The sequence below is a fragment of the Arthrobacter sp. LAPM80 genome (assembly GCF_046736435.1).
GTDB lineage: Bacteria > Actinomycetota > Actinomycetes > Actinomycetales > Micrococcaceae > Specibacter.
The window spans coordinates 1-48,829 of record NZ_JBCHVD010000024.1 but is presented as its reverse complement, the minus strand read 5'-3'; the positions used below and the strand labels follow the sequence as shown (position 1 = coordinate 48,829).

Sequence of the window (48,829 nt, the reverse complement as noted above, 5' to 3'; positions counted from 1 at the left end):
CCCCGGTACTTTCAACAACTGAGGAATTCCACGTAATATAAGCCTCGATCAGCTCTCTTCTTCAGGCTTCTCAGCGTCCCCGACCCTACGAAGCAAACGCTCGGCAATCCCCATCGAGACTTTGTCACTCATCGTTCGCGCCCGCCCTAGTGCTTCACTTCCAAATCGCTTCGTTGCTTCGACTCCGTCTCCCCCTGTTTCAAGCACCCTGTCTGTCGTCGTCCTAGCGAGACTCAAAGCATCGCCGCTGAAGCGCTTGGTCGCATCCACTCCGTCAGTCCCCGTTTCGATGACCTTGTCCCGAGCATCTACGACAGCTTCCACCCACCGTTTTGCCTCGACAGTTTGCCCGCCATCTTCAATTCCAAGACACTTGTGGAACTCGCCGACTGAAGCCTCGACCTGGTTACTGGAATGGACCACAGTACGTGCCGTTGTTGGGTGAAGGAGGACTTTCGTATTTGCCAACCCTGCGGCCGCATTCATCCTGTCGATCAGCTTCTCGGTGCTCCGAGTGATTTGATCGAGTCTGTTCTGCCGGGCCAGGTGAAGAGCACGACGGTGGTTATCTAGCTCCTCAGGAGAAGCATCGAGTACACGGTCCAGTTCGAGCACAGCTAGCGAGTCGTAAAGTTGGAAGCAGCGGGCAAGTACGGCTATCCACTCACGAACCTTTGGTTCGGTTTCTTGGGCCACCTTGGCGAGATCCCCCATTTTGGACTTGCGCTCCATTTTTTCTGCCAGTGCATCCATCTGTCGCAGCGCGTACATTTGGGTGCTTGCGACTGTCAGCGACGATGCCTGGACTTTCGACCAGGTAACTTCGGACACCCGCCCCACGGTATCTCGTGTTGTAATTGCGTCATCGACAACGAGTCCAACCCCGATCATGTCTGCAAGTACTGCGTCCTTCTGGGCACGAAGTATGTCGTCGACCTTCTCATCGATTAGTGCCAAAAAGTCAGTGATCTCATCCATGGACTGCTGCATGGCAGCCTGCGACATGATCCCAGCAACGCCAGTGAGTACCGCAGGGTTGGTCAGAAACTGCGCCGGGGTCCTAGTTATTTCGAGGAGTCCTGAGATCTTTCCATTTTTCATGAGGACGGCGCGGCGAACGCCCGACTCTGAACCCTTCATGAGCCTATTTACTTTGAGGGCTTTGGCCGATTTCTCGGTTAACTTCACCCATCGGCCAGCGTTCGCCGCCATTTCGGCTCCGGCCTGCGCCGCTCCAGCACCGGCACCGAGAGTCGACCCGAGTCGCTGGAGCCCAAGGTCTTTCGATGGCAGGCCCTCAGAGACCAGAAATCGCTCAATTGCTGACGGCTCCCCGATGAGCGCTATACCGTTTTCATCGTCGAACAGTTCAATCTCGTCGTCCATGACAGTCTCCTAAGACGGATGGGAAAGCCCCAAAATGGCTGGAATAGCTTGCAGACGGCGCGCTCCACAGCACCGTGAACAGCTTATGCCAAGCACGTCACGTTTCGTTCGTCGTTCGAATTTCGACAGATACCGACATCGTACCTAGCGTCAATTTCACCTTGGTCTTGTTGGCATTTTGCAACTAAATCGATCGAGGGCAGGTGATCCACCGGCAGGCGATTTCGCGGGTTCATTCATTCTCGCGGCTGAATACTTCGACACGGTCTTGTGGCAGCGAGAATCAATAAAAGCCGTTAGTCTGCCATAGCCAATCACCCAATCCCGACCTACCATGATTTTTGGTGGCGACTCACCGTGGTCGCACGCACAAACCTATGGGTGGCCTGATCTATCTCTGGACGTCTCAACCTATTCTCAGGGTCATTTGGGTGTCACCAACGTGATGGCCGAGTACAGCTAGTCAGCGGCCAATCGAGTCTGTTAGGCCTGCCTTAGTTCCGGTTGACTTCGCCGCAGGCCGATTCAGCTGTCATTGGTTGCACCGCGCTTCAGATCAGGTGGTGGCAGACCTTGGCGGACTCTGCCGATCAACCGCGAATGTCTCCAGATGGCCTGAGGATAGCTTTCTCACGACACCTTGGGTCCGCTGCGGAGATAGTTTCGGACACCAAAAGCAGCACCGACCGCCGTCATCGCCCCAACCAATAGCCATGGGTCGACTGTCGTGTCCTTTGGCAGAAATGATGCCGCGATAAGTAGAATACCTATTCCCACGGTGAAGCCGCCGGCGATGAAAATGACAAACATTGCAATCTTCATCCAGAATCCTCGGCGTTTTTCCTCGAATTTAACTTCGGCGGCGACAATGCTTTCTATTGCTCCGTGGCCCTCGGCCTTCTCAGTGAGTTCGACAAGCCTTTCAATTTTCTTAGCTCTATCACTCCATGCGTCGCGGAACATCCAGGCAAACGATGGTAACGCTGCGGATGTCAATATAGCGAGAAAAATTGTTTCAGTCATACAGCAATTAAACACTGATCCGATGATAGGGGGTAACCGAGACGCGAAAACGGCACCATGAAAACTGAAACGGGGATAGTAACTTTCTGAGCGAAACGACCACCGACGGCTAAACCACCGCACCATAATTACCATAGCCGCCAATCGCCGGGTTAACCGGCCCACGCTGGCATGGGCCCACACTGGATGTCAGGTACCGGGCCCGGGACCGGTACCTGAATCGGATCACGATTCTGAAGAACTCCGACCGTGGACAGGCTGTCCTTCTATGAGTCCAACGCCAACCAGGCCTGGGTGAGCATCGCTGTCCTGGCCATGAACCAGGTTTCCTGGCTCCAACTACCCCAGCCGGCGGCAATGCTCCAAGCGGCTGGGACGTCAAACAATGGAGGTACCAGCTTCTCGCGACCGCAGGGATACTCATACCCGGGCAAGATGGATTCGGCTACTCGCCCACAGGATGCTCCGGCTGCGGCCACGATCACCACAATTCTGGCCCTTGTCAGCAGACTCAAACCACCGACGGCAGCAGCCGTCGCTACTGGCGGGGACATACGTGGACAGCACCTTCAACACCATGCACAATTGCATCAGCGATGTGGAAGCCAACAACAGACCCACAGCTCGCACCCAAAGCAGGAATACCGGCTCTTCGCGTTTCGTGGTGAATACCAGCCCGCTGAGATGAATTCATGCCACCGTCCGGGAGGCACTTCTCAATAGGATACGTGATTGATAGTTGGTCGGGTTGCGGAACCCGCGGGCAATCCTCTTGATGTTTTTGATCATCGTGTTCGCGGCCTCGACCTTCGCCGTTGTCACCCGGGTGGCGAGCAGTGTTTGAATCTCTGGCCACCACTTGGTCACGGTCTTTTGCAGCCGGTCGGTTTCCTTCATGGCCGCTGCCTTGACCTGCCGTTCAAAGAACGCTTTCCGGTCTTCCACGCTGGCCGGATTACTGGTTGAGAGCATCAGCCGCAAGGCTTCCTTGACTCCCCAGGCGGCCACGAGTTCCTTGCTCGGGTCATCTGTGGCGAAGACGTCATCGAGGCGCTTCTTGCCAGCGTCGGAGAGCGTGTCGTAGCCGCGCAGCAACAGTTGCCGGTGGGCCCATGCTTTGTCTGTTCTTAGGCCGCGGCGCCCGTTCTGCTCCCGGGAGACTCGTTGGCGAACCTGGGTGAGCATGTCGTTGGCCAAAAGCACCATGTGGAAGTGATCGACGCTGACAGCAGCGTCGGGCAGATTCTCGCGCAGGGCCTTTCGGAACGCCGCCGAGGGGTCGATGCCGACGGTCTCAATGCAGGAAAGCCAGCTGGCGGGGCGGGCTTTGAGCCAGGCGCCCACGCCGCGGCTGTCGCGGCCGTCCACGATACCCAAGACTTGGCCGGTGTCGACGTCTACGATCGTTGACATCCATGGCTCGTACCGGGTCCATTTCTTGCTCTGCTGGTCTTGTAGCCAGCGCACGGAACGGTAGCGATGTTCGTCAATCCCGAGCCGTGCCGGTGTCAGCAAGTCCACGGACGGCAGTGCCGCGGCGGCAGCGACCACAACGGTGTTCACCAGCCACCAAGAGACGCCGAACGCCGCCGCGACTTCGGATGCGGCACGGCCAGAATCGATGACGGCGTCCTTGAGGGTTTCCTTCAACCGCGTGGTGGACCGGGCGAACCGCGGCACCTGAGGAGTCGATTCGGCAAATGTCTTTCGAGTACAGAGAGCCTCGTCACAAAAGAGCCGGCGCTTGGTCCACATGAGTCTCACATGCCCGGCGACGAGAATGTCCCGAACCCGCTGGATCCGACGCGAATGGACCCGAGAAGCCAGGACGGAACAGCCAGGGCAAGCTGCTGGGAAGTCCGAGGCAACAGTGACGACACGGATACCGGAAACATCGTCGCTGATGACGGAGATGACCTGATAATCAGGCAGATTGAAGAGAGTCGTCGCCGCATCTGGGCACGACTGGGTAGGCTGGATCAAGGCTCGTGGTTCCTGACTTGAGAAGAATGCTAGACACATCCATCTCAGCAGGGCCACGAGCTCCTATTTTGCTACGACACGAACCCCGGATTCACCACGAACCGTGAAGAGCCGGAATACCGGCCAGGCAGGCGATCAAATTCCCGCCGGGCCGGCACCCGACCATCATGAAGAATCAGGGTCAATTTATGTGCTTTTACTCACGGGAGTCAGCAAATTGAATAAATCCATCCATTCAACAAGCAATCTTCTCTGCTGTGCTCATACGCTGTCTGAGCCTGACACATCCAAGGCGGCTTCAGTCTGGTTTCTGAACTTGCCATGCCAGTTCACCATAAATTCTCGTTCCTCGTCGTCAAGCTTGAAGTGGTTTGCAAGGACAAGGTCAATCTGATGGATAACAGTCGACGCATTCCTGGGCTGGAACGTCTGAATCCGTCGGCTCTCCTTCGTTCCGGCCCGATAGGGCTTGAGCACGGAGTTGTCCTGAAAATTGTTCTCAATGGTTTTCGCAAGCTCAACTAATCGAGATTTGTTCTTTGATTCCATAGATTCTAAACCTAGGGGAAACGCATGAACTTCACGTTTGTTGAGATTTCGTACATCACTCATAATAGTCACCCACCAAAAAAAGAAAGTCGAATTGAGCGCTGCTCTCAATATATCCGCATCATCGGACTCCATACAGTTAATCCTATTCAGCTCACTTGGCTCAGTTACATCTCCATTATCCCAGTAAGTGAGTGGCGGTGTCGCGAAGAACTGCGTGTGATAGCGCATTTTTCGTGTATAAAAGACCGGATACGCTCCCCTTGGTCGGTGTATGCTTCCAACTGTTTTACCCTTACCCCGAAGCTTCTGCAGTACTGAGGATTCGAGCGCCGTCCCAATTTTAGGTATTTCTGATCCGGGAGCCGAGTCGGCATCGCTGACCCACTCCACGAATTGAACCGTACCAAAAACATTTGGACGTTCGTCCGAATGCCAACGACGATAGGCGGAAGTATATTGCTTTCGAGGCTCCGCATCGCGCCCTATACGAGAAATCCAAATCGTCAGCCTCTTATCCACCCCCGTAAATAACTTGGCTGGACGTTCAGCGAAATTCAACGTCCACGATATCGGTGAATTCGCAAGAAGCACCCTTCGAAGGGACGAGAACCCCGGCGTAGCCGTGACAGATATAGGCACAATCATGGCCAAGACTCCCCCCTCCGCAACTATTTGCAAGCTCCGCTCCATTACGAATGCGTACAAGTCACCGCAGGCTGCTGTTGAGTACCCTTCAACCAAGTACCCAGCCTTGCGTGGGTTGTACTCGACATAGGGAGGATTGCCCACCACACAATTGAAGCCCCCGTTGGACATGACAGCATGGAATTGGGTGAACCAATGGAACGGCTGAGTTGCCGCCGTCCAGGCTTCAAGCGCGTCAATGTCTCCCTCGGGAACGCCAGCCACCTCGGCAATTCGACTATCCAGCTTTCCTTGAAGCTCATTGAGCAATTCTGTGAGTTCTGATTTCGTCTTATGGATGTCCACTCGCCCTCCGTGCATCTGCTGCGCAGTTCGGAAGTTCGCAAACAAAGCCGCGGCCCTGTGAGACAACAGTGCAATCTTCTCAGCATCTCCAAAAACGTCTAGATGCGCTGGGTTCTGGACATCGTGCAAGGTAACGACGCCAACCAATGCATTTCCTGATCGGATATTGAAGTCAAGGTCGGGTAGGGGATCCGGCTCAACGCCCTCTTCCAAGACCGACGCCAGCTTCAGGAAGAGACGGAGCTTGGCTATCTCGACGGCTTCACGCATGATGTCGACACCGTAAATATTGTTGAGAATGGCATGTTTGAGCAGGTAATACTCAGCCGAAGGGTGATCCCGGACGGCATTAACGACAGCTGCAATTTCGGGAAGTAGGTCAGCATTGCAACCGTTTTGTTCATACTCCTCTGAGATGCGAGACAGCGCTGCCTCGTAAAGCTCTTCGAAAATGTCAAGCGCCGCGAATAGAAAAGCCCCAGACCCGCATGTTGGATCAACGACCGTCAACGTTGACAGAACATCCCATACAACGTGGGCAAATTTTGGACTTTGGTTAGAAGAAATTGCATCAACCGCAAACTGTACTGTGTCCAGGTTAAAAGTCACTAGGTCGTTGGCATTGCGCACTGCTCCGGCTCGTAGACTAGCGAGAAGCTGGTTGTAGTGCTCGACACGGACCGCAGACTCCTCTTTAGTCTCACTTTTTGATAGCGCGCCAACATCAAGTCCAGACAGTGAGATATAGCGTTCCGGGTGTTCTTCCAACAGGCCCCAGGGACTAAAAATTTCCCCTGCCACCTCAGCGGCAGTTGAAAGTCGTTCAAGAAAGATCGGGATTACAGAGGACGCCGTAATATAGCGAGTAATATCCTCCTTAGTATAATACGCTCCAAGCTCTTTCTGACCCTGCTCCTTAAAATTAATATAACGCTCAAATATGTACCCTAGGATATCAGGACTAATTGATTGCGCTGCCCTTGAGCCTGAAGAATCTAAATGCCAGCGCCAATTATCGAAGAATGAGAATATCTCCGCGAAAGACACGTCCGGGATTTCGATTTCATATTGGAGCTCGAGCTCATGAGTGCCGAAAATGCCACCATTCAGGTAAGGCACGTTGCCTACCAGGTCGGCGAGACCATCCTCTCGTTCATCTTGTCGCCGATTCAGGCCCATCTCAAAAAGCGGGAGTAGAAACTTTCTATAAAATGAATAAAATGTTTCAGATGTATCTGACTCGACGAGCCCCTTAAGTCTGTTTTGAAGGTAATTCCTATCGTTATCTAGGAATCCCTTCTTTTGCATGAAATACAAGAACATTAGACGATTCAGCAGAAGAGAGGCATACCATGATTTATCTTCATCGGATTCGATATTCAAGATCGATGCCGCAAGTCGTGAATGTTGCTCTTTAAAGGATGCGTAAAATCTCTCCGTAACCTCCTCGGCGCGAAATGCCCTATCCACTCTCTCGTGAACACCCAAAATATCGAGACCACGACGCTCATCTTGAATGCTAAAAACTAGCTGCTGTAGCCTTAAGACAAGATCATTACCGCGACCTGAAGCGTAGTGATGCACGTTCAGTTTGGGAGTTCTCCCCGCGCGAGCCGTGACCCACTGCCAGTATTGCTCTCGGTCGGTTCTGAAGATCGTTAGATGAGCTGCACTGACATTGCGTACTAGCTTCTCAATTTGATGACGTTCAGAATTCGTGGGTAACCCTACACATTCGAATACTACAAAACTCTTCTTCGCCGCAATAGCTTTGATTAGGAAGACCTCAGACTGTCCCTCAAACTCTACAGACTGATCAATTTGCGTGTAATCCCAACCTAACTTGCGAATAAAAAGAGATTCAAGATTTCCGGAATCAAGGTCCTTTCGTATTTCGTTTGCAAATGTCATTCCGCAGTATCCTTGCTGTTCACTGTTTCAATATTCCTAAAAATCCCCATAGAACATAGTATCCGTAAATCATCTTGATCCGGTTGGGCCTTAAGGACGGCAGACAATTCATCGTCCAAATGAAGAGCGGAGACGAATTCAGCCATCGCCACAGGAGTAGTCTTTTCGCGAAAACGCCTGCCGATGTCAATTTTTGCCCTTTCGCGAAGGGGATGTTCAAATACGGCAACCTTAGCCTGATCAAATCCCTCAATTGCTAAGTGAAGGGGGTTTAACATTTCCCACAACTTCTTCCGAGTCCCACTTAGATTGCCTGCAGTGCCCAAAGAGTGGCCTACAGTTCGCATTACTTCCTCTGCAGCGAGATCCAACAGAGCAAAGTGCCGTCGATCGCGTGGACTTACTGAGGTGTCCGGTGGGCAGGCAGCCAGTCGAAGTATCTGGAGGGGCGAACGTGATGCAACAGCCTTGTCCACACCCACCCATACGAGTGAGTCGATTCCGGATCGTGTCCTCAAGAAGGACAGGACGCCTTCCTCGGCCAAGGGGTCATGGCTAACACTTCGCGATGCGGTGACAAGATTCGGAAGTCCTCTAACTCTTCCCTCCACGGTGGGGTCTGCTTCGATGGCATCGCGCCACACTTGTAGCGCGAACGACCCAACATCCACATCGTCAAGAGTAGCGGCAACTGCAGTGTCGGCGGATACTTGCGTTGCATCGTACAGCCCTGCCAAGTCAGAAGCATCCACATCGAAGAATTGGTCATCGCTTCCGACAACTTCACCATTTTGTCGAAGCCTTTCTTGTAGCCGAGCCCGCAGGTTGAGTACCTGCTCCAGGCCTGCGGGCGGGATAAACGACCCGATCTCGATCTCCGTTGCTTGCTGACCGATGCGATCCACACGACCGGCACGCTGAACAAGTTTGATGATGGCCCACGGAAGATCATATTGCAGAACGATGGCGGCATCCTGAAGATTTTGGCCCTCGCTTAGAACATCTGTTGCAATTAGAACTCGAATCTGGTTTTCCTCAAGGATGTCCGCTTCGTTGCTAACCGGACTAAACCGGCGAACAGTCTCTAGTGGGTCCACATCGCCACCTGTTATGACGCTAACTGCCTCGATTCCCGCTGAGACGAGATGGTCGCCTAAGTACCGAGCCGTGTCCGCAAACTCTGTGAATACCAGAACCTTTCGACCATCATATTGGCCACGTAGCAAGTCAACTAGCTTGGCGGCTTTCGAGTCAGTCTCCGGGCTCCATGGATCGAGTTCAAGTAGAAGGTTCTCGAGAATCTTGCAGTCTGTTTCCAGCACGTCTGCAAGACCTGGCTTTAAAAGCCTTGCCGGAATCCAAGTGACCGTACTACTCTTGCGGCCCTTTAGCTGTCTGTATTCAACGTCGACTCCTCTGTCTGAACCCACCATGGTGTCTGATTCGTCTTCATCTTGTTCCTGCAGAACCTCTTGATAGGAGCCAGCGGGGATATCAAAGCCGTGTTCTAGAGCATATTGAAAAACTCTGTTCTTTCTTAGATGGCGGCGCAGAGAGATCTCAAAAGAGTACAGACTGCTCTCGAGGCGTTTGAACAGGCTCGTGCGAATGAGTCCTGCAAGAGTAAAAGCATTCGCACGCTCAAAGGCTTTGTACAGTTCAAAGTCTCTCTTGCTCTGACAAGCATCGACGTCGAGGTGCCTGCCAATCGCGTACCGGGGCAGCTTAAGCTGGTTGAGATCATCTACAACTGATTGTGAGTAGAGCTTCTCGAGGGGGTCTCCCGGAAGGATCCCATACTCAATAGTCCGCGGAAGTGTCTTGGGAAAGTACGAGCGTCGTCCATCGGTAAAACTAATGAACCGCCTACCATTCTCGTCCTGCTCCGTGTAATTGGCTTCGATGAAGCTCTTCGTGCGGCGAATCATGAACTGACGCATGAGTTGCTGCCAGTCTTCAGGGAAGGAACTTTCCTCGAATGCCCGAAGCGAGGTGGGATTTTCTACTCGGGAGAGGAAATCCGCGTCGTTTTCCATCGAACGCCGGAGAGCCTCGGGCTGGATGCCTAGATCAGTATCCTCGTGGAGAAATAATCGCAACTGACTACCGAGGTCAGCAAATGATTTGTTATACGGCGTAGCGCTCAGAAGGATGCACTTTGCGCCTGAGTCGTGAATGAACTGCTTAATGACTGCGTATGCTTTACCATCGCGATTTCGCAGATTGTGGGACTCATCGATCAGGACAACTTGGAAATCCTCCCAAGCGACGTCCGACAAATCCTTGATCACACGACTCAGAGACATCACCTCACCGTCCAAGCCATATCGATTAAAGTGACTCTTCCAGTTGGAGACGAGACTCAAAGGGGAGATAACCAGCGTCCTTTCCCTAAACTGTTCTTGACACAGGAGGGCCAATGCGGTGCCAACCAATGTCTTGCCGAGCCCGACCACGTCGCCAATAAGTACACCGTTCCGCCGCCTCAGATGACGGGCTGCGATCGAGATGGCCTCCGTCTGAAATGGAAGCAGTATTTCCTGCATTGAAACTGGCGGGTGGTACTCAGTCACACCAGCTCGGGCATCTTCTGACAAGTGATAAGCCATTTTGAGATAAACGAGGTACGGCTCTCGCGTCCCCGACGCCCACGATTCATTGATAACCTGAATAATTTCACTGTCGATTTCGTAGCAAAAAGGCTCACTCCATCGATCTTGAAACCAGGCCATTAGCTTCGCAGTTGCGTCGTCGTCCGTAACGTCAACGTTCAACTCGCCATTGCCACTGAGCCCACTAAACGTAAGATTGCTAGAGCCCAAGTAGGCCTTGCGAGAAATCTGCTGCGTCGCATTCAAATGGCACAGATACAACTTGGCATGCAACTGGTGCTCCAGGAAAAGCTTCACGGAAACCAACCGGCTGGCAATTTGATTGGCCAGGTGACGAACGGCGACTTCTGTAGACTCGGAGGGGATTCCACGCGACAATTGTTGACGGAAATCGTCAAGCACGTTTTCCAGAAGGCCCGCCGCACGTTGGGTGTCAATCTGAGCTGGTGGAACAATTCCAAACTCTTCGCGTGCGACCGCCGTGGCTGCTTTCGACATCCCTACCAATATGCGGACAGGAGTCGGGCCAGTGGGGGAACTTGGCATGTGTCGAATTGCTGAGTCAATCTGCTGCCACCCTGACAAATTGAAGTATCCAATGCACAAGTCCGCACGTGTAGAGCTTTCGAGACTGAGGCGAAGAGCGGGCAGCAGCTTGTTGTCGATATTGTCGAAGATATTTGGCACAGTTCCCCCGAATAAATGTCTGATCGATCCCTCGACTGGTTGCCTAACGGGATCACGTGGCACCAACGCTGCCCTAGTTTGCTCCAAACCAGGAGCTCCTTCCAATACTGCGCGTTCAGGCGGTGGCTGAACGTGCCAACCTGAGCTTAACAGTTCGATCGCTATAAGATTCCAATCGCAGATGTAGTCATGTGCCACACCGGATAAGTGCATGCAAGGATTCAATGTCGCGTTGGCCCGCAAGTTCCGTCCTCCAATGGCCCCTACTGCCAGAGTTGGTTGCGGCAACGACATCGACACATTGGGTCACCAAAATTGGTACTACATACATTGCGGCACCGTCCGCGGAAGTCACAGTTCCTCCAATAGTCAGTCTGATTTTGATTCCTTGCTGATGGACCACTATGAAGTCATGCCAATACGCGTGGTGCCTTCTGGTACCCCATCATCGCTGGGCGGGCCCTCCACGCAACCAGGGCGCTGCGCGCCGGGCACTCCCCCAAAAATTCTTCCTCGGCGCTCCTGCGTCGCTTATTTCCTCGGAACAATTTCTGCCCCGTGCCCGGTACCCCAAATTGCCCTCCGGCCCCTAAAACCCAGCGGTGATTCCTCTTACCAGAAGGCACCAACAGAGCAGGCGGCCGCGAACAACCAGCCACCGTTCACACAAGAGGAGCAGGACAATGGAACCGATCAGAATCAGCAGCCCGGCTGACGCCATCAGCTACATGGGCCACAGCCTCGGCTACTGGCGGAAGGAAAGCCTCGTCTGCGTCGCCCTCGACGGCGCCACACTTGGACCCACCCTCCGTGTGAACCTGCCTGGAACCACGGACTTCATCGAGAGCTACGCCGAACGCGTCGCCCACTACTTCGGCAACGACCTCGACGCCACCGCAGTCCTCATCGCCCTGTTCACCCACCAGCCATGGGGCAGGGGACACCCCAAGCCCTTCGCCGCCATGGTCCAGGGACTCAAGCGACGGTTCTTGACTGTCGGGCTGCTCGTCCATGACGTGTGGATCGTCGGCCCCGAATCCTTCGCCACGTACGACGGCGCCAACCCCAAATTCTGTGGCAAGGAGACCCCGTTGGTGGCCCTTGAGACCAGCACCGTCAACGCCGAGCTGGTCTACCAGGGCAGCCTCATCAGACAAAGCGACACACCTGCCATCCCCGAGTTGTTCGCCGCTGTCGACCACGACGCGGTCGAGTCAGCGCTGCGGGACATGGCCACGAGCCTCCACGCGGCATACCGTTTGTGGACGGAACTCATTGACCACGGTGGCGAACCCACCCACGACCAGCTGGCCGAGGTCCTGGCCGGGCTGCAGCACGTCGGGCTCAGGGACCAGATCCTGGCAGACATGCCCGGCATCAACGAACCCATGGCAGCAACCCTCTTCGGCGCCACCGAAGAAGCCCCGCAATGGGACCGCATCGACAACTCCGAGAAGCTGCTACGCCAGCTGCTGACCATCGCCGCTCCAACCCACGCAGCGGCCCCGTTGACGATGCTCGGGCACATCTGCTGGTGGAAGGGCAGGGGAACTGCTGCGGCGAACTACATGCACGTCGCCCTGACGTTTGACCCCGACTACCACCTGGCCATGCTGCTGGACCAGATGCTCGGCGCCGGCGTCGTTGCCGGCTGGGCGCAACACAAGAACACCGCATACCGAAACCACCACCAGTAAATCCACGCGACCTAGCCCCAGAAAAAAGCAGAGAGTGCGGTGAGGGAAATGAGCATCACGGTCTACAGCAAACCGGGCTGCCAGCAATGCAAGTTCACCTGCCTGTCCCTGGACCATGCCGGCATACTCTACAAGGTCGTCGACCTGACAACCAACGCCACCGCACTCGAATACGTCCAGGATCTCGGCTACTCCCAGGCGCCGGTCGTCGTGGTCAGCGATCACCACCACTGGTCAGGATTCAACCCCACCGAGATTGAACAGCTCCGGCTCGCGATCCAATAATCACCCTCCAGCTGGAGATCCAGTGCCGCATGAGAACCTCATGCGGCACTCCCCTGCGCCACCAACATTCCCCCCCAATTCCCCCTCCATATCACCGCCGCCCAGATCCCTTCGCCAAGTCAGTTCGACCAGCAAATTCACCCCCAACTACCGTGCTGCTGCCGCAACCAAAAAATCCTTCACACTTCTTGCACCCAAGGTTAGGACCGTCCGAATTCGTTCGGACGGTCCACCATGCCGTATTGCCTAGTTGCCCCCATGAACATGTATGGATACAACCCAGATATGTCGGCAATGCGGCGCACCGTTTCAACCGCAGCAGAGTTCCCAGCAATATTGCTCTCCTGAGTGCTCTCACAGGCGCCGTAATCAGGATTGGTACGATCGCCGCCGTCCCGATGCCACCCGATCCCACCGATCACAGCTCGCGGCGGCGGAGACCACGCTTCGCGGGTCCATGGCCGTAGTCACCGCCAAGTTTGAGAACCAACTGGCCGAACTACGGCAAGCTAGCGAGGATCGGATCCAGCATGAATCGGACCGACATGAGCGCGAGTTCGAACAACTCCGCGCGCGGCTCCGCGATCTTGCCACGATCAACGTGGACATGGCCTGTGAAGTCCCCGAGCTGAAGGCACTTGTCACCGAATTGCAGCTTGAGAACGCCCGGCTTCTCCATGACCAGCACGCTTATGTCCAGGAGTTGTCTCAAATCTCGGGCCGCCTCTTCGAACTCTCATCCAGGCTGGGCCTGCCGCTGGACAAGACCACGAAGGAAATCTTTCAGAGACGGGGTTGGCGCACTGAAACTTTGCTGTCGAAGCCATGACCGTTTCCATCGCCAGGCTGACCGCCGACGCGGGCCTGAAATACCTGTTGAAGACAACCATGCAAGATGACCTCCCTGGACCACCTGCCGATGCCACCACCTACTATGTCAAGAACGGAACCCCACAAGGCCGTTGGCTTGGCCGCGGCTTGGACGGCATTGATCGCAGGCCAGAAGAGCCAGTGACTGCCACAGAGGCAAAAGCCGTTTTCACCCGCGCCGCACATCCCGATACCCACATGGTTCTGGGCCGTCCACACGGCCAAACCACGGTTGCCCATCGTAACGGTGAGGAGCAGCAACGCCATGCGGTTTCCGGTTTCGACCTGACGTTCAGCGTTCCCAAATCCGTCTCCGTGCTGTGGTCCCTTGGTAGTTCAGAAATCCAGCAGCAAGTTCTCGAAGCACACCACCGTGCCGTGGCTACCGTTCTCACATGGCTGGAGAATGACGTCATCCAGACTCGAACGGGGCGGGGCGGCGTCGCCCACGTTGGCACGAAGGGTGCCCTCGCGGCTTCCTTTGACCATTGGGAATCGCGTGCCGGGGATCCCCAGCTGCACACCCACTTGGTCATAGCCAACCGCGTTCAGCGCCTTAGTGATGGTGTCTGGGCGACCATCGACTCCCAAACACTATACAAAGCCGTCGTTGCTGCCAGCGAGCACTACAACGGGTTGCTGTTCGACGAGCTGCAACGCAGTTTGGGGACTGAGGCAGACCTTCGGCTGCCATCTGCGACACAACGGAACCCCGGCCATGAACTCGCAGGTATCGACGCCACGCTCATTCGAGAATTCTCTAATCGCTCGCGCCTCATCGATGTGGAAGCGGACAGATTGGCGGCGGCATGGACCACCACGCACGGCAAGCAGCCCAGCGACACCACCGTCATCAAGCTCCGCCAGACAGCCACGCTGTCCACACGTCAGGCAAAGGACAAGTCGCCCAGGCCCCTGAACGAACTGCGAGCCGAATGGACCGCGCGGGCCATAACCACGGGCGCGAACCCTAAAGCCATCATCGAAGGCGCTATTCATCGTTCCCAGCAACGGCCCGTCCGATCCCCCGATCTCTCTACTGACTGGGTCACTGCGGCGGCTTCCCTCACCCGCGAAGCCACGGCCCGGAGACGTTCCACTTGGAATCGCTGGAACCTGTTGGCGGAAGCCGAGCGAACATGTTCCAGCATCCGTTGCTATTCCCCCTCCGACCGCCGATTCCTGATCGATGCCGTTGCCGCCACAGCAGAATCCCAATCCGTCCCACTCAACAGCAACCGATACCACCTCCCCGTGAGCGCCGCAGAGGACCTCGCCTTCGCCGGGTATGCTGTCTTCGACTTCCCCGGCGCCCGTCTCTACACGGATGCCAGCACTCTGGCCAACGAACAATTGATCATGGATGCTAGGCACGACGGCGACGGCCCGGTCCTACTTTCAGCCGAAACCAACGCCCAACGCAACACATACCGGCACGTCTCCGGTTACCAGCTCGCCCCGGACCAGCTCATCGCGGCAGGGAAAATCCTCGCCAGCGGTAACAGGCTCGATGCCATCGTCGGCCCCGCAGGATCCGGCAAAACAACAACTATGGCAGCCATCAGGGCTGCTTGGGCACAAGCCCATGGTGAGGGCAGCGTCGTCGGACTTGCCCCTGCGGCGGCGAGCGCAGAAGTCTTGGCGAAGGAACTTGGCATCACCGCCGAGAATGTTGCCAAATGGCTCTACGAAAGTGTCGGACAAGGCGCAAATAACAGAGCGGGCCGATTCCACTCACTTGAGTCGATGCCGCGGGGCGTACATTCCGCCGTAGCAGCACAGCTTGCCAGCCTGTCCCTCCAACAGTCGCTATGGCAGTTCAAGAAGGACCAGCTGATCATCATCGATGAGGCGTCCATGGTCTCTACCATCCAACTAGCAGGACTCGTCCACCAAGCTCAAGATGCTGGCGCCAAGCTCCTACTGGTGGGCGACCCTGCCCAGCTCGACGCGATCGATGCCGGCGGCATGCTCGGCTGGCTGCATCGCGCCGGCGAAGCCGTCGAGCTGACGAGCATTCACCGCTTCATTCATAGCTGGGAAGGCCCGGCGTCGCTTCAGCTGCGCAAAGGTAACATCGACTCGGTCGATCTGTACGCCGCTCATGGCCGTATCCAGCGCGGCGATTTCACGGCCATGGTCGAGAAAGCATTCCAAGGTTGGATGGGCGATCAACATGACGGCAAGTCGTCCATCCTCATCGCGCCAGACAATGAAACCGTGACCACTTTGAACGAGCGGGCCCACGCCGAGCTGGTCGAATCAGGCCGCGTCGATGCCGAGCACACGGTCCCTCTCGCCGACGGCCTGAGTGCGGGCCGCGGCGACATCATCATCGCCCGCAAGAACAACCGTCAACTAATCGACAGCAAAGGCGAGTACTTACGCAACGGCACACTCCTACTCATCACGAAGCGACCGCACCGGGCCGGGACCGTCACTGCCCGTCGGGTGGACACCGGTGCCACCATTCGCCTCAACCCCTTGTATCTCGGCACCTCCGCCGAGCTGGGCTATGCAACTACCGCCCACCGTTCTCAGGGCATCACCGTGGACACCAGCCACATCGTCCTCACCCAGGGCTGCCTCACCCGCGAGCTGTTCTACGTCGGCATGACTCGCGGCCGCAGCAGCAACACCGCCTACGTCTGCGAGTCCAACCCCGTCGCTGACGAACCCCATTCGAGCGGGCCAACCACAAGCTGGATCCAGATCATCGGACAAGTCCTGGCCGCCGAAGGAGCCGAACGATCCGCGCACGAAGTCCGGCAGATTGAAGCTGCCAAGGGTGACACTCTCCAACGGCTTGCCGCCGAATACGACTACCTCGCTCAGTTGGCCGCCGCTGAAAACCTCACCGCGGTCATCTCGAAGTTGATGCCCGACGTCGTCACTCTTCTTCAGGAGTCCCCCTCCTGGGGCGCTGGTGTGGGCGCTTGGCGCCGCGCCGTTGCGGCCAACCCAGGGACTGCGCAGCGGGTGTTGGAGGACGCGCTGCGTCACCCGGGCAACGCACAGGAGCACATGGCAGTCATCCATGCACGGTTGCGTCAGTCGGCCGGGAACGGGCCATCTGAGGCCTCTCTAGACGTCCTCGACGAGCATCTTTCCACTGATCGATCCGACCTTGCTGACATGATCAGTCAAGTTCGATCTCGCACCACGAACCGCCAAGATCGTGTGACTCGGGAAGCCCTAAATGGCGGTTCACCATGGGTCCACGAGTTGCAGGCTCCGCTCGGGCCAGAGGTCAGCCCCGACCGTTGGGCTGCTGCCGTCAGTGAGGTCGCCATCTTCCGTGATCGCTGGAACGTCAGCACCCTCGCGAACCTTCTCGGCCCTGTTCCTGCAGGATATGAATGGGAACAGGCAGAACAAAGGGCTGCGCTGCAACGACGGCTCCAAGCGATGGCAGAATCATCTTCCAAATCCGCGGTGCAGGCTGGAACATTGCTGCCCGTACCAATTCCAAGCCAGCCCCTTATCTCTGTCGGACCCACGATCTAAGCTGGAATACGAAAGGAAGTAGCGCGGCCATGAACCCAATGATCAGGCCATCGGTAGCATCGACGCCCCTCATCGTGTGGAGTGCCGTGGTTGGCCTGTGCGCGCTCTATCTGGTGCCGGCCACGGTCGCTAACTGGCCAGCCCCAGCATGGCTGATCACGATTGCGTCGGTCCTCTTTGTTGCTTTTGTGCTGCTAGTTTTGCGCTGGATCGCCAAAGTACGCCGAGCCCGCACCTGGGACGCAAATGCGCAGCGACTTTGGCAGCAGTTTGAGGACGCTCGCCTCACTGGCGGTACGACAACAGCAGTTACAGTCCTCAGCGTCCAGGAGGTCCAGCCAACGGGCGCCTGGGTCACCATCAATTGGGACCAGTTCGGCTACACGCAGCCCGCATGGATCGAAGGCAAAGGCGGTACATACTGGCCTGGCTCGGTCATTCTCATTATCCCAGACCCAATGCAAGTTCACATCGGCCAGCCATGGCCACCCACTTACCGGATTGCAGAATGTGATTGCCGCGCCATAGCTCCCTCACAGAGGTAAATGGGAATCTCTTCCTGATTGATAGTGAAGAGAGCGAGCCGAGCCCAACTGCGATCGCTAGCACCGGCCCCTACTACGCCGAGATGACATCCAACAGCTGTCGGCGTATTTGAACCGCTGGAAGCGTTAGATCAATGGTCGCGGCCGTCATCTTGTGGCCGGACAACTGAATGGATTCCCGGATCGTTTGTCCGGTTGCGGGGTAGATGAGCATCCCCTCGGATGATACAGACAACGGGTCTGACTCCATTTCCTGCGTCCGAACGTAGGTGTACAGCTGGTAGAGATGACTGCTCTTGAACGTATCCTTTCCGTACTTGCCGTGGGCGAGGATCGAGGTGAACTTGGTGTCAATGACAATGCGGCGGTTGTCCGTGGCATTCTCGAGAATGATGTCGGTCTTCATCTGTGGCATTAGAGCGGACGCACCGTTCGTGCCGTATTCGGCGTTCCATTCCAGCTGGCGACCGCGGAGTACACGCCAGCCCTCACGGACCAGCGTGGCGGCGTAGAGCCCACCAACGGCTGTCTCGAACAATCTCCGGAACTCGTGGATATCGAGGAACTTCCGCGTGATCCCATGGGGCGCCACACTATCCATGGGGAGATCCATCGTCAAGGCCAGTTGGGCAGCCTGGATCATGCGCCGATCTTGGGCGTCATTACGTGTCAGCCGGACGTGAAGGGCCTTGGCCTCCCGAGCAGAATAATGGGAAGAGACGCCCAACCGTTCCAAAGCGCGAGACTGGTTGCGGCATTCAGATGACAGTGGCTTTGAACCTAGCAACGGGGCCAGGGCGTTGAGTGCCGCCAAGACCATTCTGTTGCGCGGCGAATCATTGGTTAGTTCATCAAAGTGGCATGCAATCTGCCCTCGTCGGAGCAATTGGTGAGACTCTGTTCGAAGGATGTCGATTCGCCCTCGTACCCGACGCAGGTCTCGGGACGACATGGAAAAAATAGGTGTGAGTGGCTTTTGGAGTCGATCTCTGACGCTCGAAACCAAGATTTCCGCCAACAAATCGGGTAGAAGCTCCGGGTATTCTTCGGCCCCTTGGCTGGACTCCGTGCCGGATTCGTAGAACTTCGAAGCGTAAAGCATCAGCAACCACAGGTTGGCGATGGGAATCTCGGTTTTCCCCGAGATGACAACCGTGGGTGTCGGCTCTCTTCCTCCAGACGTCAATTGAGCAGTCCCTGGCACAAGGACTGGGCCTTCTCCGGGTTGTCGAACCAATACTCATCGATCGTTGGGCCGATCTCTGTGGCGACTACGGCCTTGAACCAATTCCCAAACGAATCGATTGCTGCCGTTGGTGTGATGAAGCTGTGTCCGAGCATGAACTGGCTCCCCAAGTTCGGGTCATCCGCGATGATCTTGTTGAGGGAGGCGAACCTAAGCTGAATGTCCTTCAGATCGGACTTCGAGACTTTGAAATTGGAGTGCATCCACTCAGCCCAGCGCTCGTTGATGGCTGGTTCCAAGGAAACGAAACCGAACCGCCTGCGGAATGCCAGATCCATGATTGCCAGTGACCGGTCGGCTAGATTCATCGTGCCGATGATGTACAAGTTTGACGGGACGTGGACGGTTTCATCCGACGAACGGGGGTACGCAAGATGCAGCGCCTCCCGCGGGGACCGCTTTCCGGCTTCAATAAGAGTCAGGAGCTCACCAAAAATTTGAACAGGATTTCCCCGATTGATTTCCTCGATCAGCAGCACATGCGGGATCTCAGGAGCGGAGTTTGCCCGTTCAACCATTTCAAGGAAGGGCCCATCAATGAGTGCAAGCTGTCCGTCGGGACCGGGACGCCAGCCACGGACAAAATCTTCATATGAGGCGTTTGGGTGGAATTGAACGGCCCGGATTGCCGGACGCAAGTCCTTGGTTCCGATAAGTGCCTGTGCGAGCCGGCGGGCCAACCATGTCTTACCGGTCCCGGGCGGGCCCTGCAGGATCAGGTTCTTCTTGTTGCGCCAGCGCTCAAGCATTTCCCTCAGGTCGTCCGGTGAAAGAAAGCATCCGTCCGCCGCAATGTCCTCAACTGTATAGGCGGTCAATGGGACTGCAGTAGTCTGTTCCACGCTGTCTTGATCCACGCCATCAACTGGAAGCCCAGTCGTGGACGAGCCCGGTGTAAGGAACGCCGTCCACGACAGCTCAGGGAATGAATGCACGGCATACTCGGCGTCGTCGAATTTGGCCGACAGGACGTCAATTGTTGCCAGATACTGGGCGCCGTCAGCGGTCTGAAGGTTCCCATCCAACATCAGCTCAGACTTCAAATACCTGCGAGATTGTCCGTCCAAAGGAAGGAAATTCCAAGGCCGGCTCCAGAAAAGTCCCATGCTGAGCTTCGTCTTGACCTGTGGCAGCACCCGCGCGGCGTCGTACGCTTCAACAAATTTGGCGCGTTCATGCTCGTCGGCAGTTCCGGCGAGATTTAGAGCAGCCTCAAATACGTTCCATAGCGTGTCAATGTCGTCACGGCCTTGATCGTCTGAAAACTGGAAAAACCAGGAGTTCAAATTGTTGACCAGAGGAAGACCGTCAAAACTCACCGGTGCTGGCGTTGAAACTCCCAGTGCCTTGCCCCAGTCGGCGGCCAGAGCCGTCCGCTTTAGCGAGGTAATTCCTCGGTTGAAGGATGCAAGAACCGTGAATGGACAGATATCGGTCAGCGGCTGTGAGACCCCGTTGCGGTCCTTGTCCATGAGGTACCCCAACTTAGTGTGCTTCTGCTGGAGCTCGCCCAGCATGGAGAGAAGTGGGGCACGGTTGTCCTTGAACTTCAGGAGTTCAGTGGCAAGCTCTTCATAAAACGTGGTCCACGCAAAGTCATACTTCATCGCCAAGTCAGCGTCACCAAATCTGGCCGACCATGTGGGGTCATTTCTGAACCGATCCAGGTCCTGTGGTTCGTCGAGGAACGCGAAACGAATAAGACCGTCGCTCTTCCAGTCTTTTGGCGTCACCTTCCATACGGTTGACCTGGCGGTGTAGAAGTACCACTGACGAGGACCATCGAACGGCTGCCAATCAACGTCGATGTATCGTCCATCCCCGCGGTTACCGGTGATGGTTCCTACGGCCTTGATGCCCATTGTCGAGACCATGTTGTCGTGGCTGTCAAAAGGCAGCCCGTGTTTGCGGACGTAGGCGGATTTGATCGCAATCTTGTCTCCGGGCCGCATCGACTTGACGGTGTCCAGGAGCTGATCCTCAAACCCGTTTTCCCAGATGCCGTCTGCAATGAAACGATCAGTTTGATCTTGAGGATCCCTGTCGTTGAAATATGCGCCGACAAACCAATAGTTCTCCTGCAACCCTGCACCCAAATCCACCATGTTGCGTCATATCCTAATCGAGATCCCCTACCCACACCTGCGGGCCAAGATCATTGAATCACGCCGGTCTGACAAAGCTCCCACTGCACCAGTTGGCCAGCTGGCTTCGTCAGTCTCCCGGGGAACCGTATTGAGTTGGTTCATGATCAACGGCGCCGTGTAAGCCTCGAATGGTTGTGCTGGACTGGAAGTACAGGCATCAATATCCTGTTACATGATGCTCATTGCAAAGCGGGCTTGTTCGCGGCCGTTTGCCGGACCCACCGCACCGACGAAGAACTCACACTTACGTCACTGGTTTGGAATTTTAGGGAGGAAGTTGACAACCGCCCTCCAGGCAAGGGAGGGTCCGTCATCTCCAAAATACATTTGGACGCCGAGGTCACCCGGGCGAGAACAGACTTGGCAATGTCTGTCCGAGCCAACAATTTGCAACCATCCGTCAACGACACGATGGAGTCCGCTTCGGCGGCGATGACAGCATCGGCCCATCCTGCCAAGTAGCTGGAGGACTGTGACCCGCGGTCGATACCGTGCGCCTTTAGAACGGTGTATGCAACGGACTCGGCTTCGACCTCGGCCATTCCACGGTGCTCAGCGCTACTGCCATAGAGCTGGCCCAGGACATCGCCGGGGCCATGGAGCATGACGTGGCCAAGTTCATGAGCAAGTACAGCAACCCTCTCCTCACCCTCAAGCCACTCACCGACGCTAATCAAATGCGCAGCGAAGTTTGTGTAGCCACTGGCCAGAGAGCGTTGGTTGGTCGATACGTCCACCGTGAATCCCCTATGTTCGGCGATCTGGACTAGGGAGCACCACAATTCTGACGGATTCGTTCCAATTCCCGGTTCAAGTCCTGAACTTTGCCGAGGAACCAGTATCGGTTCGCCTTCAGTTTGGGACACATCGAACACAGCCTGGCCACGCCAGCCGACAATCCTGGTCCGTTTGCCATCAGTTGGGCTAGGCGACGCGTCCGAACGTTGCAACGCCGCACCTTCGACCAGGTCGTCTGCATCGACACGGGCAGTTCGTGGCGCGATGACCCAAAGCGCATGTTCACCCTTTAATACGTAGCGGCCGTGGTGTTCCCATTCTTTGTATCCGGCAACTAGAGTGGGTGGTTCATTGCCGCGCTCCTGCATCTGGACCATGAGCATCGCTGCGTTGCCACCGGAATAGCGCCATAGAGTGGCAGAGTTGTCGAGCAACTTCTGCCACCTCCATGGCTCATCAACCGCTTGGTCCAGAAGATCCACGAGCCCCTGAGTCAGCGCCTCGACCCTTTCAGCTGGCGCCAAGTGGGTCGGCGGCGGTGGCACTTGTCGGTCAAAGATAGTTTGGTCACGTCCAAGATCGGATTCAAACGAATCAGCGCCCATTGCCGCCACCTCCACAATTGCATCAGTTAGGTGTCTTCACACCCGATACATGTTCATGGTGCCCAGAATGCTAAGCAGCATGTTGACGCGTCAGCCCTGTGACTCTGGGACCCAACTTGGATCCCCGGGCCCTCCATGCGGAAGCGTCCGGTGCGCAGGTGGCCGGTGAGCTTGCAGGCCAACACAACCGGCAGTGCGGGTGTGCTCGCGCATGCGCTCGATACTGGCCGTCAACCGTTCGTGGAAGGTGATGGGGCCGAATCCGCCGTCGTCCTCGGTGTAGGAGGCCTGCTCGGCGCGCTGGAGCCCGTAGAGCTCGGCTACCATGTCGCTGTGCTTCCACCAGCAGTCTGGCACCACGGAAGTGGGAAGGTGGTAGGTATCCACGAGCCATTGGACCCACTGTCCCAGGTGCTTCCACACCGCCTCAGCAGTTCGGGGATCCATATCGCGCCACCTGTAAGTCACTGGAATCCTGCCGGAGCGCTTGCCCTCGGCTGAGCCAAATAGCATTGCGGCAAACTCATCCTCGGCTCCCCCACCGACTGTGTATTCGAAGGACTCTTCCTCGTCCATCGTTGTCTCCTCTCAATTTTCTGCATCGATGTTCAAGCTGGAGGCCTGGCGCAGCCGGTGGCCCGCAGCGAGCTCACGTTCGGTTTCATCCTTGGAAATGCCAAGCTGCGCAGCGTCCTTGCGCTTGTGCCACTCCGTCAGGTCCAACAGGATGGGACGGGTACGGCGCCCCAGCATGATCGCTGTGCCTGCCGGCAGCCTCCGGATCTCGTGCAGCGGAATGACGGGTGACTCCCGAATCTGTTCGCCGTCCTGACGCCCTTGGGATGACCATGAGCGGGTGTTGACGGTAGTACTGCGTTCCCCGATCAGACCTGCCAAAGCGCGCAGGTCACGCTCATCTGAACCGCCACCAAAGATCACCTTAATGATGGCCGCATCCCAAATAGTTGCTGCTTCGTCTATCGACCACCCAGAACGAGCCTGAGACAGTGATTGGAGGACCACGATGGTTGAGATACCAATCCCGCCGCCGTCGGACAGCGCAACCGGCAATCCTGGCCAAGGCGAGAGATTAGCTATCTCGTCCAGAATCAGAGACAGTGGCGGATCCAGCCGGCCACCCGGAGCCACGAAAGCCATCTCCCTCGCCGCATAGTCGATGTCGTCAATCAGCGCAGAAAGATATGGCCCGGCAGCGGCGGCCCCTGACTTTGTGCCAATCAGGTACAGTGTGCCGCGCTGCCGGATAAATTCCTTGGGATCAAACTGCTCCGATTCGCCGTGAGGGTCAAGGGCCGCCAAGACTTTCGGAGAGGACAGCGGTGCGACGGCGGCCGAGACACCGATCCACGAATTGGACGTGTTGCGCGAGTCATCGTCGATGATGCCCAGCAGGTCAGCCTGCCACCCAAGAGCCGCCTCCGGCCGTCCCAAAAACTCCAGCGCTTCCTTGGCCAGAACCGGGCTGGAGGACCACCGGCGGAAGGCCCTCACGCCGTCGCCCGACAGGGCAGCCGCATGCAGCAGGCACTGCAGAACAATGACAGCGCGCTTCTGCCATGCAGCATTCTCGCCCTTAAACTCTGTGTCGGCAGTAATGACCAAGGCCCGCCTAGTGGCGATGTCGGGATCCTCGCATCCGCGGACCGGCGACCACCTCAATGATGTCGGTAGTCCCGACATGCCTTGTGGATCGAACACTGTCACGGGCCGGCCGCCGGACGCCCGGGCCTTCATGGTCACCACCAGATTGTCGGCGCGCGTGGACGTTGTAACGACCGCTCCAGGCGCATCCAGGATGGCATTGATGATCACATACAAGCCCTTGCCGGAACGGGGCGCTCCCTGGATAACCATGGATTCCTCCGTCGATACATGGACGGTCACACCCCGTGACCGTCCCACGGTCCAGGAGACTTCCTCCAGCCGCGGCTTGGCGAGTCCAGGGCGGGTGAATTTGCCATGCTTGGCCACGGCCCGGGCACCATAGTCACGGACCACCTCTGCACGGCGGGCGACGCCGTCACGGCTGAGAATGTCTTTCCGCAACCACGCCCCGGACTGCCGCCACGCACGCCACGTGAAGTAGCCGGCGATGGCAAGGGCTGCCAGGACTGCGAGCGCGGGACCAACTATCCACCACACAGCCCCGGTGCCAACGCTGCATTGAGCGGGTGAAGCAATGATCCAATGCATCTGCCCGGCGAACAGGCCAATGCCGGCAGCCGGGCTGAATATCCATGGCGCGGTGGAGTGGCATCCCCAGCCGACCACGGCGGCGGCTGCACTTTGGACGAAGAAGCAGAATCCCAGATACACCGCAGAGGCAATCAATGCCGCGTTCAGGAGAGGGTTTCCGTCATCGAATCTGCGCGGCATCATCGCATCCCTTCATCAGTGCCGAAGACGGCCATCTCATCCGTAGTGATGCGGTTGGCAACGATGAAGGATCTGCTGCCCACTTTCCACAGCCCCATGCCCTTCGGCAGATTTTCGACGTGCTCGCATTCGGCCTCGGTGAGCCCCAAGGCTTCTTTGGTCAGGCGCATGGCGTCATGTTTTTGCCGGTAAATGATGCGGGTGTCCGCCTCGGTCAGCAGGCCGAGGGCCTTTTGCCTCAATCCGCTAGTGCCGTCGCCAATCTCGTTGAGGTCGGCCACCTTGTGCATGATCAATAGGTTTGCGATCCCGTACGTACGGGCCAGTCTCCACTGTTCGCTCATCTTGGCAAGCATGTAGGGGTCGGCCAGCATCCGCCAGCCTTCGTCATAGACCACGATCCGCTTGGCACCGTCAGGATTCGTCACGGCTGCCTCCAGCCAGGTGGCCCCGCAGGCGGCCGCAAGTGACAGTGCCTGTTCCGAGGCGCCGATCAGGGCCGAGGTGTCCATGACCATGATGGGTGCGTCAGCGTCAAAGGCAACTGTGGAAGGTGCGTCAAACATTCCTTCCAGGTCACCTGCGACTGTCCTCCGCAATGAATGTCCGACGCCGGCGCCACCGTCGTGTCCGACCAGTGCCACTGTTGCTGGAGTCGGGTCGAGCAGGTACCTCAGCACCATGGGAAGCGTCGGCGTGCTGTTGGCGGCCACCGCGTCGGTCAGTGCCATGTCCAACGCGGTGTGTTCCACCGGACTCATGGGCTGGCCCTGGCGCATCAAAGAAACTAGAGCCACCAACAGGTGACGACGTCGCTGCCTGACGACCGCCAGCCATTGTTCATCCGAGAGCAGCAGGGACCGCGGCCCGGCATCGAGCGGGTTGACCCTCGCAGGTTTGCCAGGACCCACCGAGATGACCTTCCCGCCGAGCGCTTCGGCAACCGGCACCCACTCCCCCTTGGGGTCGGAGGCAACCGCTGCCTTCCGACCCAGCGTCACAGACCTCGCGACCAAGGACTTGCCGCACATGGACTTCCCTGTCCCCACGGTGCCGATCACCACAATGGAGGGCCCGCTGATGACGCCCTTTTCGTAGAGAATCCACGGATCGTAGGAGAACGCGCCGGACCCGAACACGTCGGTACCGATATAAGTGCCCTCATGCCCCAACCCTGACTCAGTCAGAAACGGATAGGCCGCGGCGAAGGTCATGGTCGATGCCCTATGCGGTGCGGGATGCAAACGGTGTGGACCACGCAACGACGCAGGATCCCGGCTCCCCCAGTCGCCGCGCGACGTCGGGCCGTCGTCGGCGGGGTGGACCAGGCGGTTCCACAGCGACACCTGCGGTGAGCTGGGCCGTGAACGTTCGCTCCGCCGTCGTGCATCCCTATCGAAACGGGACTCATCTGCCGGAACAAGGCTGACGTGCTGGGCATGCTTCCTCATTTCAATCCCCTCCCTAAAGGCAGCGCGCCAGCGACGAATGCTGGCCACTGCTGCCCGGCTAACAGCCGCAGCTCCACGAAGGCACCGGCCGCCGCAGATTCAAGTTCCTGCCTAAAGCGGGCAAGGTCATCAAGGGTGTCCGCCGTGATGGTGACATAGGCTGCAGGGCGGACGTCACCGTGCCCGGCAACAATCTCATCTTCACGCTGCGCCACTTCTTCCTCCTCCGCTTGCTGCTCGCGTGTGAGTGGCCGGTCAAAGCGGGCATTGACGCGTCGGCGGGTGTCATGGGCTTCATGGGCCGAACGGATGTCCCGCAACGCTTGCTCGGTGGGGATGGCTCGGATAACCTCCGTGACGGTGTGCCGGAAGTCGCCCACGTAGACAACAGGGTGAAGGAAACCCGGAAATACCAGCTGGCGCGGCCATTCGGCAATCCAAAACGTCTGGTGGAATCCAGAGTCCGTCCGAAGGTACTGCCAGTGTTCTTCGACCGCCATGGGGCCGGCATTCAACACACTGACTTCAGCTCCCTGCTGGATCGCCGCTAACCGCGGGACCGCTTCCGGGTCAAAAGCACCCCGCATGACAGCGGTGAGCTTGTTGCCGGGCAGCCATTCATCAACGCTGACGCCATGCGTCTTCAACCCCATGGTCAGGGCCTCAACTTCCGAGCGAACCACGTGTTCCATACCCGCCAACGACCCGCCGGCATCGCGAATGCGCCTACGGGCCTTGGCCGTGTCAATGACGATGCAGACAAGAAGCTCGTGGATCATCGCCGATCCGGCCGCGGCAATCAGGTCGAGATAAGACTTGTCGCCCCAACTTACGTCCTCAATGCGTGTCGGCTTCTTGGCGCGGTCGTAGAAATCTCGCAACGCCGTGGACGGGTACGGGACGGTGTAGTCCTGGACCGCAAGACGGGCGACGGCGGGCCGCTGCGCCATGGCCGTTTGCACCCGCGACCACGCCTGCACTGAGTAGGCTTTGTCATCATCGTCCAGCAAGGCAAACGATGTAGTGGTGCAGCGCAGAACGGCCACCGCTTCATGCCCCTGACGGTCTACGATGAACGCGGCACCATCCTTGGTTTGCCGCAATTCTAGGCTGCCCAAACCTCCAGGGAGCGCCAGCTGGCCGACAGGTCGGGGCTGCTCAGGTTTTGCCAAGAACTTGGTCTGGCCCATCTGTTTGCGCCAGAAAAACACTGTTGCTGCATACGCCCAGACTGGATACGGGGTTCGTTGGAACTGCAGCACGCCGAAGAGGATCAATCCCAGCCACACAGGCGTCGTCAGGATCAGGGCCGGCAGTCCCCCGGCGGCCGAGGCAATAGTGGCAACCAGAACGCCTACGGCAACCAAGCCCAACTGGTACCACTGCAGGCCCATGAACAGGCCGTGGCGTTCGTACCGGGGAAACTTCACCGGCTGTAGCGTGCGCGTATTCTCAGACATCTTTATCCCTTTCCGGGTTGACTCTTGGTGGCCTTGGGAGGGGTGGCGGCGCCGGCTTGGGAACAGGGCGCGGTGGCGTGGGTGTTTGTGGCTTTGGAGGCTGCGCTTGCATAACTGGCTTTTGTACCGGCCCATTGCCCTGCTGTATATGGGTCGCCCCGCTTTGGGTTTGTGGCACTGGCGGCTTACTAACAGGTGGGTTGCTGACGCTGGCCTCCGTGTTGGAGCGACGCGCGCCAGTTGGTGCGGCTTCGGGGTTTCTATGAGGCGTGCCGCCGCGTTTGATGTACGGCTGGCCGTAGGTCTTGGTTTCCGATCCCGGCGGCTGGTTGCCGCCGCTGGGAACTGGCTGACCGCCGTCGTTCTTCACATTGTTTTGGCTGCGTGCGCTACCAGCGTTTTGAAGTTGCTTGAGGCTAGGTTCCGGGCTGGATGGGACGAGCGCCGGCTTGTGCGAACCGAGGCTCGTCAGGGAGAGCTTGCCACCCACCTGTCGGCTGACCTGCCGGGCTGCGAATCCACCACTTCGGCTGAGGACGTGGCCACCGCCGGCCACTTGTGCGGCCGCAGCCAACTCACCTCCGGCGAAACTCACCAGCCGCAAGGCCATCAATGGTGCGGCACAGGCGAGCAGCATGCCCACGGCGCCGGAGGCCAGACCTGCGAACGAAGTTGAGTGAGCAAACAGCTTGACCGCGACGGCGAGTACTGTGGCGGCCAAGGGTTTGGCGATCAGCAGTGCAACGACGGTTTCACACCATCGCCGCGTCCACGACTTGGTGCGTTCCCAGGGCATAAGCATGATCGCGACTGGAGCTGTTGCTGCCAAGACAAGCAGTGCGAAGGATCGGAAGATCATCGAGCACATGAGGATGAATGCTAGGACCCACACCAAGGCGACGGCCACGACGGTGACGATGAGTGGCCCGACTGGACCCGAGGTGCCGGGGCTCGACATGGAAACCAAATCCCATTCGCGTCCAGAGCCCGCAGGTGCCCTGGTGAAACCGAATAGCCGCATGAAGACGACGTACGGGTCCGAGCCTAGCGTCTGCAGGACGGCTGTTGAGGCCGAGTCCGTGAACTGAGTGAGCTTTTGCATCAGGCTGACCGCACCAAGCACCACGGGAACGGCGATTCCGCCGGCAATCAGCGCCCGGCCGATTCTGCGTGGCTGCTGGCTGATCAGACCTCCGAGGAGCTGCAAGATCATAGCCACGACAAGTGGTGTCATCATCACTACGACCCACCAATTGGTCATCCCGCTAACCGCGGACCAGTCCGAAGGTCGGACGTCGGAAACGCTGAAGGCCCCCGAGATGAATGACCACATCCATGAAGCTATGCTCTCCAGAATCCCGGCGAACATGCTGGTGATGGTTTGGCTCGCCATGTCCTGCGTCTGGGAGATGAGCCCGCAGCCGGGTGGCCACCATCCGTTGGCCTGACAATCGATCATCGGCAACATAATGTATGCCTAAAAGCCGAGATGAAACGCTGTCTGGGACCAGAGGATGTAGCCGTTGATGCCGCCAAGTATGGCGGCTACCGGCCCGGTCCACAGAAGGATCATGCCACCGCCTGATGCCAGCCTAGACGACTGGCTCAACTTGCCGGCAAGCAGCATGGCTGCACCGAGAATGGCCACGATCGCAATGATGATGAAAGCGCCGACGAGGATGCCACCGCCAATTTCCTTCAGAGACTCAAGGAACGGGAACGTTGTGTTGGGTGTGATGCCGGGATCCACCGGCGCAGCCAGAAACATCGTGAACTCCTATCGTTACCTCCCGCTGTCTGCAGGAAGGGTTCACGAGTTCATGGTGTGTGGAGAGCTAAACGACGTCAGGAGATACTCAAATTAATATCCAGTGTCATCGTCACGCACCACGACTAGAGGCAGAGCATTTCATCGTTCCACGCACCCCACGGTAGGTGCCGCGATACACGAATTATGCGAGCTAAGAGGACGTCCCTAAACGCCGAACGCGGCAACAATGGTAACTACATTTGCCACCAGAATAACGGTTGTGTAGATCGTCAAGTACTCTGGCCGCCTGTTCCTGCGCACACAGGCAAGTAGCCGATTGGCGAGATTCGTATCATCAGCGGGAACAGGAATAGGAAGCAGGCTTTGCCGAACTAGCTGAATGAAAAGTCCCACCATCCCGCCGACGACTATAAGCGAAAATGCCAGGGCACCTATAATTCGGGCAGAAACCTGGTCTGGTGCCGGACTGGCCGCGGTGACGACAACGCACGTCAAAATCAATCCCACCAGACATGTAAACAACGATGTCAAGGTCGATCGTGCCGCCGCTGAAAGCATTGCCATTCGAAGGACGGTTTTGGTACGCCCCTCGCCCACTCCAGTACCGCCAGTCTCACCAAACCATCGTTTGATACCAAGGAGCTCATAATTCTGGGTTTGATGACGAAAAAGTGGCAGCTCAATACTCGCAAAGGTCCAAGTCGCAAGAAACGATGCTAGTTGCAATGTCAAGCTCACGAGAGCGAATGCTAGCGCTGCATTCATATACTCACATGCACCTCAGTTGTACAAGTATAGGGTTTCTTTGGCTCGTCATCTAGGGGATCCGTTTCGAAATCGGACGCAAACTCAGCAGTTGCCCTGATCGTCTCATGAGAAGTAGTACCTGTCGGGATACGAACCACTCTCATCGTGTTTTCGGAAGTTGTACCGCCAGGGAGACAACCCAAAAGGACTGAGGGGACAAGAAATCCCTCTAGCTCCCCATATCCAAGGCAAATGCTGCAATTTATTTTCGCTGAGCGCACTCCGACAACGAGTCTAACGTCAAGGTAAGTGTCAAAGCCGGTGTTGTGAAAGTGAACTGAATGTTGGGACCCAGTATTATCCACTCGGTTCGGTTTGCAGTTCGCCAACATGGTGAAGTCACCAGTTCGGGCACGCCGGGCAGTCACGGTCAGGCCCGAACAGACGCAGAAGTGGAGACAGGGATAGCATGGACGTCAACAATTGCATTCATCAATCCAAGCACGGTGGTTGCTGAAGTCGAATCTGAAAAAATTACGGAACCTCCATCGGTAATCGTGACTTTTCCTTCTTCACCGCGAATTGTTACGCCAACAGGGTTTCCCCGGAGGTCATTGACCATGGCGCGCAAAGCTTCATGGTCGTTGGACTGCACAAGAACTCGGGTGGAGTCCTCTACCAGCCGCACTGAAGACGCATGTGCGGAGCCTACTTCCTCCGTTGATTGAAGGAATGCATTTAACGAAAAGACTACTGGCTCGTGCTCTTCCTCAAGGCAATCAGCAAGATCCGCGGCAAGGTGTTCGGTGAGTGAAGCCGAAGGGGTGAGTATCCCGACCAGACGCGATCCTAGGCCGTCCTTGGCAGCAATATTTCCAACACCAATGATCCATCGCCCGCGAGTTGTCGGGGTTGCATCCCATTCAGAGCTGTGCAGGTCGTCGTATTCAATAATTCGTCGGATAAGCGAGCCCCCCTCACCTTCAACGACTTCTGGTTCTGAACCACCAACCTCTCCACCCACACCAGCGGCAAACGCTGCTATCACAGACTCGGTTTTACGATTGCCGTCCGTCAGCAACCACCTAGAGTAGACATACACGAAATCCCTCCTCATGAAGCGTTACTCCACACTGTAGGCGATGGCGAAATCGTTGCCAATGGATCGCGGATTTTTTGCTGCACCTCGATGGTGGCGCGCGGGATTTGAGGCGGTCTGAAGTCAATATTGGAGTTCTGGCTGAACTCGTCCTACCGAACAGTTATCACGCTGAAGTACTGCGTCCCCGAATTCCATGCAACCGGGTGAAGCAGGGTCCCTACCGTCGGATTCAATGCGCTGTACATCATGCCGTTTCCTGCGTAGATCCCGACGTGTCCCCAGTGATTGGGACCGTCGGGATTCTGCACGACCAAGTCGCCGGGCTGTGGCGTTGAAGTCTGCGTCCCGGCAAGCCACTGCTCGGTCCGTGGCAGCTGGATCCCAACTTGAGCATAGATCCATTGGACGTACCCGGAGCAATCCCACGCCTTGAACGAGGTCCCGCCCCAAACATAGGTGCCACCAACTCCCTCCTGGGCATAATGGATGATGTCGCGCCGACGTTGGCTCAGATCGCTGGGCAAGTCCGGCGAACCAGAGGAGCCCGCGTCAGCGGAGCATGCGGCCACGGCCGAACTCGATTTGAGCGCGGACACGATTGACGACGCCTCGCCGTCCCACTGGGCATAGAGCTCCGGGAAGGCCGATACCTGTACAGCCTGCGCCGCAGCGCCCGGTGACAGCGATTCCCACCCCGGAACATCCAGCAATCCTCGTGGCGAAGCTTTATTTGGTCCACTCGTGCCACCAAAGAATGCCTGCGCGTCGTAAACAGGATTCATCAGCTCGGCCACGCTCCCCCAGCCAGAGGATGGGCGCTGCTGAGCTGATCCCAGCGAGTCATGATCCGAGCCAACCCCATCGTGGGCGAAAGTCATGGACGCCGGAACAGAACTGTTTGCCAGGATCCTGAGCCCTGATTCCTTGAGCCCCACCATGATGGCGATCTTCAGCCCGGCGTCCGAAACCTCGAGTTGCATACCAACCCCAATGAACGCCTGAGCAACTTTCACTTGCCCAGCAGTCAGCACAATCGGAGTTCCACCAGCAGATGAAATCGACAGGCCCTCGCCCGTTGCCGGTTGGGCCCCAGCGTTGGCGACCGTCGCAGCGCTGGGGAGGCACGCCGTCGTGCTTGTCTGGGTGGCCGAAGCCACCAGCGCCAATCCCCCACACATGGCCATGATCAGTACCGGCACCATTACGCCAACCACGGTTGAAACGACACGCAGCAAGGCACGGCGCTTCGCCACTGCAAGCAACACCGCCGGTACGGGCATCAGTACACGATCCTGTCCGGAGAGGCATAGAACCCCACCATCACGCACCGGTCAACCGGTGCGTTGGCGGCCGGCGGGCAGTTGACCATGACGCTGAGGGGCGCGCTGTAAGAATTGGCCCCGCCCGCTTGGTGCTCCGTCACGTTGAGGGTGAACGTGCAAACATGCAACCCCACCCACGGCGCAGGATACTGCTTGACCTGCGCCAATTGCTCATCGCAAGCGGATGTGGATACCGAAGCCGTACGGTACGCACGCATGCCCGACAACGAGGCAAACGATGCCGCTGTCACCCCGGTTGCCTGGAATTCCTGGGCCATGACCGCCATCGGATTGGAGCCGTCGGGCAACACATCCCACCACGACCGCACGCGCTCATAGACCGCTGAGAACGTGGAGTTTCTGGCATCCCACGTATAAATCATCTCAGCAGCCGCCGTGGCCAATGTTTTGTAATTCGCGGTGTTTGGCTCATCCGGAGCCAGTACCGTATTCGGCTCCGTCTTGGGAATAACGACGGCGGGAGGCAGGGTTGCTGGCGCCGTCGCCCGCGTTGTGGCTGGCGGTGGCGGTGTCGACAAAGCGTCAGTCGCCGCCGGCTTAGTTGCGAATATGACCCCGGTAGCGGCGATCAGCGCTGCCACGATGGCGACGAGCACAATGACCTTACGGCGTCTGGCCAAACGTCGAACGGTTCTGGCAATTTGGGACATGGGATACCCCTCTCACCATGTTCATGGTTGAATCACCGAATTACGACATGCGCTGAGCGCCAATCCCTGCCAGTTTGTTGGAATCTGTTGGGTGAGGTGTGCTCAGTGGGTGCGCCGCGCGCTCCAGCACGTCCAAGGCTGCGACATAGAGATTGTGCGCGTAGCAGATACGGCCCTCAAGGTAGTTTTCCCTGAGTCCTGTCTCCCCTGAAAGCTCAGCGATCTTGGCCGCCCGGTCTGCTCCTCGAACTCCCGTCAGCACCAATCGTTCTGCAACAACCTGCAACAGGACCGTTGGCAAGCAGCAAACAGCAGTTGCGATCACTGTTTCCGTATCGCAGAGCGTCGCCGGTTCCACGTCCATGGCGGCGCGGACAGTCATGGCTGTCTGGCGGAGAATCGTGACAGCCTGCCAACGCTTCCTCTCATCCCACCCCGACTTGTGCCCAACATGGCGTTCGCGAGGCGACGTAAGGCACTCCACCGCCAAGTCCCATGTCTCAGCCGCCACATGCTCGCGTACGGCGGTCAGAACCTCAACCACCCATTCATGCTCGGCAACGCGTTCACCGCTCTCCGCCGCTGCAAAGTCAACCGGCGCTGCGGGTGAAACCTCGGGTTCAGCATTCAGCGGCATCCACGGATGAGCGAGAGTCCGGCGGATGTGATCGGCACATAAGTGCACGGCGATCCCCTGCACCCAAGCGCCAAATGTGATTCCCGGCAATTGGCGGTAGCGCTGTTTGACCAGCCCTTCCCAGGCAGCGACGCGGACATCCTGCATGACGTCATCGACGTCGTCGACGTGTCCGATGCGCAACAGGCGTGACCTCACAAAAGGTCGAACGTGCTCAACCGCCGTCATGAGCTGATCAATGGGAATGTCCGGAACCGGCGGGCGTTCCAGTGCGACGTCAATGCTGGTGATTCGGAATTGTGGCTGTGATTCGCTGGACTTGATGCCCATCATCTTCACCGTTCTCGTGCGCTTAGTGATTGTCGACGAGCGGCGTCGCGACTGGCGCCGTTGGTGGTGCTTTCCGCGGCTCGCACTGAGGCGGCGGGGAAAGCGAACTGGTCTCCCAGCTCAGAAGCAGCACGATGAATATCTGGCGGCCGCCCCGGCATGTTGTTATCTATCCAGTCTCAGAGCGAACTTAGTTATTGTCAACATAGTTCTGTTCACTTGTGGATATCATTGGGGCAGAATGGTGGCATGCCGCACATTACGCAACCGGCCGACGCCGACTGGTCCCCTGAGATCGAAGCTGCCGTTGCCACCTTCGGCAACAGAGCACGCAACGAGATCTTGCGCTACTTAGCGCACCATTCACCTGCCACCAGGGGCGACATCGTTGCGGCAGTCAGTTCGGAAGCGCCGAGTGTTGCCAAGCACCTCATTATCTTGGAAGAAGCAGGCGTCATTACGGCCGACCGTGAACCCGGTCAGCGACACGGACGTGCTCCTCGATATTCGACGAACAAGGCGCGGATCAGGGAGCTGATGGCTGCCCATCGCCGCTATCTTCTTGATCAATAGCATCTGAGTCGATAGTGGGTTGGTGTAGTTTGATGTCGTTATTAAGGAACTCAGTGATGGCGCGCAAAGTTTCAGGCGAAACCTCACCCAGTGCCCGTGCGGCGAAGGACTTTACTTTGGCGGCTCTCAAGGCTTTAAGGAATTCAAGCCGTGAGTCGATCTGTTCGGGGAGCTCCGATTCCTCGTCACTGAGCAAGTAAGCAGGGTCGACTCCAAATACGTCGCTGATAGCAGTCAGCAATTTCGGGTCCGAAACCAGGCGGTCAGTTCCGTCCTTCATGTATGACCAGCGAGCCCGAGAGAGGTTTACACCCCGATCGGCCAACTTCTGTTGCAGTTCCAGAAAGGTCAGGGGAGTTCCCCGCTCGGCGATGACAACGTCAAGCAAGAGGTTTAGCCGGCGCGCGAGAACGAACTGGGTCGATGCCTCGACGTTCGAATCACCACGATCATCAGTCAAGTCTTGCTCCTGCTCGTCAGCTAGCGGGCGGAAAATCCTACTGTCAGGCACATACGCCTGACACCAGTATTTCGCGCTGTCGTGCCCGTCGCAAGAAATCGTTCAATTGCGCCATACAACACCGTCATCACTAGCAATTCGGCGCTGCCGTGACCAATACATTCATACGTCCCCGCGGCGCGATCGTAGGCCGCAAGACCTGCCAGGACCAGCACCTGCATCGCATCCAGATGATATGAAACGTCCGTTATCAAGGACGTGAACGTCCTCAGAAGCTCCAGCTCTTCGTTCTCGTGACGTGCCCAATAACGTTCGTCCCTGAGTAGGTCTTCAGCCTGGCGAAAGGCTGCAATTTGTGGATGTTCGAACATGTTGCGCACCCCTGGCTCGGCCCTAGCTCCCCTCCCAAATCTGTGAGGGATTCCATTCGTTTGTCAACAGTTGGCCGAACCTATTCCGACGTGAATGCATCGAGGAGTAAAGTAATCATTTGGACATGTACAAAAGATCTCACCTGCCGAGGGAGGTGGCCGAGGATGGTTCCTGACATGTCGCGACTGCTGTTCACACCAGCGAACATCAGGTTATTGCGCCTTTTGAATACCAGTTACCCGCTCGACGTGCGTAGTATCAGCCGAACCTTATCGGTGCGGCCCAGCCTCGTTCGCCGGCAGTTGTGGGATCTGCAGCGATCCCGGATTGTCAGCCACTCACTTCCAACTTCAGGATTTCTTCCGAACCGATTCACCGTGAATATCAGGGAGTTGCAAGAAGCACTCGCCGTCGCAGCGCGCGAAATGGGAGCCGCAGAAGATTAGAATTCACCGACGTTGTATTTCGGTCGATTTCCCATGAACAGCAAAGACTGCCTCTAGGCCATCGCGTCGAAGAGTTCACCAATGCAAAGGAGATCCCGCCATGACTGTCGACCCCACTCCAGAATCCACAACGTCGCATGACATCAGCCGCTGGCTGTCACCGCAAGAAGTATGCGATGAACTGCGAATCCCGAAGCAAACCTTCTACCAGTGGCGAGCCCGTCACGTGGCGCCCCCGGCATACAGATTCGGAAAGCTACTCAGGATCGACCGCGCCGAATTCGAAGAGTGGCTGTCGAACCATGCCGAAAGATTCGGCAAAGCGCAGAGCCGCGACGACAGCCCAGGATTCGGACACTAGCAGTATCGTCCGTCGTATTTCGCCATTTACTAAGTGGCGGTATTAGCATCCGATTGTCCGCGTATCTTGTGGCGAGGTACTCATTGCCAGGAATGGCTCGTTTGACCGCATTTCGCGCCTGGAGGGTGACATTCCGAAGGGCTGCAGCCAGCTTGGCTTGCACCAGTATGTTCGGATCCTTAGCCGTCGGACCAGCGCAGTGCTGACTGTAGGAGGCTGGCCAAGCCCAATCAGTTCATATTTGAACGGCCAAGAACGCGCCCAAGTATCCAGGGGTCCCTTCCTGCGTACTCTTGAGAAGGATCCATGAAACAGAACTTGCGTTCAACATAGAAGCGTCGAAGCCGTTCCGCGTCTCCTGTCTCATCCATATGCAAGAGCACCAGGTTATTGTTCCACTTCCGAGCGTCGGCAATGAATGCCTCAAGCAGTCTTTCGCCAACTCCAGAGTCTCTGGAACTTTGTGCAACGAACATCCTCACGATGAACGAACACTTCCAACCTTCAGGTTGATTTTCGCATTCTGCCACCATTGCCCATGCGCTAGAGGTGTGCATACCTGAGACCCACCCCAGTATCACCCCAGCCTCTTCCGCAACGAACTCACGATCAGAGACGGGCTTTTTTCTGTGGATATAGCCGTTGCCTGCTTCGGGTGCCCACTCCATTATGAGCAGTCCAATGTCTGGATAATCGGCCCGCGTTGCCTCTCGAATTTCCATTCCTCAAGTATCCAGCAGTTGGCAGGCAATTTTTCGCAATTGGCAGGACTTCGGCTGGACCCTGATCCAGCGATGGCAATCGTTTGACATGGATCTCTCACGTGCTTGACCCAGACGCCTATACACGCGTGGCATCAGCTCACACAGAACACTTGCTTGGAAGGCTGTTGTCGCATCGGGTCATGTAGTTAATCGACTGAAACGCCATGAAGTAGGTAGAAGTATCCAGAACCTATGGAGGACATCATGGACAAGCAGGAACTGCCCGTCATTAAAGCACCTGAAACGGTACTGGAATGGCTCTCGCCCACGGACATCTGCCGTGAAATGCAGATCCCTCTCGCAACCTTTTACACGTGGCGGTACCAGGGCCTCGGTCCCCACGCCTATAAAGTCGGGCGGCATGTGCGCGTCAGTCGTGCGGACCTCGAGTCTTGGCTGGAGCTCCGCTCTGACCCCAAGTGGTTTCAAGCGGAAGGCTGACAGATGTCCAGGGAACCGCTCCCACTCGGTTCGTGGGGCAACATCCACGTCACCCTCACCTCGGCCGGGTCTTGGCGTGCGCGCACCAAGTACCGCGACATGGACGGCAAAGTGCGATTGGTGGAAGCTCGCGGCCCCTCGGGCGCTGCAGCGCGCCGCAACCTACGGCAAAAGCTTGCCGAGCGAAAGACACCGCGCTTTGGACTGGTGACGTCCAGGAGCAGGATCAACCAACTCATCGAGGTTTTTATCGTGGAGCTCGAGGCCTCCGACAGGGCTGATCGCACCAAGGACAAATACGCCTACATGGTGAAGAGACACATCGCCCCCAAGCTCGGATCGATCAGAGTTGGCGAGGCCACCTCCGGTCTTGTTGACCATTTCATTCGCTCAGTTGTTGAAGACTCGGGGCCGTCCACTGCTAGGACTTGCGGCGCAGTGCTCTCCTGGATGTTCAAGGTTGCCCTGCGTCACGATGCCGTCACCGTAAACCCTGTCATCGGGGTATCGATTCCTCGACCCCATACGGCAAAGCCTCATGCCCTGGATGCAGCTCAGTATCAGGATCTGCGGGAAAAAGTGATCAGCTGGGAACGAACACCGACACTCGGCCGACCGCGCTCACAGGAACTACACGAAATAGTGGACGCCATCGTCGCGTTGGGTGTTCGCCCAGGTGAACTCTTCTCGCTGAAGTGGGACGACCTCAACCTGGATGCCAACCCGCCCACCATCTTCGTCCACACCACCGTCATCAGAACCACGGCCGGCGGAGTCAGGATCCAGGACCACCCCAAGACCAGGCACGGTGTTCGGCACCTCACGGTTCCGGACTTCCTTGTGGCGCAGCTTCGTGAACGCCGTCGTCGCCAAACGGAATCAGATGTGCCCAACCTGATGAGCCTAATTTTCCCGTCCGCCACCGGTACCTTGCTGGACGCCAACAACGTCGGCAAGCTCTGGAGGATCGTTTCGGATTCGATTGGCTATGACTGGGTCACGCTGAAGACTTTCCGGAAGGCCAATGCAACCCTCATAGCCAGGGCTATGGGTCCCGAGGCAGCCGCCTACCAAGCCGGGCATTCCAAAGTCTCAATGACCCAAGAACACTACATTGAGGAACTCCGTGAGGCGCTGGACACTAGAGCCGTCATTGACGCTTTCAAGCCACCGGAAAAGCCTGGACAAACGTCTCCAGCAGACGTGCAGGCTTCTCCTTCGAGGGCTGAACAGGCTCCCCAAACGGACGTCCCGGAACCACCAGAAGACCATCCAGATACAACCGCAAAAGACACGAACTAATGAAAGGGGTGGCCCAAAAGGATGAGTTAAGGGTGAGTTAAATTGAAAATGGCCCCTTTCGGGGCCATTCTCACATCCAAAATCCCTGTAAATCCGGGCTTTTTGGGCCCCCTATCAGATTCGAACTGATGACCCCCGCTTTACAAGAGCGGTGCTCTGGCCAGCTGAGCTAAGGAGGCAAACGCAATCAAGCGCTAGATAAGGCTACCGTAGGACTTCCGAAAACAAAAAACCGGCTCCCCTATGCCTCAAGAACGCATTGGAGAGCCGGTCATTATTTGCATGGAAGGGCTAGGGCCTGGGCCTGCGAGCGCCCGCTATACCACCGTGCCCCGCCGAGACCGGGACAACCAAGAAACCTACTTCTTGGCGTCCAGCACGGTCTTCAGGAATTCATCGAACTTCTGGACTTTTTCGGGCATCCACTGCTGACCATCAACAAACACGGTCGGTGTGGCGTTAACACCAGAACCTCCAGCCAAGGCACCGCTGAAGGCGACGAAAGGACGGAAGGTCTTATTGCTGACGCAGCTGCTGATATCGGCAGCACCAGCCTCCGTGGCCAGCTGCTGGAGCTTGGCATTATCCAAACCCTTGCTATTTTCTGCGGGCTGGTTTGCATATAGGGAATCGACAAAAGCCTTGTATTTTTCCGGGGACTTATCTACCACGCACGCCGCTGCAGCTGCAGAACGTGATGAGTAGTTGGTGCCGGAAGAGAAGCGGTCCAGGAACGGTAGAGCGCGGTATTCAACGGTGATCTTTCCATCGTTGCGCAAGGTGTCCAGTGCCGGGCCGTAATTCTTTTCAAACCCGTTACAGGCCGGGCACATGAAGTCTAGGAAGATTACTACCTGTGCTGGTTGACCGGATCCGGCGGCTTTGATACCAATGGCGGAGGGATCCGCCACGGCCGTGGCTTGCGCGGTGGGCATGGGCGGCGCAGAATTGATGTCCACCGTTTTTCCGGTCGCAGTCGGGGCAACAATGGCCCCGTCCTTGCCCACAGTCACGCCGCCGAAAGAGTTGGCGTTGGCTGGCACCGGGCCCGACCCCGCCACAGGCTCATTGGCCTTGTTCGTGTTAATGACCACGAGGGCAATAATGACGATAATCGCCACGGCTGCCGCCAAAACGCCTCCCCGGATCAGCCAGCTATTGCGCTTTTCCTTTTTCAACTGGGCATCGCGAATAATCTTTGCCTTTTCGCGGGCCTGCGCCGTGCGCTCTGCATTGGTCATCCGCGGATCGTTTTTAGGGCTCATAGTTCCTCAAGTCTTTGGGCGTGAAAAAGGGCCGTGCACCGGCTAGTTCTTCATCATCTTAGGTGAGAAACCTTGGAGAACCCCCGCAACCTGCTGCCCGCCCTCCATTACGTCACCCATAGGGCAATTAGTTCAGCCACCGGGCAAAAGCGGCCCCTCAGGCTAAGCTGGCACAAACCCGAGTACTACCCATGGGAGTTGCACGTGATGGAAGAATCGATCAACAAGTCCACCCTCAACCCCGACGGCTCAGAGTTCATCGTTGTCTCAAACCGGCTGCCTGTTGATAGGGTCCCCCTTGACGAGTCCGACGACGGATGGAGACGCTCCCCCGGAGGCCTCGTCACCGCGTTGGCCCCCGTCATGGCAACGCGCGACGGCGCGTGGGTGGGTTGGCATGGCGCCCCCGACGAGGAACTTGCCCCCTTCCACCACGAAGGCATGGACCTTCTGCCCGTCGCCCTGTCGGCGGACGAGGTTGAGCTCTTCTATGAGGGGTTCTCCAATTCAACCCTCTGGCCGCTGTACCACGACGTCATTGCCCCGCCGGAATTCCACCGTACCTGGTGGGACGCGTACCGCACCGTCAACAGGCGCTTCGCACAGGCCGCCGCAGACGCCGCCGCACCGAATGCCACTGTCTGGGTGCAGGATTACCAACTGCAGCTCGTGCCCCGCTTCCTGCGCCAGCTCCGCCCCGACCTGCGCATCGGCTTTTTCAACCACATCCCCTTCCCTCCCCCGGAGATCTTCGCCCAGCTCCCCTGGCGCCGGGAAATCATCTCCGGCCTGCTCGACGCCGACCTGATCGGTTTCCAGCGCGCGAGCGACTCAGCCAACTTCCTGCGCTCGGCCCGCCGTTTTGTTGGCGCCGGCGTCAAGGCCGGCCAGGTCCAGTTCAAGGACCAGGACGGCAACGTCGCCCACATTTCCCGCGCCGCCCCCTTCCCCATCTCCATCGACGCCAGCCAAATCCAGGAGCTTGCCGTCAGGCCGGATGTGATCGCCCGCTCCCGGCAGATCCGCGAAGACCTCGGCAACCCCAAAACCATCCTTCTCGGCGTGGACAGGCTCGACTACACCAAGGGCATCACCCACCGCCTGAAGGCCTACGGCGAACTGCTGACCGAAGAGTCCCTCAAAGTTGAGGACGCCTCGCTAATCCAGGTGGCCAGCCCCAGCCGGGAGCGCGTGGAGTCATACCGACTGCTCCGCGAGGAGGTCGACGGCATGGTCGGGCGCATCAACGGGCAGTTCGACACCCTGCTAAACACCGCCGTCCGCTACCTCCACCACAGCTACCCTGTGGAGGAAATGGTCGCACTCTACCTTGCCGCCGACGTCATGCTCGTCACCTCCCTACGCGACGGCATGAACCTCGTCGCCAAGGAATACGTTGCGGCCCGCGGCGACAACACCGGCGCCCTGGTCCTGAGCGAGTTTACCGGCGCGGCCGACCAACTCAAGTCCGCCCTCCTGATCAACCCGCACGACATCGACGGGCTCAAGGCCGCCATCATGCGCGCCGTGAACATGTCCCCCGCCGAATCCGGTCGCCGCATGCGCGCCATGCGCCGTCAAGTCATCACGCACGACGTCCAGCGCTGGAGCGAGGAATTCCTGACCACCCTCCAACACGAGGCCGTACAGCAGTGACAGCGCCCGCCGCGCTCGAGTCGGGGATCCGGCGCATCGCCACCACTCCGCGGCTGCTTGTCGCGCTGGACTTCGACGGCACCATGGCCCCGATCGTCGACCGCGCCGAGGATGCCCGCCCGCTCCCCCGCTCTGCGGCAGCCCTCGCTGCCCTCTCCTCCCTTGAACGTACGACGACGGCGCTCGTCTCGGGGCGCGCGTTGGCCAGTTTGCGTGCGGTCGCCGCCCCTCCGGCACCGACTCTGTTGGTGGGCAGCCACGGGGCTGAAACATGGTGGGGACCGGCCTCCCCCGCTCTCGAACTCACGACGGAACAGGCGGCCGCGCTGGAAGTGGCCCGTGCAGCCGTCTCCCTGGCGACCACACGCTTTGGGGGAACTGTTGCCGAAAACAAGCCCGCCGGCGTCGTGCTTCACTACAGGCTGGCGGAGAATCAGGACGCAAAGGCCGCCGTGGAACTTGTCAATGACGCGCTGTCGGGGGATCCCCGCTTCCACATCACCACGGGGAAGATGGTGCTGGAAATTTCGGTGCTCAACGCCAACAAGGGCGAAAGCCTGACCGCGCTGCGGCAGTTCAGCCACGCCACCGCCACTGTGTTCGCCGGGGATGACGTGACGGACGAGCACGCCTTTGCCGCGTTGCTTCCCGGTGACCTCGGCATCAAGGTGGGTCGGGGCGAGAGCCATGCCGCATTTCGCATCCCCTCACCCGATGCGCTGCCGGCCGTCCTGGAGCTGTTGGTGGAGGCACGCACGGCACACCTGGGCGGATAACGTGACGGCGGTCATGGCGGAAATGTGTCATACTTCATATATCAGCCCCGCAGCTGTCTTGATCATCTGCGGCCTGGTGCAGGAAACAAACCATTCACAAAGGATCGTTCGGCACGTACCTGCCGATGAAGGGATTTATCACTGTGGCTACAGTAACTTTTGATAACGCAACTCGCATTTACCCGGGCACCACCAAGCCCGCCGTTGACAAGCTGAACATCGACATCGCCGACGGCGAATTCCTCGTTCTGGTTGGTCCTTCCGGTTGTGGCAAGTCCACCTCACTGCGCATGCTCGCCGGCCTGGAAGATGTCAACGCTGGCCGCATCCTCATCGGCGACCGCGACGTCACTGACGTTCCGCCGAAGGACCGCGACATCGCGATGGTTTTCCAGAACTACGCGCTGTACCCGCACATGTCCGTTGCAGATAACATGGGCTTCGCCCTGAAGATCGCCGGCATCCCCAAGGAGGAGCGCGCCAAGCGCGTCCTGGAAGCGGCCAAGCTCCTTGACCTCGAGGCATACCTTGACCGCAAGCCGAAGGCACTCTCCGGTGGCCAGCGTCAGCGTGTTGCCATGGGCCGCGCCATCGTGCGTAACCCGCAGGTCTTCCTCATGGATGAGCCCCTCTCCAACCTGGATGCCAAGCTCCGCGTGCAGACTCGTACGCAGATCGCATCCCTGACCCGCCGTCTGGGCGTCACTACCGTTTACGTGACCCACGACCAGGTAGAGGCCATGACCATGGGTGACCGCGTTGCAGTCCTCAAGGATGGCTTGCTCATGCAGGTTGACACCCCGCGCAACCTCTACGATGCGCCCCAGAACGTCTTCGTTGCAGGCTTCATCGGCTCACCCGCCATGAACCTGCTGGAATTGCCCGTTGTTGATGCTGGTGTGAAGTTCGGTGGATCAATTTACCCCGTACCGAGCGCCGTCTTGGGTGCAGCCGTAGGCCACACCGTCACCGTTGGTGTCCGTCCCGAAGACCTCGAGGTGGTTGGCAACGGTGAGGGACTGGCTGTTGAGGCCGACGTCGTCGAAGAGCTCGGTGCCGATGCTTACGTATACGGCCACGCCATCATCGACGGCAACGAGCGCGACATGGTTGTCCGTGTCGACGGTCGCCGCCCACCGATGAAGGGTGACACCATCCACGTCCGCCCGCAGGTCGGCCACGTCCACCTGTTCGACGCAACCTCGGGCGCACGCTTGGGCGACAAGGCTATCGTCCGCGACTAAACCACAGCCCCCGGGCGTGAGTTAATCGTTTTGGCACAGCTGTTTTATTGAGGCGCGGCTGCCTGTTGGATTTGTCCAACAGGCAGGTGCGCCTCGGCCCTTTAAGAGAGAATCTAGTTATGACTGAGCAACCAGGCGCCAGGTGGAATCACGAGCCCACTGACTTTGACCAGATCGGTAAGCTGCCCAGGCAAAGTGCTCCGCCGGCGCCCGTGATGGGATCGTTGAACATCACGGCCGCAGCCGCAGACCCAGGGCTGTTGGACCTGCCATGGCACATCAAGCTTGAGGAGTGGCCGGCGGCCAACCTTGCTGCCCTACCCCGCGGCATCTCCCGCCACGTGGTCCGCTTTGCCCACCTTGATGGTTCGGTCATCGCCATCAAGGAAACTTCCGAGCACGTGGCCCGGCACGAGTACCACATGCTGCGCAAGCTGGCCCGCCTCGATGTGCCGTGCGTCGAGCCTGTTGCCGTCATCACCGGCCGCACAACCACCACCGGCGCCCCTCTGGATCCCGTGCTTGTCACCCGGCATTTGAAGTTCTCCATGCCGTACCGCGCACTGTTCTCCCAGAAGCTGCGCCGCGACACCCTGACCCGCCTCATCGACGCCCAGGCGCTGCTGCTTGTGCGCCTGCACCTCGTCGGCTTTTACTGGGGCGACGTCTCCCTGTCCAACACGTTGTTCCGCCGCGACGCCGGCGCCTTCGCCGCCTACCTTGTGGACGCCGAAACCGGCGAGCTCTACCCCGACCTTTCCACGGGCCAGCGAGAGTACGACCTCGAGATTGCCCGCGTCAACATTGCCGGTGAGCTCATGGACCTGCTCGAGGGCGGGCTGATTGAGGAAAAGGTGGACCCCGTGGCCACCAGCGAGCTCATCATGGAAAGTTACCGCCGCCTCTGGGCCGAGCTGACCGAGAAGGAATCCTTCGAGCTGGAGGACCGCTGGCGCGTGGGTGCCCGCATCCGCCGCCTGAACGAGCTGGGCTTCGATGTCGAGGAGTACGCCATCAAGACCACCCCCGACGGCACCACCATCCAGCTCCAGCCAAAGGTGGTCGACGCCGGACACCACCAGCGCCGCCTGTGGCGCCTGACGGGCCTTGACGCCCAGGAAAACCAGGCCCGGCGCCTGCTCAACGACATGGACACGTTCAGAGCCGATTCAGGCACCAACCTGGATGAGGAGATCAGTGCCCACAACTGGGTCAGCTCCATCTTCGAGCCGATCGTGCGTGCGATCCCCCGCGAACTGGGCGGCAAGCTCGAGCCCGCCGAAGTTGTCCACGAGGTGTTGGAACACCGCTGGTACCGCTCCCAGGAAGAGGAGCGCAACATCCCGCTCGCCGAGGCCGTGCAATCCTACATTGATGACATCCTGCGCTACCGCCGTGATGAGGACGCCATCATGCTCAGCACCGACACGGAGACCATCAAGATGCTCGAAGGCGGGGTCCTCCCCGACGCCGACTTCGAATAGCCAACGCTCGGTTACATTCTGCTGTTAAAGGCCGAACGCTCCCTCACATTGCTGAGGGAGCGTTTGGTATTTAAGCACCGATTCTGCGGGAGCGTTTGATTAGGCGGCGATGGCCTTGCCCGGGTTCAAGATTCCCTGCGGGTCGAACAGCGCCTTGATGTTCCGCTGGATCTCCAAGACCTGGCTAGCCTGTTCCAATGGCAGCCAGCGCAGCTTGTACTGGCCGATGCCGTGTTCACCGGTGATGGTACCGCCGAGCTCAAGCGCTTTGTCGATGGACTCGTCAAGGGCAGCATTCAACGCCGCAATGCGGGCCGGTTCAAAGGTCGGGACCGAGAAGGTGGGGTGCAGATTTCCGTCTCCCGCGTGGGCGATCACCTGCAGGTCCACGCCGTGGCGGACAGCCATTTCCGCCAGTGCGGTGATGTAGTGGACCAGCTGTGAGCGAGGCACTGCAACGTCCTCTCCCACCCGGTTCTCCGCATCCACGTCCAGGCCGCGGTTGTTGCGCCGCAGGTCCACCAGGCGCTGCGCCTCTGCCGGATCCTCCCGGCTGGCGACGCCGCCAAGCCCCTCCAGCGCTGTGGCAGCCACGGTTTCCTCCTGCTCGGCGGCCAGGCCGTCGAACTGGATCAGCAGCAGGGCGGTTCCTCTGCTTGCGAGGTTGCTGCCATTGTGAAAATCAAGCTCATGCAGCGACGCCCCATCCAGCAATTCCAGGATGCAGGGCTGCACACGCGCCTTGCCCAGGGCCAGTACACCGGCGGCGGCCGACTGCACGTCGGGGAAGAAGACAGCCAAGGTGCGAACGATTGTCGGCAGGTACTTCAGCCGTACGGTTGCGCCCACAACAATGCCAAGGGTGCCCTCTGAGCCCACGAACAGGCTGGTCAGGTCATAGCCGGCCACGCCCTTGAACGTCCTGTGGCCGGTGTGGATCAGTGATCCGTCGGCCATGACGACATCCAGTGCCAGCACGGCGTCGCGGGTGACACCGTACTTGGCGCAGCGCAGGCCGCCGGCGTTCGTTGCGATGTTCCCGCCCACGGTGGAGATCTTGAAGCTAGCCGGATCCGGCGCGAACATCAGGCCGTGTTCTGCAACGGCCGTGTTCAAGTCGCCGTTGATGACACCCGGTTCAACCCGGGCGATCTCATCAGCCGCGTTGATCTCAAGGATCCTGTTCATCCGGGTCAGGTTGAGAACAACTGAACCACGCGTGGCGTGGGCGCCGCCGGACACACCTGTTCCGGCACCACGGGTCACCAGCGGAACGTTGTGGGCAGCCGCCGCGCGGACCACTGTCTGCACGTCGGCAATGCTTTCAGCCCACACCACGGCCAGCGGTTCCTGGTAGTCGCTGACGGGGCCTTGGTCGATGGCATACGTCTGCAGGTCTGCAGGGGCAACGCTGAATTGATCCCCACGCAATGACTTGTGCAATTCCCCGGTGAAGTCCGCGTTCAAATGAATTTCCTGTACCGCCATGTCCTTGCAGACCCTTCCGTCAACACCACTGTTTGCTCCCCCAAGTCTAGGAGACGGAAGCACTGCCAAGGCACGTTCCGACGTCGTACTTCCCACTGCGGCGGTGCTGACTGCCCGAGCCACCTGCAGGGCATCCCAGCCGCCATGCGCCACGGCGGGGCTGTCGTTCCTGAACCGGGTGAGCGCCGCATACGACGCACGCAGGTCGGTGACGATGCGCCCGGGCTCGTCCCACTGGATCGGCGTGCGCGAGGTCGCCACGACCGGCCCGCCGGGATTCATGACTCTCGCGGCGCGGGCGGTGTCATGGGTGTTCAGCGCGTTCATGGTCGCGTTGCGCACCGGCCAGCTGAAGGCGCTGGTGAGGTCCCTGCGGGCGGCAAGCACGACGTCGGCGGCCACCTTGTTGGGGCCCGGCAGCGGGGTGCCGAAAAAGTCGACGCGCGCACTGGGATTGCCCAGCGACTGCCACATGGGGCGGGTGAAATTGGAGTAGGTCATGGCACCCTGCCAGACAAACTATCAACGTCGGCGCCGGCGTCGGAGGTCTCCTCGCCCAATAGCTGCGTGTGCGGGCTGATCTCGAGCATGCGCTACGACGGAGTCCTCGCCAGTGACGAACGCTTAACGCAGTGCCTCGGATGCCCAGACGAGTTTTGACTGATTATGGCAGTTTAATTGGGCACGCTTGAACCACTCGTAGGCGCCGCCGGTGTGGTTGGAGGTGAGGTTGCCATGACCTTCATGCCTCGCGCTTGACCTGCTTCGACCAGGTCGATCAGCGCCTGGTCACCACCCAGAAGAGGGTCAACGGGGTGAAATGTGGAGGCGTCCTGGCGGTCGTTGGAGCGGCCGCCGTAGAATTGGCGCGCCGCGTCGGGCCCCTACCCTCTAAGGGGGTGTCCCAACTGCATGCGAGGGCCGAATCAGGGGTTGGCCGCCCGGCAACCTTCGCCGACCATGAAAACCTGTCCGGGAAGACCTGGCTCATGACCGCATCCCGTGACCACGAGGGCGCATCCTTGGCTGTGGGCACCCTGAAGTCGCATGTAGTTGGAGGTGTCCCGGTTATGGAGGCCAGCGTTGTTCAGGTGCCAGTAGGCGGGGCCGTCCTGGTCCGTTCCTGCAACCTCGATGACGAACCGGTAAAGGGCAACGGGGTTGACGTGCTGCATGGTTGCTTCCCACCATGTCCAACCGTCGGTGCCGCCGATTGCCGCGGCCTCGTCGTAGCGGGTTTCGGCGTCCTGGGCGCTGAGCACCCACACCTTGAAGGGGTGTCCCATTCGCTGGGTATACGCAATAGCAGCGTGCAGCGTTCCCCCAGCGCGCCGCTCGCCTGCACATACAGCGAGGATCCAGCATGATGTGGCAACAATGCTTCCATAATCCAACTCTTCGCAATTGCAACCGACCCGCCCACATTTATCGGCTGGTTCGAGACTCCCGCACCCCGGCACTTGTTACGCCGATGTCGGTTTGGGTGGTTAAACAGCTGTGGCCGCCCCGGAAGGGGGCGGCCGTG

At 58.3% G+C, this 48,829-nt stretch carries 39 protein-coding genes and 1 tRNA gene; 13 read left to right on the top strand and 27 right to left on the bottom strand.

Annotated features, from left to right (window positions below; all coding sequences use genetic code 11):
• Positions 1–48 precede the first annotated feature (48 nt).
• From AAGW05_RS17000 to AAGW05_RS16975, 6 genes are all read right to left on the bottom strand, one after another.
• Positions 49–1,386 carry a hypothetical protein gene (locus tag AAGW05_RS17000; protein WP_411805744.1) on the bottom strand — a complete coding sequence of 446 codons (1,338 nt, stop codon included), beginning with the start codon at positions 1,384–1,386 and terminating at the stop codon, positions 49–51.
• A gap of 630 nt (positions 1,387–2,016) precedes the next feature.
• Positions 2,017–2,409 (bottom strand): hypothetical protein, encoded by a 393-nt coding sequence (locus AAGW05_RS16995; RefSeq protein ID WP_411805743.1) that lies wholly within the window; start codon positions 2,407–2,409, stop codon positions 2,017–2,019.
• 266 nt (positions 2,410–2,675) lie between these two features.
• On the bottom strand, positions 2,676–2,963 hold the full coding sequence (locus AAGW05_RS16990) for a hypothetical protein (RefSeq protein WP_411805742.1): 288 nt from the start codon (positions 2,961–2,963) through the stop codon (positions 2,676–2,678).
• Between the two features lie 136 nt (positions 2,964–3,099).
• On the bottom strand, positions 3,100–4,431 hold the full coding sequence (locus AAGW05_RS16985) for an ISL3 family transposase (protein WP_411805747.1): 1,332 nt from the start codon (positions 4,429–4,431) through the stop codon (positions 3,100–3,102).
• 222 nt (positions 4,432–4,653) lie between these two features.
• The gene (locus AAGW05_RS16980; RefSeq protein ID WP_411805741.1) at positions 4,654–7,845 is read right to left on the bottom strand and encodes an Eco57I restriction-modification methylase domain-containing protein; all 3,192 of its coding nucleotides are present in this window, start codon (positions 7,843–7,845) and stop codon (positions 4,654–4,656) included.
• The gene (locus AAGW05_RS16975; RefSeq protein ID WP_411805740.1) at positions 7,842–10,955 is read right to left on the bottom strand and encodes an SNF2-related protein; all 3,114 of its coding nucleotides are present in this window, start codon (positions 10,953–10,955) and stop codon (positions 7,842–7,844) included. Before AAGW05_RS16975 ends, AAGW05_RS16980 begins: the two co-directional genes overlap by 4 nt.
• 872 nt (positions 10,956–11,827) lie before the next feature.
• Between AAGW05_RS16975 and AAGW05_RS16970 the strand changes: the two genes are divergently transcribed.
• The 5 genes from AAGW05_RS16970 (at position 11,828) to AAGW05_RS16950 (ending at position 18,048) form a co-directional block, all read left to right on the top strand.
• Positions 11,828–12,841, top strand: a complete 1,014-nt coding sequence (locus AAGW05_RS16970; RefSeq protein ID WP_411805739.1) for a DUF4192 domain-containing protein — start codon at positions 11,828–11,830, stop codon at positions 12,839–12,841.
• Positions 12,842–12,889: 48 nt separating this feature from the next.
• Positions 12,890–13,126 (top strand): glutaredoxin domain-containing protein, encoded by a 237-nt coding sequence (locus tag AAGW05_RS16965; protein ID WP_411805738.1) that lies wholly within the window; start codon positions 12,890–12,892, stop codon positions 13,124–13,126.
• A 457-nt stretch (positions 13,127–13,583) separates the two neighbouring features.
• Positions 13,584–13,955: a hypothetical protein gene (locus tag AAGW05_RS16960; protein ID WP_411805737.1), complete on the top strand. Its 372-nt coding sequence runs from the start codon at positions 13,584–13,586 to the stop codon at positions 13,953–13,955.
• Positions 13,952–17,503, top strand: coding sequence for a MobF family relaxase (gene mobF / locus AAGW05_RS16955; protein WP_411805736.1), 3,552 nt, complete (start codon positions 13,952–13,954; stop codon positions 17,501–17,503). The genes AAGW05_RS16960 and mobF overlap by 4 nt, the downstream gene beginning before the upstream one ends.
• 29 nt (positions 17,504–17,532) lie before the next feature.
• Positions 17,533–18,048, top strand: a complete 516-nt coding sequence (locus AAGW05_RS16950; RefSeq protein WP_411805735.1) for a hypothetical protein — start codon at positions 17,533–17,535, stop codon at positions 18,046–18,048.
• 73 nt (positions 18,049–18,121) lie between these two features.
• On the opposite strand, the gene AAGW05_RS16945 is transcribed toward AAGW05_RS16950, so the two are convergent.
• The 14 genes from AAGW05_RS16945 to AAGW05_RS16880 all read right to left on the bottom strand — a co-directional run bounded on the left by AAGW05_RS16945 (position 18,122) and on the right by AAGW05_RS16880 (position 34,675).
• Positions 18,122–19,252, bottom strand: a complete 1,131-nt coding sequence (locus AAGW05_RS16945; protein ID WP_411805734.1) for a 5-methylcytosine restriction system specificity protein McrC — start codon at positions 19,250–19,252, stop codon at positions 18,122–18,124.
• Complete coding sequence (locus AAGW05_RS16940) at positions 19,231–21,399, bottom strand: McrB family protein (protein WP_411805733.1); 2,169 nt, start codon at positions 21,397–21,399, stop codon at positions 19,231–19,233. The genes AAGW05_RS16945 and AAGW05_RS16940 overlap by 22 nt, the downstream gene beginning before the upstream one ends.
• 221 nt (positions 21,400–21,620) lie before the next feature.
• A complete protein-coding gene (locus tag AAGW05_RS16935; protein ID WP_411805732.1) occupies positions 21,621–22,784 on the bottom strand; it encodes an ArdC family protein in 1,164 nt (387 codons plus the stop codon).
• Between the two features lie 90 nt (positions 22,785–22,874).
• Complete coding sequence (locus AAGW05_RS16930) at positions 22,875–23,360, bottom strand: hypothetical protein (protein WP_411805731.1); 486 nt, start codon at positions 23,358–23,360, stop codon at positions 22,875–22,877.
• A 12-nt stretch (positions 23,361–23,372) separates the two neighbouring features.
• Positions 23,373–25,184 (bottom strand): type IV secretory system conjugative DNA transfer family protein, encoded by a 1,812-nt coding sequence (locus AAGW05_RS16925; protein ID WP_411805730.1) that lies wholly within the window; start codon positions 25,182–25,184, stop codon positions 23,373–23,375.
• A complete protein-coding gene (locus AAGW05_RS16920; protein WP_411805729.1) occupies positions 25,181–26,632 on the bottom strand; it encodes an ATP-binding protein in 1,452 nt (483 codons plus the stop codon). The genes AAGW05_RS16925 and AAGW05_RS16920 overlap by 4 nt, the downstream gene beginning before the upstream one ends.
• Entirely contained in the window at positions 26,629–28,092 is a 1,464-nt protein-coding gene (locus tag AAGW05_RS16915; RefSeq protein ID WP_411805728.1) for an SCO6880 family protein, read from the bottom strand. Before AAGW05_RS16915 ends, AAGW05_RS16920 begins: the two co-directional genes overlap by 4 nt.
• Positions 28,085–29,311 carry a type IV secretion system protein gene (locus AAGW05_RS16910; RefSeq protein ID WP_411805727.1) on the bottom strand — a complete coding sequence of 409 codons (1,227 nt, stop codon included), beginning with the start codon at positions 29,309–29,311 and terminating at the stop codon, positions 28,085–28,087. Before AAGW05_RS16910 ends, AAGW05_RS16915 begins: the two co-directional genes overlap by 8 nt.
• A 258-nt stretch (positions 29,312–29,569) precedes the next feature.
• Positions 29,570–29,860, bottom strand: a complete 291-nt coding sequence (locus AAGW05_RS16905) for a hypothetical protein (protein ID WP_038466388.1) — start codon at positions 29,858–29,860, stop codon at positions 29,570–29,572.
• A 207-nt stretch (positions 29,861–30,067) separates the two neighbouring features.
• The gene (locus AAGW05_RS16900; RefSeq protein ID WP_411805726.1) at positions 30,068–30,601 is read right to left on the bottom strand and encodes a hypothetical protein; all 534 of its coding nucleotides are present in this window, start codon (positions 30,599–30,601) and stop codon (positions 30,068–30,070) included.
• A 439-nt stretch (positions 30,602–31,040) separates the two neighbouring features.
• Positions 31,041–31,712 carry a hypothetical protein gene (locus AAGW05_RS16895; RefSeq protein ID WP_411805724.1) on the bottom strand — a complete coding sequence of 224 codons (672 nt, stop codon included), beginning with the start codon at positions 31,710–31,712 and terminating at the stop codon, positions 31,041–31,043.
• 149 nt (positions 31,713–31,861) lie between these two features.
• Positions 31,862–33,040, bottom strand: coding sequence for a C40 family peptidase (locus AAGW05_RS16890; protein ID WP_411805723.1), 1,179 nt, complete (start codon positions 33,038–33,040; stop codon positions 31,862–31,864).
• On the bottom strand, positions 32,992–33,705 hold the full coding sequence (locus AAGW05_RS16885) for a hypothetical protein (protein WP_411805722.1): 714 nt from the start codon (positions 33,703–33,705) through the stop codon (positions 32,992–32,994). The genes AAGW05_RS16890 and AAGW05_RS16885 overlap by 49 nt, the downstream gene beginning before the upstream one ends.
• A gap of 40 nt (positions 33,706–33,745) precedes the next feature.
• Positions 33,746–34,675: a sigma factor gene (locus AAGW05_RS16880; protein ID WP_411805721.1), complete on the bottom strand. Its 930-nt coding sequence runs from the start codon at positions 34,673–34,675 to the stop codon at positions 33,746–33,748.
• A gap of 246 nt (positions 34,676–34,921) precedes the next feature.
• Here AAGW05_RS16880 and AAGW05_RS16875 point away from each other — a divergent pair, with 246 nt between their 5' ends.
• Positions 34,922–35,245, top strand: coding sequence for an ArsR/SmtB family transcription factor (locus AAGW05_RS16875; RefSeq protein ID WP_411805720.1), 324 nt, complete (start codon positions 34,922–34,924; stop codon positions 35,243–35,245).
• On the opposite strand, the gene AAGW05_RS16870 is transcribed toward AAGW05_RS16875, so the two are convergent.
• Both AAGW05_RS16870 and AAGW05_RS16865 read right to left on the bottom strand, forming a co-directional pair.
• Positions 35,199–35,705 carry a helix-turn-helix domain-containing protein gene (locus AAGW05_RS16870; protein ID WP_411805719.1) on the bottom strand — a complete coding sequence of 169 codons (507 nt, stop codon included), beginning with the start codon at positions 35,703–35,705 and terminating at the stop codon, positions 35,199–35,201. The genes AAGW05_RS16875 and AAGW05_RS16870 overlap by 47 nt on opposite strands.
• A 20-nt stretch (positions 35,706–35,725) precedes the next feature.
• Positions 35,726–36,076 (bottom strand): hypothetical protein, encoded by a 351-nt coding sequence (locus tag AAGW05_RS16865; protein WP_411805718.1) that lies wholly within the window; start codon positions 36,074–36,076, stop codon positions 35,726–35,728.
• A 547-nt stretch (positions 36,077–36,623) separates the two neighbouring features.
• On the opposite strand from AAGW05_RS16865, the gene AAGW05_RS16860 reads away from it, so the two are divergent.
• Entirely contained in the window at positions 36,624–36,884 is a 261-nt protein-coding gene (locus AAGW05_RS16860) for a helix-turn-helix domain-containing protein (RefSeq protein ID WP_411805717.1), read from the top strand.
• Positions 36,885–37,114: 230 nt separating this feature from the next.
• On the opposite strand, the gene AAGW05_RS16855 is transcribed toward AAGW05_RS16860, so the two are convergent.
• Positions 37,115–37,606: a GNAT family N-acetyltransferase gene (locus AAGW05_RS16855; protein WP_411805716.1), complete on the bottom strand. Its 492-nt coding sequence runs from the start codon at positions 37,604–37,606 to the stop codon at positions 37,115–37,117.
• Positions 37,607–37,852: 246 nt separating this feature from the next.
• On the opposite strand from AAGW05_RS16855, the gene AAGW05_RS16850 reads away from it, so the two are divergent.
• Both AAGW05_RS16850 and AAGW05_RS16845 read left to right on the top strand, forming a co-directional pair.
• Positions 37,853–38,089 (top strand): helix-turn-helix domain-containing protein, encoded by a 237-nt coding sequence (locus AAGW05_RS16850; protein WP_411805715.1) that lies wholly within the window; start codon positions 37,853–37,855, stop codon positions 38,087–38,089.
• Positions 38,090–38,092: 3 nt separating this feature from the next.
• Positions 38,093–39,391 (top strand): tyrosine-type recombinase/integrase, encoded by a 1,299-nt coding sequence (locus AAGW05_RS16845; protein ID WP_411805714.1) that lies wholly within the window; start codon positions 38,093–38,095, stop codon positions 39,389–39,391.
• A gap of 105 nt (positions 39,392–39,496) precedes the next feature.
• Here AAGW05_RS16845 and AAGW05_RS16840 read toward each other — a convergent pair.
• Positions 39,497–39,570: transfer RNA gene (locus tag AAGW05_RS16840), tRNA-Thr, on the bottom strand.
• A gap of 180 nt (positions 39,571–39,750) precedes the next feature.
• Entirely contained in the window at positions 39,751–40,632 is an 882-nt protein-coding gene (locus tag AAGW05_RS16835) for a DsbA family protein (protein WP_411805713.1), read from the bottom strand.
• 231 nt (positions 40,633–40,863) lie between these two features.
• On the opposite strand from AAGW05_RS16835, the gene AAGW05_RS16830 reads away from it, so the two are divergent.
• The 4 genes from AAGW05_RS16830 to AAGW05_RS16815 all read left to right on the top strand — a co-directional run bounded on the left by AAGW05_RS16830 (position 40,864) and on the right by AAGW05_RS16815 (position 45,816).
• Positions 40,864–42,312 (top strand): trehalose-6-phosphate synthase, encoded by a 1,449-nt coding sequence (locus AAGW05_RS16830; protein WP_411805746.1) that lies wholly within the window; start codon positions 40,864–40,866, stop codon positions 42,310–42,312.
• Positions 42,309–43,088, top strand: coding sequence for a trehalose-phosphatase (gene otsB, locus AAGW05_RS16825; RefSeq protein WP_411805712.1), 780 nt, complete (start codon positions 42,309–42,311; stop codon positions 43,086–43,088). The genes AAGW05_RS16830 and otsB overlap by 4 nt, the downstream gene beginning before the upstream one ends.
• 143 nt (positions 43,089–43,231) lie before the next feature.
• Positions 43,232–44,332, top strand: a complete 1,101-nt coding sequence (locus AAGW05_RS16820) for an ABC transporter ATP-binding protein (protein WP_411805711.1) — start codon at positions 43,232–43,234, stop codon at positions 44,330–44,332.
• Positions 44,333–44,451: 119 nt separating this feature from the next.
• Complete coding sequence (locus tag AAGW05_RS16815) at positions 44,452–45,816, top strand: DUF4032 domain-containing protein (RefSeq protein ID WP_411805710.1); 1,365 nt, start codon at positions 44,452–44,454, stop codon at positions 45,814–45,816.
• Between the two features lie 99 nt (positions 45,817–45,915).
• On the opposite strand, the gene AAGW05_RS16810 is transcribed toward AAGW05_RS16815, so the two are convergent.
• A complete protein-coding gene (locus AAGW05_RS16810; RefSeq protein ID WP_411805745.1) occupies positions 45,916–47,304 on the bottom strand; it encodes an FAD-binding oxidoreductase in 1,389 nt (462 codons plus the stop codon).
• Positions 47,305–48,230: 926 nt separating this feature from the next.
• Entirely contained in the window at positions 48,231–48,590 is a 360-nt protein-coding gene (locus AAGW05_RS16805) for a hypothetical protein (protein WP_411805709.1), read from the bottom strand.
• Positions 48,591–48,829: the final 239 nt, after the last annotated feature.

Excerpts from the sequence above, each read along its gene's own strand:
- AAGW05_RS16930 (WP_411805731.1), bottom strand. The coding sequence starts at position 23,360 with ATGGACGAGGAAGAGTCCTTCGAATACACAGTCGGTGGGGGAGCCGAG.
- AAGW05_RS16915 (WP_411805728.1), bottom strand. The coding sequence starts at position 28,092 with ATGTCTGAGAATACGCGCACGCTACAGCCGGTGAAGTTTCCCCGGTAC.
- AAGW05_RS16960 (WP_411805737.1), top strand. The coding sequence starts at position 13,584 with ATGGCCGTAGTCACCGCCAAGTTTGAGAACCAACTGGCCGAACTACGG.
- mobF (WP_411805736.1), top strand. The coding sequence starts at position 13,952 with ATGACCGTTTCCATCGCCAGGCTGACCGCCGACGCGGGCCTGAAATAC.
- AAGW05_RS16805 (WP_411805709.1), bottom strand. The coding sequence starts at position 48,590 with ATGGGACACCCCTTCAAGGTGTGGGTGCTCAGCGCCCAGGACGCCGAA.
- AAGW05_RS16995 (WP_411805743.1), bottom strand. The coding sequence starts at position 2,409 with ATGACTGAAACAATTTTTCTCGCTATATTGACATCCGCAGCGTTACCA.
- AAGW05_RS16950 (WP_411805735.1), top strand. The coding sequence starts at position 17,533 with ATGAACCCAATGATCAGGCCATCGGTAGCATCGACGCCCCTCATCGTG.
- AAGW05_RS16985 (WP_411805747.1), bottom strand. The coding sequence starts at position 4,431 with ATGTGTCTAGCATTCTTCTCAAGTCAGGAACCACGAGCCTTGATCCAG.
- AAGW05_RS16815 (WP_411805710.1), top strand. The coding sequence starts at position 44,452 with ATGACTGAGCAACCAGGCGCCAGGTGGAATCACGAGCCCACTGACTTT.
- AAGW05_RS16865 (WP_411805718.1), bottom strand. The coding sequence starts at position 36,076 with ATGTTCGAACATCCACAAATTGCAGCCTTTCGCCAGGCTGAAGACCTA.
- AAGW05_RS17000 (WP_411805744.1), bottom strand. The coding sequence starts at position 1,386 with ATGGACGACGAGATTGAACTGTTCGACGATGAAAACGGTATAGCGCTC.
- AAGW05_RS16835 (WP_411805713.1), bottom strand. The coding sequence starts at position 40,632 with ATGACCAATGCAGAGCGCACGGCGCAGGCCCGCGAAAAGGCAAAGATT.
- AAGW05_RS16980 (WP_411805741.1), bottom strand. The coding sequence starts at position 7,845 with ATGACATTTGCAAACGAAATACGAAAGGACCTTGATTCCGGAAATCTT.
- AAGW05_RS16990 (WP_411805742.1), bottom strand. The coding sequence starts at position 2,963 with ATGTCCCCGCCAGTAGCGACGGCTGCTGCCGTCGGTGGTTTGAGTCTG.
- AAGW05_RS16850 (WP_411805715.1), top strand. The coding sequence starts at position 37,853 with ATGGACAAGCAGGAACTGCCCGTCATTAAAGCACCTGAAACGGTACTG.
- AAGW05_RS16970 (WP_411805739.1), top strand. The coding sequence starts at position 11,828 with ATGGAACCGATCAGAATCAGCAGCCCGGCTGACGCCATCAGCTACATG.
- AAGW05_RS16880 (WP_411805721.1), bottom strand. The coding sequence starts at position 34,675 with ATGATGGGCATCAAGTCCAGCGAATCACAGCCACAATTCCGAATCACC.
- AAGW05_RS16940 (WP_411805733.1), bottom strand. The coding sequence starts at position 21,399 with ATGGTGGATTTGGGTGCAGGGTTGCAGGAGAACTATTGGTTTGTCGGC.
- AAGW05_RS16860 (WP_411805717.1), top strand. The coding sequence starts at position 36,624 with ATGACTGTCGACCCCACTCCAGAATCCACAACGTCGCATGACATCAGC.
- AAGW05_RS16855 (WP_411805716.1), bottom strand. The coding sequence starts at position 37,606 with ATGGAAATTCGAGAGGCAACGCGGGCCGATTATCCAGACATTGGACTG.
- AAGW05_RS16920 (WP_411805729.1), bottom strand. The coding sequence starts at position 26,632 with ATGAGGAAGCATGCCCAGCACGTCAGCCTTGTTCCGGCAGATGAGTCC.
- AAGW05_RS16875 (WP_411805720.1), top strand. The coding sequence starts at position 34,922 with ATGCCGCACATTACGCAACCGGCCGACGCCGACTGGTCCCCTGAGATC.
- AAGW05_RS16830 (WP_411805746.1), top strand. The coding sequence starts at position 40,864 with ATGGAAGAATCGATCAACAAGTCCACCCTCAACCCCGACGGCTCAGAG.
- AAGW05_RS16975 (WP_411805740.1), bottom strand. The coding sequence starts at position 10,955 with ATGTCGAAAGCAGCCACGGCGGTCGCACGCGAAGAGTTTGGAATTGTT.
- AAGW05_RS16925 (WP_411805730.1), bottom strand. The coding sequence starts at position 25,184 with ATGATGCCGCGCAGATTCGATGACGGAAACCCTCTCCTGAACGCGGCA.
- AAGW05_RS16965 (WP_411805738.1), top strand. The coding sequence starts at position 12,890 with ATGAGCATCACGGTCTACAGCAAACCGGGCTGCCAGCAATGCAAGTTC.
- AAGW05_RS16885 (WP_411805722.1), bottom strand. The coding sequence starts at position 33,705 with ATGTCCCAAATTGCCAGAACCGTTCGACGTTTGGCCAGACGCCGTAAG.
- AAGW05_RS16935 (WP_411805732.1), bottom strand. The coding sequence starts at position 22,784 with ATGGGCGCTGATTCGTTTGAATCCGATCTTGGACGTGACCAAACTATC.
- AAGW05_RS16810 (WP_411805745.1), bottom strand. The coding sequence starts at position 47,304 with ATGGCGGTACAGGAAATTCATTTGAACGCGGACTTCACCGGGGAATTG.
- AAGW05_RS16905 (WP_038466388.1), bottom strand. The coding sequence starts at position 29,860 with ATGTTTCTGGCTGCGCCGGTGGATCCCGGCATCACACCCAACACAACG.
- AAGW05_RS16845 (WP_411805714.1), top strand. The coding sequence starts at position 38,093 with ATGTCCAGGGAACCGCTCCCACTCGGTTCGTGGGGCAACATCCACGTC.